Source organism: Streptomyces sp. BBFR51 (assembly GCF_044591655.1).
In the GTDB taxonomy this organism is placed as follows: domain Bacteria; phylum Actinomycetota; class Actinomycetes; order Streptomycetales; family Streptomycetaceae; genus Streptomyces.
The window spans coordinates 7783675-7841345 of the sequence record NZ_CP172448.1; the positions used below are offsets into that span (position 1 = coordinate 7783675).

At 72.1% G+C, this 57671-nt stretch carries 49 protein-coding genes and 2 pseudogenes (2 of these 51 only partly in view); 25 read left to right on the forward strand and 26 right to left on the reverse strand.

Going from position 1 to position 57671, the window contains the following annotated elements; all coding sequences use genetic code 11:
* From ACGH7X_RS35315 to ACGH7X_RS35355, 9 genes are all read left to right on the forward strand, one after another.
* Positions 1-384 carry the final stretch of an acetaldehyde dehydrogenase (acetylating) gene (locus tag ACGH7X_RS35315; RefSeq protein WP_399893398.1) on the forward strand. Its footprint begins 531 nt before the window's first position, so 384 of the gene's 915 nt are visible here — the last part of the coding sequence; the start codon falls outside the window, past its left edge; it ends in the stop codon at positions 382-384.
* On the forward strand, positions 384-1442 hold the full coding sequence (dmpG, locus tag ACGH7X_RS35320) for a 4-hydroxy-2-oxovalerate aldolase (protein ID WP_399893401.1): 1059 nt from the start codon (positions 384-386) through the stop codon (positions 1440-1442). The genes ACGH7X_RS35315 and dmpG overlap by 1 nt, the downstream gene beginning before the upstream one ends.
* 9 nt (positions 1443-1451) lie before the next feature.
* The gene (locus ACGH7X_RS35325) at positions 1452-2270 is read left to right on the forward strand and encodes a 2-keto-4-pentenoate hydratase (RefSeq protein ID WP_399893404.1); all 819 of its coding nucleotides are present in this window, start codon (positions 1452-1454) and stop codon (positions 2268-2270) included.
* A complete protein-coding gene (locus ACGH7X_RS35330; RefSeq protein ID WP_399893407.1) occupies positions 2263-2904 on the forward strand; it encodes a fumarylacetoacetate hydrolase family protein in 642 nt (213 codons plus the stop codon). Before ACGH7X_RS35325 ends, ACGH7X_RS35330 begins: the two co-directional genes overlap by 8 nt.
* 13 nt (positions 2905-2917) lie before the next feature.
* Entirely contained in the window at positions 2918-3577 is a 660-nt protein-coding gene (locus ACGH7X_RS35335) for an NADPH-dependent F420 reductase (RefSeq protein WP_399897566.1), read from the forward strand.
* A gap of 152 nt (positions 3578-3729) precedes the next feature.
* The gene (locus tag ACGH7X_RS35340) at positions 3730-6108 is read left to right on the forward strand and encodes a SpoIIE family protein phosphatase (RefSeq protein ID WP_399893410.1); all 2379 of its coding nucleotides are present in this window, start codon (positions 3730-3732) and stop codon (positions 6106-6108) included.
* A gap of 324 nt (positions 6109-6432) precedes the next feature.
* On the forward strand, positions 6433-7128 hold the full coding sequence (locus ACGH7X_RS35345; protein ID WP_399893413.1) for a hypothetical protein: 696 nt from the start codon (positions 6433-6435) through the stop codon (positions 7126-7128).
* On the forward strand, positions 7125-7931 hold the full coding sequence (locus tag ACGH7X_RS35350) for an alpha/beta hydrolase family protein (RefSeq protein ID WP_399893416.1): 807 nt from the start codon (positions 7125-7127) through the stop codon (positions 7929-7931). The genes ACGH7X_RS35345 and ACGH7X_RS35350 overlap by 4 nt, the downstream gene beginning before the upstream one ends.
* Before the next feature lie 57 nt (positions 7932-7988).
* A complete protein-coding gene (locus ACGH7X_RS35355; protein ID WP_399893419.1) occupies positions 7989-8171 on the forward strand; it encodes a hypothetical protein in 183 nt (60 codons plus the stop codon).
* 845 nt (positions 8172-9016) lie between these two features.
* Here ACGH7X_RS35355 and ACGH7X_RS35360 read toward each other — a convergent pair.
* The 3 genes and pseudogenes from ACGH7X_RS35360 to ACGH7X_RS35370 all read right to left on the reverse strand — a co-directional run.
* Positions 9017-9663, reverse strand: a pseudogene (locus ACGH7X_RS35360) (transposase); the annotation flags it as partial.
* A 15-nt stretch (positions 9664-9678) separates the two neighbouring features.
* Positions 9679-10234: pseudogene (locus ACGH7X_RS35365) on the reverse strand (transposase); the annotation flags it as partial.
* Between the two features lie 605 nt (positions 10235-10839).
* On the reverse strand, positions 10840-11439 hold the full coding sequence (locus ACGH7X_RS35370; RefSeq protein ID WP_399893422.1) for a TetR/AcrR family transcriptional regulator: 600 nt from the start codon (positions 11437-11439) through the stop codon (positions 10840-10842).
* An 84-nt stretch (positions 11440-11523) separates the two neighbouring features.
* On the opposite strand from ACGH7X_RS35370, the gene ACGH7X_RS35375 reads away from it, so the two are divergent.
* Positions 11524-12090: a TetR/AcrR family transcriptional regulator gene (locus ACGH7X_RS35375; RefSeq protein ID WP_399893425.1), complete on the forward strand. Its 567-nt coding sequence runs from the start codon at positions 11524-11526 to the stop codon at positions 12088-12090.
* A gap of 465 nt (positions 12091-12555) precedes the next feature.
* Positions 12556-13032, forward strand: coding sequence for a lamin tail domain-containing protein (locus ACGH7X_RS35380; protein ID WP_399893426.1), 477 nt, complete (start codon positions 12556-12558; stop codon positions 13030-13032).
* A 149-nt stretch (positions 13033-13181) separates the two neighbouring features.
* Here the strand turns inward: ACGH7X_RS35380 and ACGH7X_RS35385 are convergent, their stop codons facing one another.
* On the reverse strand, positions 13182-14099 hold the full coding sequence (locus tag ACGH7X_RS35385) for an endo-beta-N-acetylglucosaminidase H (RefSeq protein WP_399893428.1): 918 nt from the start codon (positions 14097-14099) through the stop codon (positions 13182-13184).
* Positions 14100-14196: 97 nt separating this feature from the next.
* Here ACGH7X_RS35385 and ACGH7X_RS35390 point away from each other — a divergent pair, with 97 nt between their 5' ends.
* Together ACGH7X_RS35390 and ACGH7X_RS35395 are read left to right on the forward strand one after the other, a co-directional pair.
* Positions 14197-14934: a VOC family protein gene (locus ACGH7X_RS35390; RefSeq protein ID WP_399893430.1), complete on the forward strand. Its 738-nt coding sequence runs from the start codon at positions 14197-14199 to the stop codon at positions 14932-14934.
* Positions 14935-14981: 47 nt separating this feature from the next.
* Positions 14982-15701 carry a phosphatase PAP2 family protein gene (locus tag ACGH7X_RS35395; RefSeq protein ID WP_399893433.1) on the forward strand — a complete coding sequence of 240 codons (720 nt, stop codon included), beginning with the start codon at positions 14982-14984 and terminating at the stop codon, positions 15699-15701.
* Between the two features lie 27 nt (positions 15702-15728).
* Here the strand turns inward: ACGH7X_RS35395 and ACGH7X_RS35400 are convergent, their stop codons facing one another.
* From ACGH7X_RS35400 to ACGH7X_RS35505, 22 genes are all read right to left on the reverse strand, one after another.
* Positions 15729-17081, reverse strand: coding sequence for a glutamate-1-semialdehyde 2,1-aminomutase (locus tag ACGH7X_RS35400; protein ID WP_399893435.1), 1353 nt, complete (start codon positions 17079-17081; stop codon positions 15729-15731).
* Between the two features lie 6 nt (positions 17082-17087).
* Positions 17088-17639 carry a dTDP-4-dehydrorhamnose 3,5-epimerase family protein gene (locus ACGH7X_RS35405; RefSeq protein ID WP_399893438.1) on the reverse strand — a complete coding sequence of 184 codons (552 nt, stop codon included), beginning with the start codon at positions 17637-17639 and terminating at the stop codon, positions 17088-17090.
* Positions 17636-18880 (reverse strand): polysaccharide pyruvyl transferase family protein, encoded by a 1245-nt coding sequence (locus ACGH7X_RS35410; RefSeq protein WP_399893441.1) that lies wholly within the window; start codon positions 18878-18880, stop codon positions 17636-17638. Before ACGH7X_RS35410 ends, ACGH7X_RS35405 begins: the two co-directional genes overlap by 4 nt.
* Entirely contained in the window at positions 18877-19824 is a 948-nt protein-coding gene (locus ACGH7X_RS35415) for a glycosyltransferase family 2 protein (RefSeq protein ID WP_399893443.1), read from the reverse strand. The genes ACGH7X_RS35410 and ACGH7X_RS35415 overlap by 4 nt, the downstream gene beginning before the upstream one ends.
* Complete coding sequence (locus ACGH7X_RS35420) at positions 19821-21128, reverse strand: hypothetical protein (RefSeq protein ID WP_399893446.1); 1308 nt, start codon at positions 21126-21128, stop codon at positions 19821-19823. Before ACGH7X_RS35420 ends, ACGH7X_RS35415 begins: the two co-directional genes overlap by 4 nt.
* Positions 21129-21133: 5 nt before the next feature.
* Positions 21134-22417, reverse strand: a complete 1284-nt coding sequence (locus ACGH7X_RS35425; protein ID WP_399893448.1) for a DUF4910 domain-containing protein — start codon at positions 22415-22417, stop codon at positions 21134-21136.
* Positions 22405-23430, reverse strand: a complete 1026-nt coding sequence (locus tag ACGH7X_RS35430) for an NAD-dependent epimerase/dehydratase family protein (protein WP_399893451.1) — start codon at positions 23428-23430, stop codon at positions 22405-22407. The genes ACGH7X_RS35425 and ACGH7X_RS35430 overlap by 13 nt, the downstream gene beginning before the upstream one ends.
* A 3-nt stretch (positions 23431-23433) precedes the next feature.
* Entirely contained in the window at positions 23434-24081 is a 648-nt protein-coding gene (locus ACGH7X_RS35435; RefSeq protein ID WP_399893454.1) for a PIG-L deacetylase family protein, read from the reverse strand.
* Positions 24078-24887: a glucose-1-phosphate cytidylyltransferase gene (locus ACGH7X_RS35440; protein ID WP_399893457.1), complete on the reverse strand. Its 810-nt coding sequence runs from the start codon at positions 24885-24887 to the stop codon at positions 24078-24080. The genes ACGH7X_RS35435 and ACGH7X_RS35440 overlap by 4 nt, the downstream gene beginning before the upstream one ends.
* Positions 24884-26134 carry a class I SAM-dependent methyltransferase gene (locus ACGH7X_RS35445; protein ID WP_399893460.1) on the reverse strand — a complete coding sequence of 417 codons (1251 nt, stop codon included), beginning with the start codon at positions 26132-26134 and terminating at the stop codon, positions 24884-24886. The genes ACGH7X_RS35440 and ACGH7X_RS35445 overlap by 4 nt, the downstream gene beginning before the upstream one ends.
* Positions 26131-27372, reverse strand: coding sequence for a glycosyltransferase (locus tag ACGH7X_RS35450; RefSeq protein ID WP_399893462.1), 1242 nt, complete (start codon positions 27370-27372; stop codon positions 26131-26133). The genes ACGH7X_RS35445 and ACGH7X_RS35450 overlap by 4 nt, the downstream gene beginning before the upstream one ends.
* A gap of 2 nt (positions 27373-27374) precedes the next feature.
* Positions 27375-28607 carry an O-antigen ligase domain-containing protein gene (locus tag ACGH7X_RS35455; RefSeq protein WP_399893465.1) on the reverse strand — a complete coding sequence of 411 codons (1233 nt, stop codon included), beginning with the start codon at positions 28605-28607 and terminating at the stop codon, positions 27375-27377.
* Between the two features lies 1 nt (position 28608).
* Entirely contained in the window at positions 28609-30156 is a 1548-nt protein-coding gene (locus ACGH7X_RS35460) for a right-handed parallel beta-helix repeat-containing protein (RefSeq protein ID WP_399893468.1), read from the reverse strand.
* Positions 30157-30164: 8 nt separating this feature from the next.
* Positions 30165-32132, reverse strand: coding sequence for an alginate lyase family protein (locus ACGH7X_RS35465; protein WP_399893471.1), 1968 nt, complete (start codon positions 32130-32132; stop codon positions 30165-30167).
* Positions 32129-34327, reverse strand: coding sequence for a bi-domain-containing oxidoreductase (locus ACGH7X_RS35470; RefSeq protein ID WP_399893474.1), 2199 nt, complete (start codon positions 34325-34327; stop codon positions 32129-32131). Before ACGH7X_RS35470 ends, ACGH7X_RS35465 begins: the two co-directional genes overlap by 4 nt.
* Positions 34328-34376: 49 nt before the next feature.
* Positions 34377-36311, reverse strand: a complete 1935-nt coding sequence (gene asnB / locus ACGH7X_RS35475; protein WP_399893476.1) for an asparagine synthase (glutamine-hydrolyzing) — start codon at positions 36309-36311, stop codon at positions 34377-34379.
* A gap of 3 nt (positions 36312-36314) precedes the next feature.
* Positions 36315-37838 (reverse strand): Wzz/FepE/Etk N-terminal domain-containing protein, encoded by a 1524-nt coding sequence (locus ACGH7X_RS35480; RefSeq protein WP_399893479.1) that lies wholly within the window; start codon positions 37836-37838, stop codon positions 36315-36317.
* Positions 37835-39202 (reverse strand): Wzz/FepE/Etk N-terminal domain-containing protein, encoded by a 1368-nt coding sequence (locus tag ACGH7X_RS35485; protein WP_399893482.1) that lies wholly within the window; start codon positions 39200-39202, stop codon positions 37835-37837. The genes ACGH7X_RS35480 and ACGH7X_RS35485 overlap by 4 nt, the downstream gene beginning before the upstream one ends.
* Positions 39199-40479 carry a glycosyltransferase family 4 protein gene (locus ACGH7X_RS35490; protein WP_399893485.1) on the reverse strand — a complete coding sequence of 427 codons (1281 nt, stop codon included), beginning with the start codon at positions 40477-40479 and terminating at the stop codon, positions 39199-39201. Before ACGH7X_RS35490 ends, ACGH7X_RS35485 begins: the two co-directional genes overlap by 4 nt.
* The gene (locus ACGH7X_RS35495) at positions 40469-41794 is read right to left on the reverse strand and encodes a nucleotide sugar dehydrogenase (protein WP_399893488.1); all 1326 of its coding nucleotides are present in this window, start codon (positions 41792-41794) and stop codon (positions 40469-40471) included. Before ACGH7X_RS35495 ends, ACGH7X_RS35490 begins: the two co-directional genes overlap by 11 nt.
* A 70-nt stretch (positions 41795-41864) precedes the next feature.
* Complete coding sequence (locus ACGH7X_RS35500; protein WP_399893491.1) at positions 41865-43343, reverse strand: sugar transferase; 1479 nt, start codon at positions 43341-43343, stop codon at positions 41865-41867.
* Positions 43344-43836: 493 nt separating this feature from the next.
* Positions 43837-44238: a hypothetical protein gene (locus ACGH7X_RS35505; RefSeq protein WP_399893493.1), complete on the reverse strand. Its 402-nt coding sequence runs from the start codon at positions 44236-44238 to the stop codon at positions 43837-43839.
* A gap of 201 nt (positions 44239-44439) precedes the next feature.
* Here ACGH7X_RS35505 and ACGH7X_RS35510 point away from each other — a divergent pair, with 201 nt between their 5' ends.
* The 12 genes from ACGH7X_RS35510 to ACGH7X_RS35565 all read left to right on the forward strand — a co-directional run.
* Positions 44440-46560, forward strand: coding sequence for a glycoside hydrolase family 27 protein (locus ACGH7X_RS35510; protein WP_399893496.1), 2121 nt, complete (start codon positions 44440-44442; stop codon positions 46558-46560).
* Positions 46561-46670: 110 nt separating this feature from the next.
* A complete protein-coding gene (locus tag ACGH7X_RS35515) occupies positions 46671-47957 on the forward strand; it encodes an ABC transporter substrate-binding protein (RefSeq protein WP_399893499.1) in 1287 nt (428 codons plus the stop codon).
* 1 nt (position 47958) lies between these two features.
* Positions 47959-48894, forward strand: a complete 936-nt coding sequence (locus ACGH7X_RS35520; RefSeq protein WP_399893502.1) for a carbohydrate ABC transporter permease — start codon at positions 47959-47961, stop codon at positions 48892-48894.
* Positions 48894-49808: a carbohydrate ABC transporter permease gene (locus tag ACGH7X_RS35525; protein ID WP_399893505.1), complete on the forward strand. Its 915-nt coding sequence runs from the start codon at positions 48894-48896 to the stop codon at positions 49806-49808. The genes ACGH7X_RS35520 and ACGH7X_RS35525 overlap by 1 nt, the downstream gene beginning before the upstream one ends.
* A gap of 20 nt (positions 49809-49828) precedes the next feature.
* Positions 49829-51955: an alpha-galactosidase gene (locus ACGH7X_RS35530; RefSeq protein ID WP_399897569.1), complete on the forward strand. Its 2127-nt coding sequence runs from the start codon at positions 49829-49831 to the stop codon at positions 51953-51955.
* Between the two features lie 71 nt (positions 51956-52026).
* Positions 52027-52797: an SDR family NAD(P)-dependent oxidoreductase gene (locus tag ACGH7X_RS35535; RefSeq protein ID WP_399893508.1), complete on the forward strand. Its 771-nt coding sequence runs from the start codon at positions 52027-52029 to the stop codon at positions 52795-52797.
* Positions 52798-52838: 41 nt separating this feature from the next.
* Positions 52839-53591: a FadR/GntR family transcriptional regulator gene (locus ACGH7X_RS35540; protein ID WP_399893510.1), complete on the forward strand. Its 753-nt coding sequence runs from the start codon at positions 52839-52841 to the stop codon at positions 53589-53591.
* Positions 53592-54737: a galactonate dehydratase gene (gene dgoD, locus ACGH7X_RS35545; protein WP_399893513.1), complete on the forward strand. Its 1146-nt coding sequence runs from the start codon at positions 53592-53594 to the stop codon at positions 54735-54737.
* Positions 54738-54741: 4 nt separating this feature from the next.
* Positions 54742-55569, forward strand: a complete 828-nt coding sequence (locus ACGH7X_RS35550) for a hypothetical protein (protein WP_399893516.1) — start codon at positions 54742-54744, stop codon at positions 55567-55569.
* Positions 55570-55594: 25 nt separating this feature from the next.
* Entirely contained in the window at positions 55595-56227 is a 633-nt protein-coding gene (locus tag ACGH7X_RS35555) for a bifunctional 4-hydroxy-2-oxoglutarate aldolase/2-dehydro-3-deoxy-phosphogluconate aldolase (RefSeq protein WP_399893518.1), read from the forward strand.
* On the forward strand, positions 56224-57117 hold the full coding sequence (locus ACGH7X_RS35560) for an SMP-30/gluconolactonase/LRE family protein (RefSeq protein ID WP_399893521.1): 894 nt from the start codon (positions 56224-56226) through the stop codon (positions 57115-57117). The genes ACGH7X_RS35555 and ACGH7X_RS35560 overlap by 4 nt, the downstream gene beginning before the upstream one ends.
* Positions 57114-57671, forward strand: the 5' portion of a protein-coding gene (locus ACGH7X_RS35565; protein ID WP_399893524.1) for a sugar kinase. The gene runs 432 nt beyond the window's last position; the window shows 558 of its 990 coding nt (coding positions 1-558); it begins with the start codon at positions 57114-57116; its stop codon lies beyond the right edge, outside the window. The genes ACGH7X_RS35560 and ACGH7X_RS35565 overlap by 4 nt, the downstream gene beginning before the upstream one ends.

Consider the following 57671-nt stretch of genomic DNA (forward strand, 5'->3'; position numbering starts at 1 on the left):
GTCGCCGAGGTCGGCGGCGCCGAGCGCGGCAAGGCAGTCATCGTCCTGAACCCGGTCGAGCCGCCCATGATCATGCGCGACACCGTCTACTGCATGATCGGCGCCGACGCCGACCGCTCGGCCGTCGCGGCCTCGATCCACGACATGGTCACCGAGGTCCAGCAGTACGTCCCCGGCTACACGCTCCGGGCGGAGCCGCAGTTCGACGACCCCGCCGAGGAGTGGGGCGGAAACGCGCGGGTCGCGGTGTTCCTGGAGGTCAAGGGCAACGGCGACTACCTCCCGCCCTTCGCCGGAAACCTCGACATCATGACCGCGGCCGCTGCCCGAGTCGGCGATCTCATGGCCCGCGCCGCCCTCGGACCGGATCAGGAGGCCAAGTGATGACCCGCCCCACTCTCACCCATGACGTACGGATCATCGACACCACGCTGCGCGACGGCAGCCACGCGATGTCACACCGTTTCACCGAGACGCAGGTGCGCGACACCGTTCGTGCGCTGGACGCCGCGGGCCTCGAATGGATCGAGGTCTCGCACGGAGACGGCATCGGCGGATCCAGCTTCAACTACGGATTCTCCGGCACCGACGAGATGCAGTTGATCGCGGCGGCCCGCGAGGAGACCCGCAACGCGCGGATCGCCGTACTGCTCGTGCCCGGCATCGGCACCGTCGAAGACCTCAAGCGTGCCCACGACGCCGGCGCCCAGATGGTTCGGGTCGCCACCCACTGCACCGAGGCCGACGTCTCCGTACAGCACTTCGCCGCCGCGCGCGACCTGGGGATGGAGACGGCGGGCTTCCTGATGATGGCCCACCGCGCATCGCCCGAGGAGCTGGCGGAGCAGGCCCGCATCATGGTCGACGCCGGCTGCCAGTCCCCGTATGTGACGGACTCGGCCGGCGCGCTGCTCATGCACGAGGCGAAGGCCCGTTTCGAAGCGCTCGTGGACGAGGTCGGCGACGAGGCCTGGGTCGGCTACCACGGTCACCAGAACCTCTCCCTCGGCGTGGCCAACTCGGTCCTCGCCCATGAGGCCGGGGTACGTTCGATCGACGGCTCGCTGTGCGCACTCGGCGCGGGTTCCGGCAACTCGCCGACCGAGGTGCTCGCCGCGGTGTTCGAACGCCTGGACATCGACACGGGGCTCGACGTCTCCAAGGTCATCGACGCGGCCGAGGACGTCGTCCGCCCCTATCTCCCTCGCTGGCCCAAGATGGACCGCAACGCCATCGTCCAGGGCTGGGCCGGGGTGTACTCCAGCTTCCTGCTGCACGCCGAACGCGCCGGAGCGCGCTACAAGGTCCCCGCCCACCACATCCTGAAGCGGTGCGGAGAACTCGGCTACGTCGGAGGCCAGGAGGACATGATCATCGACGTGGCGATCCAGCTGGCGGCCGAGCAGGAGCAGCAGGGCTCGCTCGCCGCGGCAGGAGGGTGACCTGTGGACATGACAGCGAGGGCCGAGGCGGCGCAGAAGCTCTTCGACGCCGAGGCGAGCCGAAGGCCGACCGAACCGCTCATCGCGTCGTATCCCGACATGACGGTGACCGACTCGTACGAGATCCAGCGACTGCAGATCCGCCGACGCGTCGACGCCGGCGCGCGGATCCGCGGGCACAAGGTCGGGCTGACGTCGGCTGCGATGCGACGCCAACTCGGGGTGAACCAACCGGATTTCGGCGTGCTCCTGGAGGAGATGTTCTGCGCCGAGAACACCGAGATCGACATGACACGGTTCATCCAGCCGCGGATCGAGCCGGAAGTCGCGTTCGTGCTCGCGAAGCCTCTGCGCGGCCCGGGGGTCACCGTCGCGGACGCGGCGGCGTCGGTCGACTTCGTGCTTCCCGCCTTCGAGATCATCGACTCCCGGATCACCGACTGGAACATCGGCTTTCTGGACACCGTGGCGGACAACGCCTCGTCGGGCGCCGTGGTCCTGGGCAGCGACCCGGTCCGGCTGTCCACGACGGACCTCAGGCTGTCCGGCTGCGTACTGCACCGCAACGGCCGGGTGGTCGGCAGCGGTGCGGGCGGAGCCGTTCTGGGATCCCCGCTGAACTCCCTGGCCTGGCTGGCGAACACGGTCGGTCCGCTGGGCGTGACCCTGGAGGCCGGGCACGTCGTGCTGCCCGGGTCGATCACCGCGTCGGTCCCGGTGGCCGACGGCGACACCTTCTCCGCCGTCTTCGCCGGTATCGGCAGGGTCGCCGTGGCCTTCACCGCCGGCCAAACGCCCGAGCCGGGCGAGGGAGTCCCTCATGAATGAGCAGCGGAACGCGACAGGCGGCCGTGTCATCGGCCTCTCGCTCGGCTCGTCCGGTCCACACGGCCAACAGACGGCCACCGCGCCGACGATCGGCTGGCTCACCGACGCCATGGTGCTCCGCACGGGCCTGCCCGTACCCGCCGGTCTGGCCGACGCGCGCGTCGTACCGGGGGTGGTCTTCCTGCTGGGGCGGCAGCTCACCGGCCCGGGCGCCAACGCGGCGACCGCATTGGCCGCCGTGGACACCGTCTACGCGGGAGTCGAGATTTTCGACGGACGGACCCCTGATCTCCACTCCACGCCTGCGACTGCGGCAGCCGGCAGCGCTTCGACGGCGCGCTTGGTGACGGGCCCTGTCGGCCGCCGACCGGAGAACCTGGATCTCTCGCTCGAAGCGTGCCTGCTGGAGGTCGACGGCGCGGTGTTCGACTCCGCGACCGGCGTGGCGGCGTACGGCCATCCCGCCGAGGCCCTGGCACTCGCGGCGAATGCCCTCGCCGAGCAGGACATTGCCCTGCAGCCGGGCTGGCTCGTGTTCACCGGCGGGCTGACCGGCGCCGTCTCCGTCACCCCCGGGACGACGGTGGCGGCCTCGTTCACACACCTCGGCACCATCACCCTGGAAGGACACTGAGAACATGACGACAGTGGGATTCATCGGAAGCGGGCACATCGGCAGCACCATCGCGCGGCTCGCCGTCGAAGCCGGGCACCAGGTCGTGCTCAGCAACTCGCGCGGTCCCGAAACGCTCGCGGACACGGTCGCGGAACTGGGGCCGCGGGCCTCCGCCGCGACGAGCGGGGAGGCCGCGGCGGCCGGAGACATCGTGGTCGTCACGGTGCCGGTCAAGGCCTTCCCCAGTCTGACCGCCGCGCCACTGGCGGGGAAGACCGTCGTCGACACGTGCAACTACGGCCCGGCGCGTGACGGACACATCCCCGAGCTCGACAGCAAGTCGCTCACCTCGAGCGAGCTGCTGCTGCGGTACGCGCCGGACGCCAGGCTCGTGAAGGCGTTCAACAACATCTACTTCAAGCACCTGCTGTCACTCGTCCGCCCGGTGGAGGCGCCCGACCGCTCCTACCTGCCGGTCGCGGGGGACTCCGCCTCGGCGAAGGCGGCGGTGACCGCGTTCATCGAGTCCATCGGGTACAGCGTCGTGGACGCGGGCTCGCTGGCCGACAGCTGGCGACAGGCGACCGACACGCCGGTGTGGGGGACGCCGTACGGCCCGGTCTCGAACGAGAAGGGCCTGCCGGTCGGCGCTGACGCCATCCGCGCGGCACTGGCCGCCGCGACGCGGTAACCACAAAGTGGTGGTTGCCGTCGTGCGCGGCCGGTGCGCCGGGGCTTTAATGGAAGCGGAAAGCTCTGTTGCCAGCGAAGTGAGACAGCGTGGTGGCTCCGACCGCACCATCTCGGGGAACTGACCACCGTTCCGGCGGAACGGCGGTGTTCATGCTGGACGAGCAGGGGACGGTACTGGACTACGCGGACGCCGAGCCGGCTCTGACCGGCTGGTCCGTCGACGAGATCCGCGGGCTGCGGATGGCCGAGGTCGTGGTGGCGCCGGCACGCTGGGAGGAGCGGCTCGGCCGTGGCGGACCGGCGTCGTTCTGCGCGGTTCTGCGCTGCCGGGACGGTTCCGAGGCCGAGGTCGCCGTCGAGGTGGTACGCCTGCCCCCGGAGTCCGAAGCGCGGCTGTTGTTGCTCGCCGGCCCGATCGCCGGCAGTCACGTGGAGGACGCGGGTCTGGCGCACGCGTTGCTGGCGCAGGACCGGGTCGGGGTGGTCATGTACGACGCCGGTCTGGCCATCACACGGACGAACCTCGAACCTGTGCCTTCGGAGCGCGACCAGCACCAGCCGTCGCCGGAGGGTGACCGGGTCGGTCTTCGCCTACAGGATTTCCTCGTCGCCGAGGACGCCGCGGCGATCGAGGAGCAGTTGCGGCGAGTACTGGCGTCCGGCGAGGCGCTGACCGGCTGGGAGCAACCGGCCCGGCGGCTCGGTGCTGCCGGGACGGAACGCGTGGTGTCGGTGTCGGCCTTTCGCGTCGCCGACCCGCACGGCCGGGTCCTGGGAGTCACGGCTGTTCTCACCGACGTACAGGAACCCACTCCCACACGGCGCAGGCTGGCGCTGCTGCACGCGGCCGCGGGACGGCTGGGCCAGTCCCTGGACGTGACGCGCAACGCCCAGGAACTGACTGCCGTCCTGGTCCCGGAACTCGCCGACCTGGTAGCGGTGGATCTCACCGACGAGGTCCTCAGCGGCGACGACTTGAGGGAGTTCTTCGTCGGTATGCAGGCGCGGCGCGTGGCCGTGTCGCCCCCGATCGGCGACTGGCCGGCGAACGCTCACCGACTGGGCGATGTCGTTCGCGGCGGGAAGGGGGAAGCCACCGCGTTCCACGAGGGGAAAACCCTCCTGGTACCCGACGTGGCTGCCTGGCGTGCGGGGCGCGTGCCGCACGACAGCCCGTGGGACAGGGGCCAGACATACGACGAGGACCTGCTGCGCCTGATGTTCCCGGGCGAGACCGCTTCAGCGGTGTACGTTCCGCTGTTCGCGCGCGGCAATCTGCTGGGAGTGCTCGACGCATGGCGCAACCCCGGCCGGGCGCCGTTCTCGGCGGGCGACGTTTCGCTGATCGAGGAGATCGCGTCCCGCGGATCGCTCAGCCTGGACAACGCCCGGCGCTATGTCCGGGAGCGGCGGACCACGGAAGTGCTCCAACGCAGTCTGCTGCCGCCGCCGGTGGTGCGCATGGCCGCCGTGCAGACGTCGGGGGCGTACGCGCCGGCCAGCACCGCCGCCGGGACCGGCGGTTGTTGGTACGACGTCGTACGTTTGTCGGGGGTCCGCACCGCCTTCGTCGTCGGCAAGGTCGCCGGGCACGGGATCCATGCCGCCGGTGCCATGGGCCGGCTGCGCTCCGCGGTGCAGACGCTGGCCGATCTTGATCCGCCCCCGGAGGAAATGCTCAGCCATCTCGACGACATGGTGCTGCACATCGGCGAGGACGAGAACGCGGAGGGGGAGGGGGCCGGGGACGAGCCGCCGACTCTCGGCTCACTGTCGAACGCGAGCTGTCTCTACGCGACTTACGACCCCATCACGGGCCAGTGCCTGGTCGCGACCGCGGGAGGTCTGGCCGCAGCCGTCGTCCGCTCCGGCTCCACCACCGTGGACGAGATCCCTCTTCATCCGGGACCACCGCTCGGCGACGGCACGCAACCGTTCGAGACGGCGGAACTGCTGCTCCAGCCGGGAGACGTCCTTGCCCTGAGCAGCAGCCGCCTGAACGTCGAACACATCCGTGACGGCGTCCACTCCGCCGCCGCGCAGGGGGACCTTTCGGTCACCGGCCTCACCGACCACGTGCTGGCACGGTTGCGGGCCGAACCCCTCCACGAGGACCAGGCACTGCTCCTGGCGCACGTCGAGCGCGTACCGCCCGCACAGACGGTCTTCTGGCAGTTGTCCCCCGACCCGGCCCTGGTCGCGCGCGCCCGGGAACTGGTCACTCACCAACTCGCGGAGTGGGACCTGGACGACATGGCCTTCAGTACCGAACTGATCGTCAGCGAGCTGGTCACCAACGCCATTCGCTACGCCCACGGGCCCGTCGGCGTACGTCTGGTCAACGACCATCGTCTGGTCTGTGAAGTCTCCGATCCCAGCCAGTCCCAGCCCCATCTGCGGCGTGCGCGGCTGTCCGACGAGGGCGGGCGCGGGCTGTTTCTCATCGCCCAGTTCTGTCATCGCTGGGGCAGCCGGTACACGCCGAACGGCAAGACCATCTGGACCGAACAGCTCCTCGAATCCGGCTGATTCACCACGTGAACTGCTCCCCGTGACACACGTCATAGGTGTCACGCGAAATAAGCGGTGGGGAAAGTCCAGTTGCCCCTGATCAGAGAGCGGGGAATGCGTGTCCCGCATTTCCCGGACAATGTGTCTCTCCATGATCAGGAGGCTACCAGTGAGCCCGTCCAAATCCGTGAAAAGCAGCACGCCTTCGGCGTCGGCCGGGGTGGCGCCGCCCCGGCGCGTCATGGCGCTCTGGGAGGCGGCAGCCGCCCATAACCTGGAATCTGCCTCCCCTTACGTCGTCACCGGCGAACCCTCTCGAAGATCCGGTTTTGGGGCGTCCCGGTGAGTTCCGCCGACAGCGGTGACCGGCACGCGTGGTGGCGGACCCCACGACCCGTCACGGGCGCGGTGGCGGGAGCGGCGACAACCGCGGTCGCCTACTTCGTGTCCCTGGAGGTGCTGGGCCACGCGGAGGCCTCGCGCCATGTCCGCCCGCTGCCGGTCTCCGCCGAACGTCTCCTCCCCTACGGAATCGCCCTGGGCGAGCGGTTGGTGTCGGCCGGACAGGATGCGGCCCACGTGCTGGAGCGCATCAACACGCTTGCGCCGTGGCCGCTGGTGGCGCTCGGCCTGCTTCGCCTGGCCCGTCGTGACCAGGCGCTCTATGTCAGGTTCGCGTCCGCACTGGTGCTGTGCTCCGCGGCACATCTCGTCGTCTTCGTCGCCGGGTGGGGCGCACCGGTCCGCGAACTGCCGTTGGTCCACGGCTACTGGACCCTGCCCGCCGTGCGTGCAGGCTGGTTTGTGCTCCTGGCGCTGACGGCCGCCGCCACCACGGCTAGGGCATGGCCCCGGGCCGCTGTGACGCTGGTCGCCACGGTCGAGGTGGCGGTCGTGGTCCAGGGCACGGACCGTCAGCTGCTCGCCTTCCTCTCCGCGGCGGTCGTACCCGTCGCGGCGTGGTACTCCGCGGGGCGACTGCGCCACCGCGACACGAAGGCGCCGGACACAACCCCTACCGAGGTGTTCACCAAATGACTGAAAAAGTGCAGTTTCAGAGCGTCGTCGGCCCGCAACTGGCCGGAGCCATCGATCCACCGGAGGGCAGGGTCCGAGGCTGGGGAATCTTCGTGCACGGATTCACACTCGGCAAGGACTCACCGGCCGCCTCACGGGTGAGCAAGCAACTGGCACGCGAGGGGATCGGGATGTTGCGCTACGACAACCTCGGGATCGGAGGTTCCGGGGGCGACTGGGGCGACGGTTCCTTCACGGTCAAAGTCCAGGACACCATCCGGGCGGCGGCACTGATGGCGGAGCGAGGCACTCCGGCAGACGTGCTGGTGGGCCACTCGTGGGGAGGCGCCGCGGCCATCGCCGCAGCAACCGAGGCAACCGGCGTCCGTGCGGTCGCCACCATCGGCGCGCCTGTCGACCCCAGCCACGTCGAGAGACAGTACGACACGGTCATGGAACGCGTGCTCAGTGAGGGGGCGCATGAATGGTTTGTCGGCGGGAGGACCCTGGTCCTCAAACGTGCTTTCGTCGATGACGTCCATCACGCTCGCCTGCGTGAGCAGATACGCGAATTGCGCCTGCCGATACTGGTCCTGCATTCGCCCACCGACAATACTGTCGACATCGCCAACGCCAGGGAAATCTTCCAAGAGGCGAGACACCCGCGAAGCTTCGTCTCCCTCGAGGGCGCAGACCATTTCCTGACCGCCCGGGGGCAGGCACAGCGAGCCGGCCGCGTCATCAGCGCTTGGGCCGACCAGTACGTGCACGAGTCACGGCTTGGAGCCGACACGCCTCAGGCGATCAAAATGTTGCGCGGGTAGCACGACTCGTTCACCAAACCCGCCCCGGGAACGGAGTATGGCTGCGACCGGGTGGCGGTGCACACCTATGACGCCCAGCTCGCCGCAGGCGCCGTGCAGTTGATGTCGGCCGACGTCGCGGTCGACCGCGTGGCCGAGTTTCTCGACACCTGCAACTCCACCCCGGCCACCTGGCCGCAGGAGGCCGCCACCGTCCGCTACCACGCCATCGAGGGTCGGCCTGGGAGCCCGAGGGAGTAGACCGGTCGATTCAGTCGGCGGCACTTGCATCGCCGCGTCACAGCAACGCACATATGCCTTCCCGGTTCTCCGGCAGACCGGCCGCGCTGAACCACAATCAGTTGCAGCCGATGCTGCCCGTCACCTCGTTGGTGTCCTCGAAGGCCCGCAGCAGCGTGCGTTGGGCGGAGGCGAGCGGCTGGGTCGGGTCGTGCCGCCGGGGAAGGCTCTGAACAGGATCGGCCCGCGTTCGTTGTCGATGACGGACCCGCGGCCGGTGGCCACCATGGCGATGGCCACCGGTGCCACGTCCTCGAATGATGTGGCCAGGTCGAGCACGGAACGCAGCACGGTGAACCGGAACTACTCGTCGACTCCATGCAGCGGCTTGGGGATCCATCCGTCTTCGTACGGGGTCCCACAGCGCGTCGAGGAGCACGGCGATAGCGCGGGCGCAATCGACTGGGACGGGACCGGGCGCGGCGCAGCCCCGTACGGCCGTCGGAGTCGGCGAGCAGGTCGGAGGTGTCCATTCCTCAAAGGCTCAGCGCCCGCGCCACGGCGGCTCGTTACCGCAGGCCCGTCATTGGCGCCGACCGGGCCCGCTGCAGCGCGGCGGCTCGCGGTCTCCGGTCGGCGAGGGCCGGGGGCGGAAGGGAGCGGCGTCGCGGCGCCGAGCGAGGACTCACAGATGTGGGGGCACGGAGAAGGAGCGGAACGGCTCGACGGCGTCGTACAGGGGAGGACGGATGTCCCGGCACGCTCGCAGTGCGGCGATCTCGCCGGGGTCGCGCTCGCCTCGCGTGTCCTCGTGCCAGGGCTGCCACTCCCATTACAGGAGCGTGCGGTGGCGGTGCCGTAGAGGGTGTTTCGGTGTCCGGGGTGCCCAGGCGTTGGGCTGCCCGAAGACGAACTCGCCACCGTGCCGGGCCGGTCGGCCCGTGGTGTGAGGGAGATGGATAGGCAGGGTGCGTCGTATCCGGCGTCCGCGATGACGAGAACGTCTGGGTCGCCGGCCCGCCACTGACCTGCGGGGATCAGCCGCTCGACCAGTTCGCGCAACTGCCGGGCGGTGACGGTGGCGGTGTCGTCGCCAGATGCCAAACGCAGAGCGTCCAGCGGGGCGGTTCACAAGATGCGGTCGGGCTCCAGCGCGCAGACGATCGAGTTCGGCCACCCGGGACCGGGAATGTGTGCTGGTCCTTGCCCCGGCCGTAGGTGTGGCACAGGATCCGCTCCGGTGAGGTGTGGGCGTCCGACCGCAGCCAGCACGTGACATCGACGGCAAGGGCCAGCCGGCCGTCGGCCGCGCGCGGCAGCAGCACCGAGGATCCGCTTCGACCCTGCCCTTTGAGACGGCGGCGTAGAGCCTTACGTGAGCACGGCGGTGTTCACCGACCAGCGACAACTGGGCCAGCGACCTCACCGGCCCGTCCTGGCACAGAACTGCGTCGGCCAGCTCGAACAACGCGTCCGAACGAGCGCTGAGGCAGGAGTAGAACCCGCCCCGGATTCCTAATGGTGTTTGTCAAGCCGCCAAAGGGATTGGCGGCTTCGGCTGGTAGCACCGCCCGTCGCGCAGAAGGGCCCAGAGGACGTTGACACGGCGGCGGGGGAGGGCGAGCACCGCTTACTGTAGGTGTGACGCCTGCCTTCGGCACGCTTGCGATCGTAAAAGCGCCGTGAATCCTCGCAGAAGCGGATGCTGAACAACGCCGAGATGTAGAAGGCCCGCTGGATGCGGCGGTTGTATCGCTGAGGACGCCGCAGATTCCCGCTGATCTTTCCGGAGTCGCGGGGTACGGGCGCGACACCACCGAAGCCGGCAAGGCGGTCAGGGGTGCCGAAGACAGCTGTATCGCCACCGGTGGCAGCTAGGAACTCTGCACCGAGGATGACACCCGGCCCGGGCATGCTGGTGATCACTTCGAAGGTGTGGTCGCGAAACCGCGCCCGATGGGCTCGTCCATCTCGTCGATCTGCTGGTTGAGGACCATCACCTCCTTCGCCAGGGTGTGTACCGGCTGAGCCGTCAGTTCCTCCCCGGGAAGACTTGTGGGCTGGCGCTCGGCGGCCTGGACGGCGTGGCGGAGGCCGCCCCCGCGCTACCGCAGTCCCGCCGAAGCCTCGTGGAAGGTCCCGTTGACCTGCAAAAGGGCCTGCGCTCGGCGGCTGATGAGAGGTGTGTGCCCCGGTGTCGCCCTCCACCGGCGGCGGGCGATTCCCAAGTGTGGCCGTGATCGGGTGAGTGCCGACTCGGGCACGTCGGGGCCTCGTCAGCCCTGTCGCGCTTCAGCCTTGGCGGTTCTTGGCGGCCCGCAGCGGGTCTTGGCGGTACGGGCTCGGCGCACGACGGCGACGGTGATCGCGGCCCAGGGAGGCCGCGTCGGGGCCGCCCTGGCCATCATGATCCTCCTCAGGCGACCGTCTTCCCCGGCCTGGAGCGGCGCTGGACCTCACCAGACCCCGGCCGCGCTCCGCCGGACAGGCCAAGAAGCGGCTCGAGGCTTGGCTGCGCAACCGCAAGTCCTGCGCCGGACGCCAGTCCGGCCAAGGCGGTCGAGGCTCCAGAACTACCTCGACCACCGCGCGCTACTACGACTGAAGTCTTGGCGAACCCTGAGCTGAAGAAGGAACAAGCCCGCCTGTCGGGCCAACGGCAGGGGACCGGGCCAATTGCGGCGACTTTTTAGGGGATCAGCGCCCTGCGCCAGTGCTCGGTGACGTGTGCGCGCAGCCGTTCGGTATCGATGCGGGCGGGGTCAACGAGCTGTTGCATGCCGATGCCGCGTAGTTGCGCGAAGAGGGCGGTCGCCGTTTCGTCGGGTGCCACGTCGGGGCGGATCGTGCCCTCGGCGATCCCCGCGCTCAGATCCTCGCGCAGATCCGTGCGGAACGCCTCGCCCCGCTCGCGGAAGACGGGAGCCAGGTCGGGCGCCGTGGCGGCCTCGGCCCACAGCAGCAGGAAGACCCGGTTCAGCACGCTCATACGGCCGAGTTCTCCGACGTAACCGTCGATCAGGCGCAGCAGCCGGTCCAGTCCGGGCGGCAGGCCGTCGAGACCAGGGACGAATCCCGCCTGGGCGGTGTGTGCCAGGCGTTCGACGAGGGCCTGCTTCGAGCCGAAGTGATGGGTGACGAGTCCCCGGCTGTAACCGGCCCGTTCGCCCACACGCGCCAGGGTCAGCGAGCGCACACCCTGCTCGTCCATCAGTTCGGCGGCGGCCCTGAGCAGCGCGGCCTCGGCCTCCGCGCGACGCTGTGCCTGAGTGCGGCGAGTGGTGGTCATGACTCGAAGGCTACAACATACTTGCCATCCGACTAACAAGTATATGAGGATGGTCGCTCCAGGGCGCAAAACGGGAGGCACCGGATGACGCAGCCCAGTGGACGCGCGCCGCGGTCGGACGCCCGGGAGAACCGCGCGCGCATCCTGGCGGCCGCACGCGCGGTCCTCGCCGACAACCCCTCGGCCCCCCTTCAATCGGTCGCGAGGGCGGCAGGCGTCGGCCAGGGGACCATGTACCGTCACTTCCCCGGCCGGGAGGCCCTGTTGGTCGCCGTCCACCAGGAAGAGGTGAACGCACTCACCGACACGGCCTCGGTACTACTGGCCGCGTACGAGCCGCTGGAAGCGCTGCGCCTGTGGTTCGAGCACCTCACCGCTTACGGCCGCAGCGGGCACGGGGCGGTCGTGGCTGTCGAGGCAGCTGCACGCGCCGGGGGAGAGCGGGGCAGTCCGCCGGCAGTCGCCGCGCTGGACCTGCTGCTCAAGGCCGGGAAGGAAGCGCGGCAGGTGCGGCCGGACGCCGAGGCGGAGGATGTCCTGCTGCTGGGATCCTGTCTTTGGCGCGCCGCAGACAAGCCGGTGTGGCGCGAACGCCGCCGGCGGATGCTCACCGTCATCATCGAGGGCTTGCGCGCCGCCCCGCCCCACTGATCCGGTCCTCCCTGCGAATTCGACGTCACAGGACTGCCGGTGACCGGGCTTCGGACGCCGGTGGGCATGCGGTCGTGGACCTGGACGGAGTCACGGTTGATGACTCCTCCGGGACCGGCGATTCGCCTTGTTCCGGAACTGGATCGGACGCTTCGGCGCGGCTTGGCGGTGTTTCGGGTCGTGGGTCTTGTGACGCACTTTCGGGTGAGAGCCGGCCGGCGTGTGGGGTGGCGCGCCCTGGCGGTTTTGGGCCGGGGTCGAGTAGGGGCACGGGTCGCCGTCTCGTCGGGGCGTCAACCTGGTGCATTCGGTGCATAGATGGATGATGCAGTCGACTGTCACAGCAATGTGGTCGATTCGTAACGGCGTTCACGTCTCCTTCACGTACCGGTCGGCCGGTCGGCACTGTGTGACTGCGCAGCCGACCGGCCGCGTGAGTACCACCGGACAAAGCAGGGGGAACCTGTGTCGAAGTCCATCACTGCCCGCCGTCTGACCGCCGCGGCACTGACCGTCGGAGCTCTGACCGCAGCCGTCGCCGTGCCGGCCTCGGCGGCCGATCACAGGCCGAAGCGGCCGAACGTGGAGGTCAGTCGCGTTCAGTACGACTCTCCGGGCCGTGACGACCACTCGAACCGCTCCTTGAACAAGGAGTGGGTGGAGATCACCAACAACAGCCGCCGTGCCGTGAACCTGGACGGCTGGACCCTCAAGGCCGAGGACGGCCGCACCTACCGCTTCCGCCACTACCGCCTGGACGGGCGTGCCACCGTCCGGGTCCACACCGGCAAGGGACGCGACGCCCGCAAGGACGTCTACCAGGACCGCCGGAACTACGTGTGGGACAACCGGTCCGACACGGCGACGCTCCGCAACGACCGCGGCCGGTTCGTCGACGACAAGTCGTGGGGCAAGAAGCACCGTGGCGGCCACCGCTGGTAGTAGCGGATCACGCCGGTAGTCAGGGCCCGGCTTCCGGCGAGCACGGCTGGGCGCGCCATCCCTCCCAGGGGTGGCGCGCCCTCCGCGTGCAGCGAGTGTGTGGCCGCGCCGCCGACATCGTTGTCGACGGCGCGGTCCGCGCAGGCGCCCTACGGCGTGTGGACGGCGTCGCTGCCGTACAGCTCCCTGGTGAACGCGGAGACGTCGGCGCTGCGATCGGTGCCGTCGAGGTTGTACGTCAGGTAGACGCCGTACCCCTCGCCGACGGTGCGGCGGGCGAGGTCGGCCGCCGTGCTCTGCGAGGTCCGGCCGATCTCGACGGCCGCCGGGGAGAGCTTCGATTTGGGCAGTGCGATGCTGGGGACCTGCCAGCTGCCGTAGTACGGGTTCCAGGCGTAGTCGAACTTGGAGGAGATGTCGACGCCGCCGTAGGACAGGCGCGAGGCGGCCGGGCCGATGTTGTAGAGGCTGATGATCTTGTCCGGCATGTTCGCGCGCAGCGCCGTCACCAGGTGCACGAACGAGCTGTCGTTGGGCTGGGCGGTGCCGTTGTTGCCGTATTCGGCGTATTCGTCGTCGAAGTCGATGCCGTCGAGTCCGTACGTGGCCACCGTGTCCGACAGTTGCTTGGCGAACGCCGAAGCCGCCGCCTGGGACGGGAAGTTGGCGAACCCTGCGCCCTGGTGGTTGCCGAGCACCGAGAGCACGACCTTGATGCCCTGCTGTTGCAACGGCCGTATCTGTGTGGCGGCGTTGTCGAGGACGCGCTGCACGTTCTCGTTGAAGTGCAGATAGGCCGTCTTCGTGCCCGTGTCGTAGTTGATGTTCGCCGCGAAGATCACGGCGACGTCGAAGACGTTGCCGCCGCCGTCGGCGAGCGTGTACTTGCCGGCGTTGAGCATGCTGTTGTTGTTCACCTCGATGTAGGCCACCGAGGTCGGTCCCTGCTTGGCGGGAGCGGGAGCCGCCGCCGCGCCGGTCGTCGTGGTCGTGCCGAAGGTGAGGACCGCGACCGCCGAGAGCGCGAGCGCCGCGGTTCGCAGTCTGTTCCGTACCGGAGTGAACATCGTTGGTCGTCTCCCATCGCATGGCCGGCGTCCGACGTGTTCGGAAGCGCCGGGTGAGCCCTCCGAGCATCTTGGAAGGACCCTTAGGGTACGAAGCATGACGCTGCAACTTGTTCAGGTGAACTTCAAGGCCCGGGACGACTCGGCGCTCGGCCGGTTCTGGGCGGAGGCGCTCGGCTGGGGTCTTTCCAGCGAGGGCCCTGGAGCCACCAACCTGGAACCCGTGGGCTTCGACTGGCCGGACCCGTCCGCCGTCTGCGTCGATCTCGTCCGCGTCCCGGACCCCGAGACGGTGAGGTACCGCGTGCACCTCGAGCTCGCCACCACCTCCGACGCCCATCAGGCGGAGTTGGTCGCACGCCTGGAAGGCCTCGGGGCGACGCCCGTCGACGCGGGCCGGGGCGACGTGCCGTGGACGATGTTGGCCGACCCGGAGGGCAACGTGTTCAGCGTCCTGGAGCCCCGCGCGCTCTACCGGGACACCGGGCCCATCGCCGCCGTGGTCGTCGACTGCGCCGACCCGCGGGCCATGGTCGGGTTCTGGGGCGAGGCGATCGACTGGACCGTCCATGAGCTGACCGACGACCGCGCCCTGCTGCGCTCCGTCCAGGGCGTCGGGCCGTACCTCGAGTTTCGCCGCACGCCGGATGACGAGGTCGTACCGAGCCGCGTCCATCTCGACGTGATGTCCGACCCCGTGGAGGACCAGGCCACGGAGGTCGCCCGGCTCGAAGGTCTCGGCGCGACACGGGCCGATGTGGGCCAGGGCGACGTCTCCTGGGTCGTCCTGGCCGACCCGGAGGGCAACGAGTTCTGCGTCCTCGGCCGGGGCTGACGCGAAGCTCTGATCGATGCCGCCGACGTATGCTGGGAGTCAGGGGGATGACACATGCCGCAGTCGGCGACGGCCTTGAAGCCGCGAGGAAGGGCCTGTTGACCGCCCCTGCCCTGCCCTCGCGGCTGCGCGCGTGGCTCGGGCCGCTCGCTGTCCTGGCCGCGCTGGTGGTCGTCGTGCTCGGGGTCCTGTATGCGGGCGACAGCGAACCCGGCGCGGTGGACGCGCGGATCGCGGCGGCGGTGTACGGTCCGGGGCCGCCGTGGCCGCACGTCGTCACGGCCATGGACTTCCTGGGCGACCCCGCGGGGGCGGTGATCCTGGTCGGAGCGGTCCTGACGGGCTGTCTGCTGCTGCGCAGTCCTCGCGCGGCGGTGCTCGTCGTCGCCGGTACCGGCCTGCCCGTGGTGACGACGACGCTGCTCAAGCGCGTCGTGGGACGCACGATCAACGGCGGGCACCTGTCCTTCCCGAGCGGGCACACCGCCTTCCTCACCGCCTTCGCCCTCGTGCTGGCGCTGCTCGTGACCGGCCGGCTCGGTCTCGGCAGGACGGCCGGCACGGTCCTCGTACTCACCGCTGCGCTGGTCGCAGGAGCCGCCATGGGCTGGGCGCAGGTCGCCCTCGGCGCGCACTACCCGACCGACGCCCTCGGCGGCTGGTGCACCGCGCTGGCGGTGGTGCCGGCGACCGCGTGGCTGGCCGACCGGACCGCCGACCGGCGGGTCGAGCCGCTGGTCGACGCCGGTCGGCGGGACAGCCGCTGACGTCCCGTCACATTGCCTCGCGTCGTGTCATGCCAGGCGGCGGAACACCGGCTTCACCGGTCGTCCGGCCACCCAGGGAGCGGGGTCACCGGCGTCCAGCGCCTTCCGGTACACCGCGCACGCCTGGGCCACCACGTCGACGGTGCGATCGATGTCGGCGTCGCTGAGCGCGCTGCTCACCACGAACGACGGGGCCAGCACCCCGCCCGCGAGCAGCCGGCGCAGGAAGAGCGTGCGGTACCGCTGCGACGGCTGCCCGTTCTCGTCGAGGGTGGCGAAGACCAGGTTGCTGGCCCGGCCCCGGACGACGACGTGGTCGGCGACGCCCATGCCGGCCGCGGCGTCACGGACACCGGCCGCCAACCGCTCCCCGAGGGTGTGCAGCCGCGCGGTGACGCCCTCTTCGACGTAGACGCTCTGTACGGCCATCGCCGCGGCCAGCGCGTGTGTTTCCGCACCGTGCGTGGTGGACAGCAGGAACACCCGCTCGCCGGAGTGCCGCAGCCCGCCCCGCTCCATCAGATCGCGGCGCCCGGCCAGCGCGGAGACGGCGAACCCGTTGCCCAGCGCCTTGCCGAAGGTGGAGAGGTCGGGGACGACGCCGTACAGGCCCTGGGCGCCCGCCTCCGACCAGCGGAAGCCGGTGATCATCTCGTCGAAGACCAGGACGCAGCCGTGCCGGTCGGCCAGCTCGCGCAGGCCGGCGAGATACCCGGGCGGCGGCTCGGTGTGGGCGGCGGGTTCGAGGATCAGGCAGGCGACCTCGCCCTCGTACCGGGTGAGCACTTCCTCCGTGGCGGCCAGGTCGCCGTACGGGAAGGACAGGGTCAGCTCGGTGGTCGCCGCCGGAACACCGGCGGACATCGGCGTGGTGCCGATGAACCAGTCGTCCACGGAGAAGAACGGGTGGTCGGCGCAGAGGGCCACCCGCGGGCGCCCGGTGGCGGCGCGGGCGAGCCGCACCGCGGCGGTGGTGGCGTCGGAGCCGTTCTTCGCGAACTTCACCATCTCGGCGGTCGGCACCGTGGTCAGGAAGCGCTCGGCGGCCTCCAGTTCCACGACGGACGGCCGCACGAAGTTGCTGCCGCGGTCGAGTTCCCGGCGCACCGCCTCGCTCACGCGTGGGTGGGCGTGGCCGAGGCTCACCGACCGCAGCCCGGAGCCGTACTCGATGTAACGGTTGCCGTCGACGTCCCACACGTGGGCACCGCGGCCGTGGCTGATGACCGGGGCCAGGTTCTCGGGGTACTGGTCGTCACCCTTGGCGTAGGTGTGCGCGCCGCCGGGGATCAGGGCGTGCAGGCGCTCGTTCGCCGCCCGGGAGCGGGGCAGGGCGAACTCCTCGCCGTCCGCAGTGTTCTCAGTGTCCTGTGTGTTCATGCGGGCTCAACTCCCCTCGTGCTTCAGGAACTCGGCCAGGCTCGGCGCCTCCCGGTCCCGCCGGGACACCGACGTGACGGGCAGCGGCCAGGGGATGGCGAGGTCCGGGTCGTCGAAGGCGATCGTCACGTCCTCGGCCGGGTCGTGCGGGCGGTCGATCCGGTACGAGGTGTCGGCGGTGTCCGTCAGCGCCTGGAAGCCGTGCGCGCATCCCGCCGGGATGTACAGGGTCGCCTGCGTCTGGCCGGACAGCTCGAAGAAGCCCCGGCCCAGGTACGTCGGCGAGTGCGGCCGCAGGTCCACGACCACGTCGAAGACCTTCCCGTACGAGCAGCGCACCAGCTTGGCCTCGCCGGCGCCGGAGCGCAGGTGCAGGCCGCGCAGCACGCCCCGGGCCGAGCGGGAGAGGCTGTCCTGGACGAAGGCGGCCGGGTCGAGGCCCACCGAGCGGACCACGTCGGCGTCGAAGGTGCGGCAGAAGAAGCCGCGTTCGTCGGCGTACGGAGTCGGCTCGAACAGGTACGCGCCGGCGATCTCCGGGACTTCGGTCACTTTCATGGAGTCTCCTGCCGGGTGTGTGCGCCGGCGACGTCCGGGCCGGCCGCCGGGAACAGCGCCGGGGCCAAGGCGGCGAACTGGCGCTGGACGCGCCGGGTGACGGCGAGGTTCCGCTCGGAGAGCGTCCGGCGTAACGGGGCCGACTGCCGCTCCAGCGCCCGGAACTGCTCCAGCAGCCGGTCGGCGTCGACCTCGCGCGCCGAGTGGCAGTACGCGGCAAGACCCATCTCGGCCATGAGCGCGTCGCTCTTCGTCGAATAGCTGATCGCGAGCGTCGGTGTGCCGACCTTCAGCGCGCAGACCAGGTTGTGGTAGCGGGTCGCCACCACGGTGTCGGCGCACGCCGCCTCCTTCATCAGTTCGGCCAGCGAGGCCGCCTCGGCGACGGTGACCAGCGGCGAGTCCACCGCGTCGACGATCGCGTCGGCCACCGGCCGGTCGAGCTCGTCGCCGGTGAGCAGCCGGACCGGCCTGCCCTCCTCGGCCAGCGCGCGCACGAACCGGGTCGTCCCGTCCAGGTAGCGCCGGTGGATCTCCTCGGCCCGGGCGCGTTCGTCGTTGCTCCCGTGGAAGTCCATGACGCCGACGCAGACCGGCCCCGGCGTGCCCGCGGGCTCGCCCGCCGACGGCGCCGGCAGGGCGAACACCAGGTCCGCGTAGACGTCGTCCCGTGCCGTGTCCACACCCATCGCCCGCATCGCGTCGCGCGACTGGGTGTCCCGGTACGACCGGTACGCGGCCAGCCGTGTGGACCAGCGCGTCAGGGTACGGGTCGCCCGGTTGCCGATCGCTCCGGCGCCGACGCTGACGAGGGCGACCCGGGTGCCGAGGAGCCGGCCGCTCGCGCAGAGCAGGAACAGCGAGTACGGGAAGCCCCACGGCCGCAGGGGCAGCGTGGTCTCCAGGACGCCCGTGCCCGGCACGATCACCGCGTCGTGCCGGCGCACCCAGGCGGCGGTGCGGACGACGTCGACGAGTTTGCCCAGGCCCTTGCCCGCGATCGCACTCGCACGTGACGCGGTGCGGTACTCCCCGCGGTACCAGTTCAGCCGCGTCGCGGGGATCCCGTACCGGGTCGCGACCGTCTCGGGTCCGCCGCACATCGCGTCCACCACGGCCCCGGGGTGTGCGGCGCGGAGGTGGTCGAGTACGGCCTCGAGCGACCCGTCGTTGCCGGTGTTCCCGGCGCCGAACAGGCCGAACACCCCGATGCGCAGGGGGGTCTTGTGCACCGACGTCATGCGTTCTTCCCTTCACGGCCGGCGACGAGGTCGTCGACGGAGACGGTGAGCCGGTCCGGGTCGACCGGGGCGCGGTCCTCGACCCGCTCGCCGGCGCCCGGCCTGACCCGGCTGGTCATCCACGCCGCCAGATGGCGGTGGCACGCGCGCCGGTCGGCCGAGGACAGCGGCGCCCGCCCGATCGCGGAGGCGAAACCCCAGACGTACTCGGCGAGCAGCCGGGGTGTCGGGTGCAGCGGGCCCGCCCGGCGCGGGTCCAGATTGACGCACCGGGAGCGCTTGGAGGGGTTGGCCCGCTCGGCGCGGGTGGGGTGGTCGCGGCGGAAGTACAGCAGCTCCGGCACCTGGTGGAAGGGGCCGTGCAGGGTGATCTCGGCGACGAACGTGCGGTCCGCGTGGTGGTAGCTGTCGTGCGGCTTCACCCGGCGCAGCATGTCGGCCCGCATCACCCCGTAGAAGTCGTCGCCCCCTGGCTCGAACAGCAGGCTGCGGAAGCGCTCCGGCGCGTGCGGGGAGTCGGTGGCCAGCCCGTACTCGTAGGGGACCTTCACCTTGCCGTCGCCGTCGATGACCGCCTGGCCGGAGTGCGCGAGGACCACGTCGGGACGCTCGTCCAGTGCCTCGACGCAGCGCCGCAGCAGGTCCCGGGCGTACAGGTCGTCGTGCGAGGCCCACTTGAACAGTTCGCCGCGGCACTCGGTGAAGACGTAGTTGTGGTTGGGCGCGGCGCCGATGTTCCGGGCCAGCCGGATGTACCGGATGCGCGAGTCCCGCGCGGCGTAGCGGCGGCAGATGTCCTGGGTCCCGTCGGTCGAGGCGTTGTCGCAGACGACCAGTTCGAAGTCCTCGTAGGTCTGGCCGAGCAGGGCGTCGAGCGACTCGGCCAGGTACTCCTCGCCGTTGTAGACGGGCAGGCCGATGCTCAGCCGGGGACGGTCGGTCATGGCTTCCTCACTTCGGGGATGGAATCGTGGTGGCGCTCGCGCAGGGCGGACCGCAGGTGCAGCCACCACGCGGCCGAGCCGCACAGGGACGCGGCAGCGGCGCCCCAGGCCGAGCCGACCGTGCCGCCCCAGACCGCGCCGGCGAGCCCGCCGCCGACGTAGCAGGCAGAGGCGAAGAGCTGGCAGCGCAGGCTGCGCCGGGCCGCGGCGAGCGCGCGCAGCCCGGCCGCCGCGCCGGTGCCGATGCCGGCGCCCGCGACGCTCAGCGTGACCGGCACGATGAGCTCCGACGCACCGCTCCAGACGTCGCCGAGCACGAACTCGCCCAGCCGGTCCGGCACCAGCAGCAGCGTCGCGCCCCAGAGCAGCGCGGCGAGGGCCTGTCCGCCGCCGAGCAGGAGACAGAACCTGCCCAGCCGGTGCGGGGCCTGGCGCAGCACCCGCGCCGACTCCGCGACGGTGACCAGCGACAGCCCCATCAGCACGGCGAGGAACGGACCCATCAGCAGCTCGGCGCCCCGCACCACACCGACCGCGCCGACCCCGACGATCGCGCCGAGCCCATACGCCCGCAGCTGGCCCGCGCCGCTGACGCCGACGTTCTCGACCAGGTACCGGTAGCCGAGGTCGCGCTGTTCGCGAAGCCACTCGCCCGCTCCCCTCGGCCGGGGCCGGATGCCGGACTGGAAGCAGCCGTACACCGCGGCCACCGCCGCGGACCCGCCCCAGGCGAGCACGAAGGCGGACACGGTGCCGACGTGGGCCGCCAGCACCATGGCCGGGACGAGCGCGACGCCCCACACGACGTCGTTGACGAACGCCTTGCGACCGGCGCCGGCGGCGAAGAACGCGTACCGCCACGCGTCCTGCAGCAGCAGGCCCGGCAGCACCACGCCGAGACAGGCGAACGCGGGTCCCACCCGGCCGCCGACCACGAGGCCGGTCACCAGACAGGCGGCGCCGATGGCGGCCCCGACGTCGACGGCGGTACCGGAGGACCGGGCCACCGCACCGCGCCAGGCCGATTCCGCCACGCCGCTGAAGCGCACCACGAGCGGGTCGGTGGCCAGCCCGCGCGAGACGCTGAGTACCACGCCGTAGGTCACCCAGGCCAGACTGAACACGCCGAACGCGGTCAGCCCCAGCTCGCGGGCCACGTAGATTCCCACCACGAAGTTGGACAGGCTGGACGCCGCCTGGTCGGCCAGGCCCCACGAGAGCCTGCCGACCATGCCCCGCGTGCCGGTTCGCGGGGCATGGTCGGCCCCGGCCGCGGGCGTCCTCTTCTCCTCCCCGGTGGTCATCGACGTCACGCCTTGATCAGCCCGGCGCCGTGCAGGGCGCCGGCCGCGTCGGCGACGGCGTCGAACGGCAGCCCGGAGCGCTCGGCGACGTCCAGCAGACTGTGCTCGCCGTCGGAGAGGTTCAGCACCCACAGCATGGCCATCTGGGCCTGCTTCGCGTCGCTGCGGCCGCCGAGTGAGTCGTACAACCCGCGTCGGCCCAGCTGCGGTTCGCCGTAGGGACTGAGGTTGACGTAGCGCCGGTTGCGGTCGAGGACGGCGAACGCCTCGCGGCAGACGGCGAGCGTGTCCGCCATCGCCTCGGGGGAGACGAGGTCCAGGTTGTCCGCCGAGGTGTGGTACTCGGGGTAGCCGGCGTAGGGGGTGCGGGTGAGCGAGCCCACGCCGAGGTCGAACCCGGGCGAGCAGTACTGCCGCTCGTCGTAGCCGTACGGCGTGAACTCGGTGACGCGGTGCGGTCGTTCGGACGCGGTCAGCACGTGCCGCAGCACCCGGTCGATCTCCGCGTCGCCGCGTCTGCTCTGCTTGTACGTCAGTTGTCCGGGGTCGCCCGCGCAGGCCAGCACGAGACCGTGCTTGACCCGCTCCACCCGCTCCCTGTTGCGGGCCAGCCAGGTGATCGCCCCGATGGTGCCGGGCGCGAAGACGAACCGGTAGGTGTAGTACGGCGTCCGCTGCGCCAGCGCCCGCGCCAGGAACGCCGCCACCGCGATGCCCGCCAGGTTGTCGTTGGCCAGCGACGGGTGGCAGACGTGGCAGGAGACGATCACCTCGTCGGTGACCTGCCCGGGGACCACATGCTCGGCGTAGGTGAGATGGCCGTCCGCCAGCGTGGAGTCGACGCACACCTCGTACTCGCCCTCCGGCAGCGCGTCCAAGGTGTCCTGGGCCAGGCAGAACCCCCAGTCCGGCCGGTAGTAGCTGGTGCGGTACGGCACCCAGGACGGGTGCTCCGGCAGGGTGTGCAGGTGCGCGCGCAGTTCGGACAGCGGCATGGTCGCCGACACCGGCACGCTGTAGCCGAGCACGTGGAGACTGGACGCGGCGAAGTCGACGACACGGTTCCCGGCGGCGTCGGCGATGTACGCGTCGCGGATGTTCCACTCCTGCGGCACCGTCCAGTCGAGCACCTGCGTCCCGGTCGGCACCTCGTGCACCCGCAGCGGGACGTACTCGCCGACGATCTCCAGGGTGGCGCGCACACCGTCGCCCGTGATGCTCCGGCACAGCGGATACAGCCGCTCCACCAGCGCGTACATCTCCTCGCCCGCCTCGGTCATCGGCGCCACCGCAGGGTGTCGTCGACGGCGCCCGACTCGGCGGCCGCGCGCAGCACGGCGAGGCGGGTGAAGCGTCGCTCGAAGTCCTCCCGGGTCAGGCCGTGTTTCCGGTAGGCGTCGGCGAGTTCGAGCGCGCCCTGCTTCACCGTCCACTCGCAGTCGAAGCCGGGTATCGCGGCGCGGAACCGGGAGAAGTCCACCCGGTACGACCGCGGATCGGCACCCGTCTCCCCGGTGATCACCACCTTCGAGCCGGACACCGCCGCGGCGACCTGCTCGGCGATCTCGGCCACCGTGACGTTGTTGACCTCGCTGCCGATGTTGAACGCCCGGTCGTGCACCGCCTCCCGCGGCGCGGTCAGCGCCGCCGTGAAGGCCCGCGCGATGTCGGCGGCGTGCACCAGCGGGCGCCAGGGGGTGCCGTCGGAGAGCACCAGCACCTCGCCGGACAGGAGCGCGTGGCCCACCAGGTTGTTCAGCACGATGTCGGCGCGCAGCCTGGGGGAGTGGCCGAAGGCGGTGGCGTTGCGCATGTACACCGGGCTGAAGTCGCCGTCGGACAGCGCGTGCAGGTCGTCCTCCACCCGCACCTTGGACTCCGCGTACGGCGTCACCGGGCGCAGCGGGGCGTCCTCGGCCACCAGGTCGCCCCCGCCGGCGGCGCCGTAGACCGAGCACGTCGACGCGTACAGGAAGCGCTGCACCCCGGCGTCGCGGGCCAGCCGGGCCAGGCGCACGGACGCGTGGTGGTTGATGTCGTAGGTCAGTTCCGGCGCCAGCGATCCCAACGGGTCGTTGGACAGCGCGGCCAGGTGGATGACGGCGTCCACCCCGGCCACGTGTTCGGCCGTGACGTCGCGCAGGTCCACCCGCTGCCCCGGCGGGTCCGCGGGCGTCGGGCCCAGCACGCAGTCGGCGAACAGGCCGGCGTCGAGCCCGACGACCTCGTGCCCGGCGGCCTCGAGGACGGGGGCCATCACGGTGCCCAGATAGCCCTGGTGCCCGGTCAGCAGTACGCGCAAGGTTCAATCCCCCAGATCGAGAGTGAGTTTGGTGACGTCGAACGCCTCGGCATAGCGCGCGTGGCATTCGATGCCGCGGATCCGGGCCAGGCCCAGGAAGGCCTCCCGGTCGTACCAGGGCCGGTGCCGCTGCGAGGGGTAGTGCTCCTGCAGCAGCCGTACCTTCTGTTCGGCGATCTCCGGCGACAGCGGCTGGTACGCCGTCGGACGCCCGAGATCCCCGTCCCACTTGACGATCTCGTAGCGGAGCACGAGATGGTCGCGGAACGCCGTGGTCATCAGCTTCGCCAGGCCGCGGTGGTCCTGGTGCGCGTCGTCGGTGCGCGGCGCCAGGACGAGATCCGGCTCGGTGCGCCCGCGCAGCTCCTCGACCGCGGACTTGGCCTCCTCCCAGTGCGCGGGCAGGCGCCCGTCCGGCAGCTTGTGCACGGTCAGGCGCAGGTCGGCGCCCGGGCAGAAGGCCGTGAGCGCGGCCTGCTCCTCCTGCTCCCGCTCGCCGCCACCGCCACTGAGCACCAGCGCGTCGACGCGGACACCCGGCCGCGCCAGGCACAGCTTCAGCAGCGTGCCGCCGGCGCCGATGGCGATGTCGTCGCAGTGCGCGCCCACCGCGACGATCCGGTCCAGGCGCCCCGCGCCGAGCCCGATCACGCGGTCCTCACCCCGGAGTCCGCGCCCGCGCCGCCCCGTTCCCACACGGCCCAAGGCCGCTCGCCCCGGGCGTAGGCGTCGTCGAGCGCGGCCCGCTCCTTCACGGTGTCGGTCGGCTTCCAGAAGCCGCGGTGCTGATGGGCCACCAGCCGCCCCCGCTTGGCCAGTTGGGCGCAGCCGTCGGCGACCAGGTCCCCGTTCTGAGGGATGTGGTCGAAGACCTCCTGACGGAGCACGAAGTAGCCGCCGTTCTCCCACAGCGGCAGTTCGCTCACCGGCGTGATGCCCCCCACCAGGCCGTCCTCGCCCAGGTCCACACAGTGGAACGAGGACTGCGGCGGCACCACCATCATCGACGCCCCCGCGTCGCGCCGGGAGAAGCGGTCGATCATCTCCGGCAGCGGGGCGTCGGTGAGCACGTCGGCGTAGTTGGCGAGGAACATCTCGTCGCCGTCCAGGTGCTGCCGCACCCGGCGCAGCCGCTCCCCGATCGGCGACTCGATGCCGGTCTGCGCGAACGTGATCGTCCAGTCGGCGATGTCGGTGGACAGCAGCTCGGTCCGTCCGCCGCGCAGCACGAAGTCGTTGGAGGTCGTCTCCTCGTAGTTGAGGAAGAACTCCTTGATGTGGTGGGCCCCGTAGCCGAGGCACAGGATGAACTCCGTGTGGCCGAAGTGGGCGTAGTAGCGCATGACGTGCCAGATCAGCGGCCGCGGGCCGACCATCGCCATGGGCTTGGGCATGTCGTCGGAGGCTCCGGCGCGCATGCGCAGCCCGTAACCGCCGCAGAACAGTACGACCTTCATGCTGTGACCTCTCGAGACGGGGCCTCGACAATGCTCAGTTCCGGGATGGGAAAGACCAGCCGGCCGCCCCAGGCGTGCACGAAGGACAGCTGCTCGACCAGCTCGGCCCGCAGGTTCCAGGGCAGGACGAGGACGTACTCCGGCCGGTCGGCGGCTATCCGCTCGGGCGACAGGATCGGGATGCGGGTGCCCGGGGTGAACCTGCCGTGCTTGTACGGGTTTCGGTCGACCGTGTAGGCGAGCAGGTCGGGCCGGATGCCGCAGTGGTTGAGCAGCGTGTTGCCCTTGCCCGGCGCGCCGTAGCCGACCACCGTCTCACCGCGCTCGGCCGCCTCGACGAGGAACCGCAGGAGGTCCCGGCGCACCTTGGCCACCCGGGCGGAGAACTCGGCGTACCCGGACAGCTCCCGCAGACCCGCGGCCTTCTCCCGGTCCAGCACCTGTGCCACCCGCCGGGTCGGCTCGCCGGCCACCTCCACCGGACGGGCCCACAGCCGGATGGAACCGCCGTGCGTGGGCAGCAACTCCACGTCCACGAGGGCCAGTCCGCCGCTCGTCAGCGCCCGGGTCGCGGACGCGACCGTGTAGTACTGGAAGTGCTCGTGGTAGATCGTGTCGTACTGGTTCTCCTCGATCAGGGTCAGCAGGTGCTGCACCTCGATGGAGACCCAGCCGTCGTCGGCGACCATTGCGCGCAGGCCCTTGGTGAAGCCGACCACGTCGGGGATGTGCGCGTACACGTTGTTGGCCACGACCAGGTCCGCCGGGCCGTGCTCGGCGCGGACGGCCGAGCCGGTGGCCGGGTCCAGGAACTCCGTGAGCGTGGGCACACCCGCCTCCCGCGCCGCGGCCCCCACGTTCACCGACGGCTCGATGCCCAGGCAGCGGATCTCACGGTCCACCAAGTGCCTCAGCAGGTACCCGTCGTTGCTCGCGACCTCGACCACGAAGGAGTCGGGGCCGAGAGCGAGGCGCTCCACGGAGTCGGCGACGAACGTCCGCGCGTGCTCCACCCAGGAGGACGAGAAGGAGGAGAAGTACGCGTACTGCGTGAACGTCTCCTCCGGAGTGATCAGCGGCGGGATCTGCGCGAGCCAGCACTCGGTGCAGACCCGCAGGTGCAGTGGGTACGCCGGCTCCGGCCGGTCCAGTTCGTCCGCGGCGAGAAAGCTTTCGCACGGTGGCGTCGCCCCGAGATCGACGACGCTCGCCATCGCATCCGCGCCGCACAGTCGGCATCGTGTCATGTGCCGTCCCCATCCCCCCTGCTCGCACGGGTGTCCCCGCCGCGAGCCAGTACTGACCGCTCCGCGATCGCGGAGCGGTACCCCTCCACCAGCCGCTCCAGCCCGACGGCCGGGCTGAACGCCTGCTCGTAACGGCGCCGGGCCGCCTGTCCCATCTCCCGGTTGCGGCCCGCGTCGGTGGTGATCCGGCGCAGAGCGGACGCGAGCGAGGCGGGCTCGCCCGGCCGGTGCAGCAGCCCGGTCACCCCGTCCTCGACCAGTTCGACGAAGGCGCCGTGTCCGGCGGCGACGGCCGGGACTCCCGCCGCCATCGCCTCCACGACCACCAGGCCGAACGCCTCCAGCCACGTCGAGGGAGCCACCACGGCCACCGACCGGGCGACGGCCCGCCGGCACTGGTCCGGGTCGTACAGGCCGACGTAGCGCACGTCGTCCCGGCCCGCCGCCCACGCGGTCACCTCCCGCTCCAGCGGCCCCGCGCCGGCGATCACCAGCGGCACGCCCACACCGCCGTCCGCGGCGATCTCGTCCCACGCGGCCATGAGCAGCCGCACGCCCTTGGCCTCGGCGAGCCGGCCGAGATAGAGCAGCTGCTCGCCGGCGCCCGAGCGGCGGGCGTCCGGGTCGGGCACGAAGTTGTGCTTCACCGCCAGCCGCCCGGCCGGCATGCCGGCCCCCACCAGGACGTCGCGCTGCGCCGCGGAGATGCAGAAGAACCGCTCCACACCGGACCACCACCGCCGCCGGTTGACCGACAGGCTCACCGCGAGCGGCACCGTCGCCAGCCGGGAGCCGCGGTAGCAGCCGTGCCGCACGGCGGGCAGCGGCGACGACCCGACGCACTCGGTGCACGGCCGGCCGTCCCGTTGCAGCGTGCCGGGCGGGCAGACCTGGGTGTAGTTGTGCAGCGTGGCGACGGCGGGCACCCCGGCGTCGGCGCAGGCGGCCAGCACCGCAGGCGACAGGAGCGGGAAGACGTTGTGCACGTGCACCACGTCCGGCCGGTCCGAGCGGAGCCGGGCGGCCAGCTCCGTGCGGACCGCCGGGTTCCACGGCACCAGCAGCGGCACCGCGACCTTGCCCGGCAGGGAGCGGGCGGCGATGTCGTCACTGCGCCGCTCGAACAGCTCGACCCGGTGACCGGCGCCGCGCAGCAGCGCGACCTCCTGGTCGACGACCTTGTTCTCCCCGCTCGGCTGCGCCGAGGCATAGCGGTTGTGCACCACGAGGACGTGCATGTTCAGGTCACCTCCGATCCGCGCGCCCAGCGCGGGACACGACGTCGTGCGGGTTCTGGCGGTGCGAGGGGCGCGGCCGCGGCGGGCGCCGCCAGCAGCGAGGCGGCCACGGCCAGATGCAGCAGATACGGCGAGGCGTCCCCCAGGCCGGCCTCGGTGTACGACGCCATCGCGCAGTAGCTGATCAGGAAGATCGCGCAGGCTCTCGCCAGCGACGGTGGCCGCAGCAGGGCGACGCCGCCCAGCACGACGACGATCGCCGCCACCAGGGCGATGCCGGTCAGACCCTGCTCGTGGTAGACGGCCAGCCAGCTGTTGTCGATCGGCAGCCCGTCGAACGACTTGTCGCCCAGGCCCATGCCGAACAGCTGCTCCGAGGTCGTCCGGGGCGCTGCCAGCAGCGCGTCCCAGACCTTGGCCCGGCCGGTGAGGCTGGTGAAGTACTCCTCGTCCTGTCCGCGCAGGAACCACGCCCGCAGCGCGGCGGCGAACCCCACCGTGGCCACCGCGGCGCACAGCACCGCCCAGGCGAAGAACCGGCGGGCGGCCGCGCTGGTCATGACGAGCGAGCCGATCGCCAGCGCCAGCCCGGCGAGCAGGCCGATCGTGGCCGTGCGGGTGTGGGTCAGCACGAGCAGGACGAGCGACGGCACGATGATCACCGCAGCGCTCCGCCGGTCGGTCCGGCGGTCCAGGACGAGCAGCACCGTGAGCCCGACGATCACCGCGGCGTACTGCCCGATCTGCGGCGGGGTCAGCGGCCACAACGCGCCGACCAGCCGCCCGCCGTAGAGATCGGGCAGCGCCGCGCCCGGAGAGATCAGCGCGCCGGCGACGACCGATCCGAGCACCGCGAAGTACATCCGGATGTGATGCCGGACGAACGTCAGGCCGCCGTCCCACCAGCGGCTGAGCAGCCACAGCGTGCCGATGAAGAGGGCCAGCCGGGCGCAGCGGAACAGCGCGCCGAACCCGGACTCCAGATGCGCGCTGGAGATCACGCTCGGCACCAGCAGCAGGGTGAGCAGGAACACGTAGGCGCCGGCCCGGATGCGCAGCCGGAGATTGAGCGCGAGCGCCAGGCCGAACGCGGCCACCAGGGCGCCCATGGTGACCATCTGGATGAGCGAGCGGGGCAGCGGAATGATGGTCTCCGCACCGGCGGAGCCCAGCGTGTTGAGGACCAGCAGCCCCCAGACCGCCCCGACCGCCTTCGGCGTGTGCTCCCCGCCCATCTCAACCACCAACCCGGGGGTCGAGGGTGCTGCCCGCGTCCTGGCGGTAGGGCATGCCCCGCCACTGCCCGAAGTCGAGCACCCGGCTCGGGTCGTGGGCGACGAACTTCCACGCTCCGACATAGACGTTGTCGTGCCAGCGGTTGTGCTGCTCGAGGGTGATCGCCTCGGCCACCCGCTCGCCCTGGTACGGAGACCAGTCCGGATAGGTACCGTAGTTGGCCAGCACCGCCATGCGGTCGCACTTCACCGTGCAGTCGACGACGGACTTGTCCAGCACGAAGCGGTTGTCGTGGATGTCCACCCGCTGGGTCTTCCACCGGCAGTCGGCGTAGAGCGGTGCGTCGGCGATCGCCGGCGCATCGCAGCGGTCGATGTCCTTCACCAGCAACGTGCAGTCACCGGACGAGGTGTTGGCCGGGCTGTTGCAGAACCGGTCGGCGTTCTCCCACAGAGTGATTCCGGACCAGTTGTTCTCGAACAGGTTCCCGTAGACCTCGATCTTGTCCGTGCGGGCCCGGACACGTGCTTCCCCGCCGGACTCGGACAGGTAGACCGTCGCGAACGGGAAGTCGTCGCCGCGGTCGGCGTACCTGCGGCCCTCCACCCAGTTGTTGCGCCGGATGGTGTTGTTGCGGATGACCGCGTTGTAGCTGGTCTCGTAGATCAGCGCGGCACCGTCGTTGGCCTCCAGCACGTTGTCCTCGATGCGGAAGTCGTTGTTGTTGGTGTCCGCCCACAGCCCGGTCCCGCGGTTGTCGTGCACCCAGTTGCCGCGGATGTCGGCGCCGTCGACGGCCCAGAACTTGACGCCTCCGGTGCAGCCGCAGCCCGAGCGCCGCCGCTCCCAGTCGCCGGTGTTGTTGCCCACGATCTCGTTGCCTTCGACCACCAGGTCCGTCAGCGGGCCGCCGCCCTTGTACGCGTTCATGCCGTACTGGCCGTTGTCGCGCAGGCAGTTCGCGCGGACCTGCTGGCGGGCACCGGCCATCAGCCCGGCGCCGGAGTTGTTCTGGATCGTCGAGTGCTCGATCACCCAGCCGTCGGCCGAATCGTGGTTGACCACGCCCTCGTCGTGCGGCGCGACGAAACCCTGCACGGTCAGGTGGCTGATGGTGACGTCGTCGGCGGCGCCGCTGAACGCGTACTGGTTGGTCTTGTGCCCGTCGAGCACCGCGCCCGGTGCGCCGAGGTAGGTGTTCCCCTTCTTGGGCACGACCTGGGCGTAGCGGTCCTGCTTGAGCCTGTGTTTGCCCGGCCGAAGCCAGAACGTGGTGTTCGCGGGACTGCTCTTGGTCTTCGCGGCCAGGTCACCGGCGACCGCGGGGTCGACCGTCACCGCGCCCGCCGGTGCCTTCGCCGGCCCGGCCGGAGGTTTGGCGCACACCCGGGCCACGGACCGCGCGCCGGAAGCGGAGGGCGCGCCGGAAGCGGAGGGCGCGGTCGGCTCCGGCCGCGCCTTTGGCGTGCCGTCGCAGCCGGTCGCCGCCAGCAGAGCCAGTGCCACCGGTGCCACCGGCCACGCCCAGTGCCGCCCCTTGATCCCCACACGCCCCCCTAGCCGTGGAACCTGAGTACGGTCGTGAACCCGGCCGCGCCGTCGGCGAAGCCGGTGCCGACCAGCGTGGTGGCGGGTTCCTTGCGCCCGAAACCGGCGGAGTACCAGCCCAGTGGCGGGTCGCTCTCGCCGCGATGCGCCCGCCAGGACAGCTGCCCGGGCAGATCGAGCACCGCCGAGCGGTCCTCGCCGTCCCGGGCCCAGGTGAGCACGGCCCGGCTCCCCGCCAGGTCCGCGGTGATCGCCGGGCCGAGATGGAACGCCAGCCGCACCGACCGGCGCGGGCCGCGCACCTCGTCGACCACCCGCAACTCCTGGCTCTCGGCCGTCAGTTCCACCCGGCGGCGGTGCACGGAGCGTCCGTAGCCGTCGTGCTCCGCGCACCAGCGGGACACCCCCCTGTCCGAGGAGCCGGACGTGTCCGCGGCAAGGACACGGGTGCGGGCGTGCCGGGTCCACAGGAACGGGCCGCCGGAGACGGACTGGTCGGCGCCGTCGATCTGGAGGGTGTTGTGAGCGAGGGTCGAGCGGAAGTACCGCCGCCACACGGGCTGCCCGTGATAGCAGAACGTGCCCGGGTCGGCGAGCACGTCGACCCCGTCGTGCCGGACCTCCACGGACAGCGCGTCAGCGTGGGCGTGCGCGGCGATGGACAGGAAGCCGTGCGGACCGCCGTCGCAGCGGCACCAGATCCCCGCCGGACCGCGCAGGATGGTCAGCCCCGCGTCGGCGAAGTGGGCCGGCCGGGTCGCCGGTCGCCGGACGGCCGGGCCGGTCCCTCTGTCCGCGTACGGCCGGATGAGCGCGGCCAGCAGCGCGGTGCGCACATCGGTGCCGGTCACCGTCGGCCACCAGGGGAGCGAGCCGAACACGGCGTCCCCGGTGGCCAGCAGCGAGGCCCAGCGGTCGGTGCCCGCACCGTCCACGACCAGGCCGTGCCCGTCGTCCGCGTCGCCCTGGCGGGGCGGACGCAGCCGGCTGTCCACGACGGCCGCGAGCGCGTCGGTCATGCGCAGCAGCACCAGCCGGACGGACGCGGGGACCGGCACGCCGGCGGCATCCGCCTCCGCCAGCGCGGCCAGGCCGAGTTCCAGCACGAGGCCGTGGTACTCGGTGGCCAGCTCGCGGTTGAGGCCGGAGCCGAAGGTGTTGCTCTTCAGATGCCGTTCCAGCGACCGCAGCGCGTCGGCCCGCCAGCGCGCCGAGGAGGGGAACCACCCGAACGCGCAGGCCGCGGCGAGCTGTCCGGCGGCCTCGGCGACGACGTGGTTGTTCGCCGAGGACCCGCGGCTGGGGAAGGCGGCCAGCCAGCGCTGGTGGTGCCAGATCTGGTTCAGCGCCGCCGGGTTGCCCTCGAACAGCGTGGCCGCGCCCGGCCAGCCGTCGAGCAGCCGGCGGATCCACACCCAGGACAGCAGCCGGATCCCCAGCTCGATGCCGCTGGTCCAGTGCACCCCGCGCAGCGGCGCGTTCGACGTCCACCACGACCGCAGGTGCTCGGCCACGCGCTCGGCGTACCGCTCGTTCCCGGTGACCGCGTAGGCGGCGGCGAGCACGGTGAGGTACTGATGCCGGGACAGCTCCCAGATCTGCTTGACGTCCCCGACCGCGTCCTCGTTCCGGTACGGCACGTCGAAGGCGTAGCCCCACGGGGCGCGGCGCCCGGTCTTCGGGTCGTACCACCAGTCCGGGTCGGTCAGGTCGTCGCGGAGCACGCCGAAGTACTCGACGTGCCCGGCCATCAGCCGGTCCGCCTGAGCGACCAGACGTTTCGCGGCGTCCGGCGGCACCGCGGCGAGGGTCCCGGCGGGCAGTACCGCGGTGAACCGCGCGCCGCTCACGGACGGGCTCTCAGGGCGAGCCGAGCGCCAGCGCCGCCTGCGCACCGCGTCGCCCGCCCGGCCGCCGACCTCCCGCGGACCCATCCGGGACAGCCGCCGCAGGTACCAGCCCGCGCTCATGGTCATCGCGCCCCCGCCAGTGTCACCGGCGCACCGGCCGCCAGCGAGGCCGGCACGGCGAGGGTGGCCGCGGTGGTGGCGACCAGCGACTCGAGCGGCACGGGCATCGGCCCGCCGGTCCGTACGGCCTTGACGAACGCGGCCAGTTCGGCGGCCTGGCCCTTGTCCCGGGCCTTGGGCAGCCGCGGGCCGACCGACCGCTTGCGGCGGCCGTCGTAGACGGCGGCGCGGACGAAGTCGTCGAGCCGCAGCGCGCGGCCGTCCGCGACCAGGTCCAGGGTCTCCTTCGGGAACCCAGAGGGTCCTGTGGTGACGTAGGCGATGGTGGCGGTGGACCCGTCCGGGTAGCGCAGGACGACCTGGAGGTCCTCGTTGCCGGGCGTGGCGGTCGCGTACACCGACACCGGGTCGGCGCCCAGCAGCCGGCTCGCCGTGTCGATGAAGTGCCCGCCCTCTCCGGCGAACCGGGAGCCCTCGGTGCCCTGTTGGAGATACCAGCTGCCGTGGTCCAGCCGGCCCGCGTTGACCAGGTACCGGACGTGCGCCGGCCCGTTGCGGGCGCCGAACTGCCTTCCGGCCTCCCGCAGCAGCGGCGCGAACCGCCGGTTGAAGCCCACCTGGAGCCGGTCGTTGCCTGACTCCTCCACCGCCGCGAGCACGCCCGCCAGTTCGTCCCCGGTGAGCGCCAGCGGCTTCTCGACGAACACCGCCTTGCCGGCCAGCAGCGCCCGCCGGGTCAGTTCCGCGTGCGAGCTGTGGCGGGTGACGACGAACACCGCGTCGATCGAGGTGTCGCCGAGCACGGCGTCGAGATCGGTGGTCGCCCGGGCGAAGCCGAACTTGCGCTGCGCGTTGGCGGCGGACAGTGCCGTCGTGGTGACGACCGTGGACAACTCGACGCCGCCGCGCTGCGCCAGGTGCGGCAGCAGCATCGAGGTCGCGTAGTTCCCGGCGCCGACGAACGCGAGGCGCACCGGCGCCTTGGCGGTGCGGGCGGTCTGCCTCCGCTTCACGTTCACCGCGGGCACGGCCACCACCGGTGCCGGTGCCGTTGCCTGGTCCCCGGGCCCGGCCGCTCGTCCGGGGTACCGGAAGAGCACCGCCACGGCCTTCAGGCCGCCGTCCTTGAGGCTCCGGTACGTCTCGACGGCGTCGTCGAAGTCGGCGGTGTGGGAGACCAGCGGTTCCACGTCCACGCGGCCGCGGGCGGCGAGGTCGAGGAAGCAGGCCAGGTTGCGGCGCTCGGTCCAGCGCACGTAGCCGATCGGATAGTCCCGCCCCTCCAGCTCGTACTCCGGGTCGTAGCGCCCGGGGCCGTAACTGCGGGAGAACCTGACGTCGAGCTCCTTCTCGTAGTACGCGTTCCACGGCAGGTCGAGGCGGCACTTGCCGATGTCGACGACCCGCCCCCGGTCCCGGCACAGCCGGGCGGCCAGCTCGACGGGCTGGTTGCTGCCGCCGCCGGCGGCCAGGTACACCTGGTCCACGCCGTGACCGCCGGTGAGTTCGGCGACGGCACTCTCCACGGCCGGGGACGCGGGATCGCCGCAGGCCGCGGCGCCCAGACGCGCGGCCAGCTCGCAGCGCGCCGGGTCGGGATCGGCGCCGACCACGCGGACTCCCGAGGCGGCCAGCAACTGCACCACCAGCTGCCCGATCAGCCCGAGGCCGACGACCAGCGCCACTTCGCCGAGCCGCGACTCGCCCTGGCGGACGCCCTGCAGCGCGATCGACCCGACGGTGCCGAAGGCCGCGTGCCGCGGCTCGAGGCCGTCGGGCACCGGGGTGTAGAGGTTCTTCGGCACCCAGTTCAACTCGGCGTGCAGCGCGTGCTCGTTGCCGGCGCAGGCCACGAGGTCGCCGGCCTTCACGTCGTCGATCCCGGCGCTGACCTCCTCGACCACCCCGCACAGCGAGTAGCCCAGGGGCGTGTAGGAGTCCAGCTTGCCCATCACCTTGCGGTACGTGGCGGGCACCCCGTTGGTGGCCACGCTCTGCACGACCTTGGCCACCTGGTCCGGCCGGGAACGGGCCTTGCCCAGCATCGACATGCCGGCCTCGGAGACCTTCATCAGCTCGGTCCCGGTGGAGATCAGCGAGTAGGCGGTCCGCACCAGCACACCGCCCGGCTTGCAGCCCGGCACCGGCACGTCGAGCAGCGCCAGCTCGCCGCTCTTGTAGTTCTGCACAACCTGTTTCACCCGAAGTCCTCTTGTCTCTACGCCGTCAAGCCGTCAAGCCGCCAAACCTTCAAGCCGCCCGGCTTTGGCCGGAACCGGAGCCGGAGGTCGCGCCGCGATACCAGTACTCGAGGGTCAGCACGTGCCACAGATGCTTGGAGAAGTCCCGCTGCCCGGCCGCGTCCTCGGCGACCATGCGCGCCAGCGCGTCTCGGCGCAGGAGCCCGGACCCGACGAGTACGCCGTCGTTCACCACCTCGCGCACCAGCGGTGCCAGATCACGGCTCATCCAGGCCCGCAACGGGGCGCTGAACAGGCCCTTGGGCCGGTACACGATCTCCCGGGGCAGGATCGAGGTGGCCGCCTCCTTGAGGACCGCCTTGCCCTGCCGGCCGACGATCTTGCGGTCCCCGGGCACCGCGAACGCCGCCCTGACCACGTCGACGTCCACGTACGGCACCCGCACCTCCGTCGACGCCGCCATGCTCGACCGGTCCGTGTAGGCGAGGTTGAGACCCGGCAGGAACATCCGGGCGTCGCCCAGGCACATGCGGTTGACGAAGTCGTCGAGGTCGTTGTCCTGGTAGGTGTCCGCGTGCTCGGTCAGCACGTCCTCGACCGCCGGGGCCAGGTCCGGGTCGAGCAGGGCGAGCAGCTCCTCCTGGTCGTACATGGTGTAGCTGCGCCGGAACGCGGTCTCCTCCGGCAGATCGGCGAAGGAGAGGAACCGCTTCGCGAAGCGCACGGACCGGTACCCCCGGCGGGCCGTGGCGACCGGCAGCCGGTCCACGGCGGCGGACAGACCGCGCCGCAGGGGCCGCGGGACGCGCTGGTAGCGCAGCGCGAGCAGGTTGGCCAGGTGCTTGCGGTAACCGGCGAACAGCTCGTCGGCGCCCATCCCGGAGAGCAGCACCTTGACCCCGGCCTCCCGGGCGGCCTCGCAGATCAGGAAGGTGTTGATCGCGGCGGGGTCGCCGATCGGCTCGTCCAGGTGGTGTGTCATCCGCGGCAGCAGGTCGAGCACGTCCGGGGCGATCTCGATCTCGTGCAGGTCGACGCCGAACCGCTCGGCCACCTGCCGGGCATAGCGAAGGTCGTCCGGCATCGCCTCGAACCTGGCGTCCTCGGCGCGGAACCCGATCGTGTAGGCGGAGATCCCGGGCCGGTCGCGGGCCGCCAGCGCGGTCAGGTAGCTGGAGTCGAGCCCGCCGGAGAGGAAGGTCGCCACGGGTACGTCGGAAAGCAGGTGACGCCGGGTCGATTCCTCGACGACGGCGGCGACATCCGGCAGCTCCCCGGCTCGCGCGCGTTCCTGGCCCTCGGCGGCGACGTCCTTCAGGTTCCAGTACCGGCCGCGCTCCACCCGGCCGTCGGGCCGGCACCTGAGCCAGCTGCCCGGCGGCAGCTTCTCCGCCTCGCGGAACGCGCACCGCGAGTCCGGCACCCAGTAGTACAGCAGCGAGGCCACCAGCGCGGCGTGGTCCACCTCGAGCGACCCGCCGCTCACGGCGGCCAGCGCCTTGAGCTCGGAGGCGAACACCAGGCCCGCGCCGCGCCGGAGCAGGAACAGCGGCTTGATGCCGAGCTGGTCGCGGGCGAGCACCAGCTCACCGGTCCGCTCGTCGAAGACCGCGAACGCGAACATGCCGCGCAGCCGGGGCAGGCAGTCGGTGCCCCAGCGTCGCCAGGCCTCGAGCAGCACCTCGGTGTCGGAGCTACCGCGAAAGCGCACCCCGGCGGACGCCATCTCGGCGCGCAGCTCGGGCGCGTTGTACAGCTCGCCGTTGTAGGTCAGGGCGAGGCCGTCCGAGACCATCGGCTGGGCGCCGGTCTCGGACAGGTCGATGATGGCCAGCCGGCGGTGCCCCAGGTGCACTTCGCCGTCACCGGCCCGGTGGCCGTACCGGCCCGCCCCGTCCGGACCGCGGTGGGCGAGCACATCGGTGAGCCGGTCGGTGACGGCCTTCCCGTCCGGCCATCGGTACGTGCCTGCGATGCCACACATGTCCTACCGCACCTCCTCGTCGCTGTCCGGGACCCGTGCGGCCGGCACCGGCGGCCGCTCCGTGCGCGGCCGCGAACCGTTGCGCCGGGCCTGCCGGTCGAAGTGGCCGCGCAGCGCGGTGTGCTGCCCGTCCCACAGCGTGCCGTCGGTCCGGTCTCGCGGATCGGGGTCGATCAGCACCACCCCGATCACCGCGATCCGCTGGTCCGCGAGCTGCCGGGCCACGGTGTGCAGCCACGCGGCGCTGCCGTGCCCGGCACGCACGACGAGCACGGTCCGGCCGCCCAGGTGCTGGAGGTCGGTCCACGCCGTACCCGGTGCGACCGAGCCGACGCCGAGCCGGCGCTCCTGGGGCGAGGAGGCCTCGGTACGCTCGCCGCCGACCACGGTCGGGTCCGACGGCCTCGGGCGGCGTCGGGCGAGCTGCGGTCCGGGCAGACCGTCGACGACGACCACAGGACCCTGCGCCGCCAGCGCCCGGGCGAGGTCCATGGCGATCACGCTCGTGCCGCGCGCACAGCCCAGTTCCAGCAGCGACACCGGTTCCGCGGAGCCGCGCACCGCACGGGCCAGGGTCGTGGTGAGCCGTTCGCGTGCCGCCCGGGTCCGCCGGCGCCGCCACCCGGCCGACCGGCGTGGCGCGCGGCGCAGCTCCGCGACGACCGAGGCGCCCAGATTCGCCGCGATCTCCCGGCGCAGCACGGGGCGGTCCGCCACCACCGCGGACACCGCGGCCAGCGCGAGCCCGAGGACCAGCCCCAGGGCCAGTCCGATCGCGGCGTCGGTGACCGTGGTCATGGGCAGGGAGTGCCGCACCAGGTGCGGGGCGTCCACGATCTGCGTGCCGGCGACGACCCTGGGCGCGCCGGTGCGCGCCTCCGCGGCACGCTGGTCGAATTCGGCGATCCGCGAGTCGAGCTCGGCCCGGCGGGCGAAGAGCGACTCGATGCTCGCCGACGCCTCCGGGTCGCTTTCCGGCGACCGGTCCCCGATCGCCTCGTTGACCTCGGCGAGCTCCTTCCGCATCCGGTCCCGCTGGTCGAGGAGGGCCTCGGCCTCGGCCTCGGCGGTCTCCCGCATCCGCTTCACGTGGTCGGCGACGAACGCGTCGGCCAGCGCCTTGGCCCGCGCCACCGCTTCCGCGTCGCTGTCACCCGTCACCTCGATCTGGAGCAGGTTGTTGGTCAGGCCGGTGACCCGGTAGTCCCGCATGAAGTCCTCGGGGTTCTCCGTGGACTTCAGCGACCGCAGGGCCTGACCGGCGATCCGTGTGGTGCCCAGCAGTTCGACGTCGGTGCGGATCAGCGTTCCGGTGTCGTTCGGCTGGTCCTCCTGATGCGCGACCAGCACCTGGGCCACCGCGGTCGGCGGCGGTGGCATCAGGACCGCCACCGCCGCGCCGACCAGGAGCCCCAGCAGTGCCAGGGAGCCCCAGAAGCGGCGCCGCCTGCGCACCGCCACCACCAGCGCCTGGAGGTCGAGCAGCGGAGCGCCGGCCGAGGAAGAGGACGTCTCGCTCGTCGTCACGTGGCACCTCCCGTCGCGTGGCCGCCCACCGGGACCGCACCGCCGGCGTCGTCCCGGGGCCGGTCGGCGGACCGCGTCGGACGGGCCCGGACCGGGTCGGCGAGGACGATGCCGACGACCTCGTGCCCGCCGTCCGCACAGGCCTCGGCGATGCCGGCGAGCTCCTCCGCGGTCCAGCCGCCCGCGCTGAGTACGACCAGGGCACCGGACTCGGTGTCGCGGTCCGGCACCGTCGGCCGGGACACCGAAACCTCCACCACGCGCAGCAGCGGATCGCCCTCGGCCTCGGCGACGAGCTGCCCGGCGGCCCGGCGGGCGATCTCGTCGCCGTCCGGTACGACGACCAGCAGCCGCCGGGGGGACGGCAGTTGCTCCCGGAGACCGGCGCACACCCGCCGGTAGCGCAGCCGCCTGCCCGCCTCGTCCGAGGACGTCCGCGGGGCCGGGAGGTCCCACCGGGTGTCGGCGCCCAGCAGCCGCCGGACCCGGGCCCGCGTGCCACCGCCCCGCGGCCGGTGCGCCCGCCGTTCACCGGCCACGTCGACCGTACCGAGCAGCGCCGAGCCCAGCGCCGCGGCGATCTCCGGTTCGCTGCGCAGCCGCCGGTTCATCCGTGCGGCGGTGAGATGGCCGACGATCGCGAGCAGGAAGAAGAGCAGCGCCCCGCCGGCGACGAGCTGCGTCCTGGTCGGCGGTGCCTCGCCGGTCGGCCGGGTCGCCGGTCCCATGACGACCATGCCGGCCTTGTTGCTCGCCGGGTCGGCCTGCTCCAGCTTGTTCATGGCCTCCTGCAGCGCGCTGCGCAGCTTCTCGAGTTCGGTGCGGGCCTGCACGCTCTCGACGGTCCGCCCCGGATCGGCCGAGTCGGCCAGGTCGGTGATGCGGCGGTTGGTCTGCGACACCTGCTGCCGCAGGGCCTCGGGCCCCGACGCGGCGTCGGCGTCGGTGCCGCCGCCCGCGATCTGCGCGGCGAAGGTGACGAACTGCTGGGCCACTTCGTCGGAGAGCCGCTGGGCGCGCTCCGGGGTGTCGTCCGTGCCCGAGATCTTGATGATGTTGCCGTCGCTGGCCTTGGCGCTCACCCGGTCCCGCAGCTCGCCGACGCCGACGCCGGGCCGGTCGAGGGCGGCGGCCGCGCGGTCGATCACCGTCGAACTGGTGGCGACCTCCACCTGGGTCAGCAGCTCGCGCTCCTCCCACTGCCCGGGGAGCAGCACCGATGCCGACGCGGTGTACCGCGGCGGGAACAGCACCGAGGTGCCGTACCCGACCAGCGCGCCGACCAGGGCGAGGACGGCGAGCAGCCGTCCGCGCCTGCGGAGCATCCGCCCGATGGTGACCAGGCGTATCGTGTCGTCGCTCAACTGCGCGGCCTTCTCCCTGTCCGGAACGGGGCGCCCGCCGACACCGGAGTGCGGTCACGGCAGGCGGCTGCGTAGGCGGCGAGCAGCGATCGCTGGGAGTTGCGCCAGGAGAGCTGCCCGCCGATCCGCTCCTGGCCGGTCTTGCCCATCCGGGCCCGCAGCTCCGGATCGTCCAGCAGCATCGCGACCAGCGCGGCGAACTCGGTCTCGTCGTTGGCGGGGGCGTAGACGGCGGCGTCACCGGCGGAGACCCGCGCCTCCCGGAGGTCGAAGGAGACGATCGGCCGGCCCATCGCCATGTACTCCAGGACCTTGTTCATGGTCGACACGTCGTTGAGCGGATTGCGCGGGTCGGGGGAGAGGCACACGTCCGCGGTGGACAGGTAGCGCACCAGGTCGGCGTCCGGAATGCGCCCGGTGAACCGCACCTGGTCGCTGAGACCGAGCCGCCGGGACAGCTCCACCATCGCGTCGAAGGCGTCTCCGGAGCCGACGAACACCGCGTGCCAGTCGGTGCGCCCGAGCTCGTCGCGCAGCTTCGCCAACGCCCGCAAGGCGTAGTCGACGCCGTCCTGCGGGCCCATGACGCCGAGGTAGCACAGCAGATGGGGCTTGCCGCACTTCAACCCCGGTTCGGGCGGCACCGGTCGGAACCGGTCGGTGGCGGGAGCGCTGCGCACCACGAAGACGTCCGCCGGCCGCCGGCCGCCACGGTGTATCGCGACGTCCTTGTAGCTCTCGTTGGTGGCGAGCACGACGTCCGCGGCCCGGTAGGTCATCCGTTCCAGCGCGCACACGGCGCGGTAGAGCAGGTCCTTGCCGCGGCCGAACCGGGAGAGGTACAGCTCGGGTATCAGGTCGTGCTGGTCGAAGACGAACCGCGCGCCGCGCCGCTTCAGCCACAGGGCCGGCAGGAACAGCAGGTCGGGCGGGTTGCAGGCGTGGACCACGTCGACCGGGCCGACCTTGCGGGCCAGCCGGGCGGTGTGCCACAACGCCGCTCCGTACTCCCGCAGATAGCCGGCCGGCCCCCCGGTGGCCGCGCGCAACGGGTAGCGGTGGATCCGCACCCCGTCGATCTCCGCCTCCGCCTCCGTGTCCCGCGCAGTGCCCCGGGGACAGATGACGTCCACCGTCCAGCCGGCGTCGCGCAGCGTCGTGCACTCCTGCCACACCCGCCGGTCGAAGGGCACCGACAGGTTCTCCACCAGGATCAGGGCGCGCCGGCCCGGCCGGTCGCCGCCGGCTCCGTCGTCGAACGAAGTGTCACCAAGCAAGGCCCACGTACCCCGGTTCGGCCCGGCGCGCCTCGGCGTCGGGAAGGTGGATGAGGTCGATCAGCGTCGGGCCCTCGCCGTGCGGCAGCGCCGACAGCACGGCCGGGTCCCTCGTCCCGACCAGGCACACCTCGGCGTGCTCCAGCACGTCCTCGACGGATTCCGCGAGCAGTTGCGCCAGGTGCGGCAGCCGGGTCTCGACGTACTCGCGGTTCGCGCCGAGCAGCCTGGACAGGCTCACGTTGGCGTCGTGGATCCGCAGGTCGTACCCCTTGCCGAAGAGCCTCTCCGCCAGCTCGACCAGCGGGCTCTCACGCAGGTCGTCGGTGCCGGGTTTGAAGGACAGCCCGAACATCCCCACCCGGCGCTTGCCGGTGCGCTCGACCAGCTCCACCGCGCGCTCCAGATGCGCGGAGTTGGAGGGCAGCACGTGGGCGAGGATGGGCACCGAGACGTCGGCCCGCTGCGCCGCGTGGACCAGGCTGCGCAGGTCCTTGGGCAGGCAGGAGCCGCCGAAGGCGAAGCCGGGCCGCAGGTATGCGGGGCTGATGTTCAGCTTGCGGTCGGCCAGGAACACGTCCATCACCTGGTGCGAGTCCACCCCGAGCGCCTGGCACACCGCGCCCAGCTCGTTCGCGAAGCCGATCTTGAGGCCGTGGAACGCGTTGTCCGCGTACTTGATCGCCTCGGCCGTCGCGACCGGCACCCGGAACACCTCGCCGGGCAGGCCGTCGTACAGCGCCGCCATGACGTCGCCGCTCGCCGGGTCCAGCTCGCCGATGACGGTCTTGGGCGGGTCGAAGAAGTCCCGCACGCTCGTGCCCTCGCGCAGGAACTCCGGGTTGACCGCGACCCCGAAGTCCACCCCGGCCGTGCCGCCGACGTACTTCTCCAGTATCGGCACGAGCAGGTTCAGGGCGGTGCCCGGGAGCATGGTGCTGCGGAACACGACCGTGTGCCGCCCGCCGCGCCCGCCGCGGTCCGCCAGCGCGGCGCCGATCTGCTCGGTGACCCGCTCCAGGTACGTGGTGCACAAACTGCCGTTGGGCTCCGACGGCGTGCCCACGCAGACCAGCGACACCTCGCTGCCCATGACCGCCTCGTGGACGTCTCCGGTGGCGCGCAGCGCCCCGGTCCCCACGACCTCGGCGATCAGCTCGCCGATCCGTTCCTCGACCACCGGTGCCTTGCCGTCGTTGACCAGGTCGACCTTCACCTGGTTCACGTCCACCCCGATGACCTCGTGCCCCATGCCGGCCAGGCACGCGGCCGACACGCAGCCCACGTAGCCGAGCCCGAAAACGCTGACCCTCATGACCCGTCCCTCCCCCCGGGCAGGCCCTGGCGGCCTGCCGTCCGCGCGTCCCCACGACGACGCCCGCGCATCAGTAGGCCCCCTGCCCGTGGACCACCGCACGCAGCGTCTTCCACAAGATCACTGTGTCCAGGGCGAGCGACCAGTCCTCCACGTACCGCAGGTCGAGGCGCACCGCCTCCTCCCACGGCAGGTCGCTGCGTCCGCTGATCTGCCACAGGCCGGTGAGTCCGGGCTTGACCAGCAGCCGCCGCCGGATGTCCGGGCCGTACGCGGCGGACTCCTCCGGCAGCGGGGGCCGCGGACCGACCAGCGACATCGAGCCGGTGAGCACGTTGAAGAGCTGCGGGAGCTCGTCGACCGAGTACCGGCGCAGCACCGCTCCCAGCCGCGTCACCCGCGGATCCCGGCGGAGCTTGAACAGCAGGCCCGCGCCCTCGTTGCGGTCGGCCAGCGCGGCACGTGCCCCGTCGGCGCCGGCGACCATGGTGCGGAACTTGACGATGGTGAACTCGCGGCCGTCCTTGCCGACCCTGCGCTGGCGGTAGAAGACCCCGCCCCGGCTGTCCACCAGGACGAGCAGGGCGACGAGCGCCATCAGCGGCGCGAACACCACCAGCAGAAGGGCCGCGCCCACCCGGTCCACGACTCCCTTGACCGCGCGGCGGCCCCCGGTGAAGGCCGGCATGCTGACCCGCAGCAGCGGGATCCCGAGCACCGCGTCGACGTGCAGCCGCGGTCCGGCCACCTCCATCAGTACGGGGGCCACGACCATCTCGGCGTCGCTGCCTTCGAGGTTCCAGGCCAGCCGCTGCAGCCGGTGCGGTGACCAGTGCGGGTCCGGTGTCACCGCGACGACGCGGTAGCCGTCGCGGTGGACGTGGTCGGCGACGTCCGCCAGTGGGCCGACCACCGGTACGCCGTCCAGTTGGTCGCCGTGGAGTCCGGGACCGTCCGTCGTGCACACCGCGTCCACCCGCCAGCCGAGGTGCGGGAATCTTCGGGTCCGGGCGATGAGATCGCTGACGGTGGCCGGGCTCCCGGCGGCGAGCACCGGTCTCAGGCACCGTCCCGCCTTCCGCTGCCGGTGCAGCCGGATGCGCAGCCAATACCGCGCGATCATGGTGACGATCGCGATCGCGGGAACGGCGACGAAGATCCAGAGTTTGATGTTGCGCGAGGTGAGGGCGATTCCGCCGAGCGCCAGCACGACGGTGGCCATGAACAGGGAACGGCCGAGCCGGCGGAATTCCTCGGCACCCTGGCCGAGAACCGCCGGAGCCCACGACCGGCTCACCGCGAGCGCTCCCAGCACCAGCACCTCGGTGCCGAATGCGAGAATGCCCCATTTCTCGTGCCAGTTGGCGGCGTCCCGGACGCCGAAGAAATTGCCGATACCCGCCACCACGAAAGCGGTGGTCACCGTATCGCTGGTGATCACGGTACGGCGGTACCGCTGCTCCCAGTCGGTCTCGGTCCGGCTGATCTCCCCGTTCGCCAGTCGCCCGCCCGCGGACGGAAACGGGCTGACCAATCCCCCTTGCCGCACAGAACCCCCCAGGTCCCCAGTGGTTCGACGTGTTCGCCTAACACTGCCCCTCCCCTTGGGAGGCCCCCGCCTCCCGCACCGCGCTGCCCCTCCCCTCGGGAGGCCCCCGCCTCCCGCACGCGACATCCCGGTTGTTTCGGCGCTACTTGAACAACCCACCCTGGCGGCAGCGGACCCGCATGTCCTGCCAGGCTCTTGAGGTGCGCGAGAACCCGTCGAAACCTCGGATGCTCCCCGCACCCAAGGCCCCTTCCGGGCTCCTTGAATTGATCATCCCCAGATCATCAATGGTCGCCTCATGTCCGAACATCTGAAGCACGGTCAATCTAGACCATCGCGGCCGGTATGTAGAGAGGATGTGTGCAATTAGTGCTCAGGCTTTGACGAATGGGCCAGTAATCGACCTGAGCACCCCGGGGCCGCCCCGATCCGGGCGCCGGGGCCGACCGGTCCGGCGGTGAGCCGGCCCGGTCGGCCCTGGTCGTCGTCCCGGTCAGTGGTGGCCGTGCAACCGCAGCCGTGGCCGGTGTCCGGCGGGGCGGCGGTGTCCGGCGGTCTCGCCCCCGGTGTCCGTGCTGCTGCCCGGGTGGCCCTCCAGGCGCCCGGCCAGTTCGTCACGCTCCGCGGAGGCCCGCTTGGCGGTCTCCCGCTCGCCGCGGCGCTTCTTGCCGCGGTGGCGTGCCAGCACCGTCCCGGCCATGAGCATCCACATGCCCAGGCCGAAGATCAGAGTCAGGGCGATACCGCCGAGAAACGCCCCGAGCGTGCTGATCGTGAATGGATCGCTCCCCAGCAGGGTCACGGTGTAGTCCGGCCCGCCGGACAGGTTGTACGCGATCAACAGGCCTGCGAAGGCGGCGGCGCCCGCCATGAGCAGGAGACCCAGCACCAGCATGTTTCTCACCTCGTCGCACGTGGATGTCCTCCACCCGGGTCACCATGTGGAAAGGGGCAAAACGCAATATTTGGGGTTGACGGGCGCCTTTCGAGCCCCTCGTGACAGCCCTCTGGATAAATTAGTAATAATCATTGACAGCGTTCCGCGGGCGGGCCACAGTCTTCGCCGTCCCCCTGTTTCCCGATCCCGGAGAGACACGTGAGAGCACACCCACCCGCGCTCCTCACCACCGCGCTCGCCCTGGCCCTGACCGCCACCGGCGCCCCCTGGGCGACGGCGGCTCCCGCCACCGGCGCGAGCGTCGACCAGGGAGCGCCCGACTACTACGACAGCGGACTCGCGCCGACGCCCTACATGGGCTGGAACACCTACTACGGGCTCGGCGCCCCCACCGAGAAGGAGGTGCGATCGGTCGCCGACCGGCTGGTCGGCAGTGGGCTGCGCGACAGCGGCTACGACATCGTCTGGCTCGACGGCGGCTGGCAGGCCGACAACCCCCGTGACGCACAAGGGCGGTTGGTCGCACACCCGGAACGCTTCCCCTCCGGCGTCCCCGCGCTGGTGACCTACCTCCACGAGCGCGGCCTGAAGGCGGGCATCTACACCGACGCCGGCGCCTACGACGGCGGCAAGAGCTGCGGTCTGGGCAGCAGGGGCCACTACGAGCAGGACGCCCGGCAGTTCGCCCGCTGGAAGGTCGACGCGATCAAGGTCGACTTCCTGTGCGGGATCGGGGCGAAGCTCGAACCGGGCCCCGCCTTCAAGGAGTTCGCCGACGCGGTCGCCAAGTCCGGTCGGAAGATGCTGCTCAACCTCTGCAACCCGCTGACCGACGACTGGGGCCTGCCGCACACCCCCGAGCAGGACGCCCACAACACCTACACCTATGCCCCGACGACCGCCGACTCCTGGCGCACCGGCACGGACATCGCCTGGGGCACCCCCAGCCCGGGGCAGTGGGCCAACGTGCTGCGCAACATGGACGCCAACGCCTGGCACCCCGAGGCGCAGGGACCGGGCCACTACAACGACCCCGACTACCTCATCCCGATGCGCCGCATGGCGGACGGCACGCCGGAGCTGACCCAGGAGGAGTCCACCACCCAGTTCGTCATGTGGGCGGAGATGGCCTCGCCGCTGGTGCTGGGCACCGACCCGCGCACCCTGTCCGACTCGATGCTCCGGACGCTGCGCAACCCCGAGATCATCGCCGTGAACCAGGATCCGCTGGCCGTCCAGGGCGTCCGGGTCCGGGCCGATGCCACCGGCGACGTGTACAGCAAGGTGCTCAGCGGCCGGGGACGGCGCGCGGTCGTCCTGCTGAACCGGTCCGACGAGCCGGCGCGGCGCACCGTGGACTTCTCCGACGCCGGCCTCGGCGGCGCGGTGGCCGTGCGCGACCTGCGGGCCCGCGCCGACCGGGGCACGCACACCGGGTCCTACACGGTCGAGGTCCCCGCGCACGGCACCGCCCTGCTGAAGCTGAGCGGCGAGGACGCCCTGCCCGGCGCCGACCTGGGGCAGCGGGCCACCGCGAGCCCGGCCGTGGTGCGCGACGCGGCCGGCCTCACCGTCTTCGTGCGCGGTCCGGGCGGCACGCTCGTGGCCCGGACGCAGGGGGAGGGCAGGCCGGCCGTACGGAGCCTCGGCGGCCCCGTCCGGGGCGGGATCCTCGGCCAGCCGGCCGCCTACGCCTCCGCGGGCGGCCGCGTCGACGTCTTCGTGCGCGGCGCCGACTCCCGCGCGTACCGCAGGGTGTTCGACGACGGGCACTGGGGGCGCTGGCAGGACCTGGGCGGGCGGTTGACCGACGCGCCCTCCGTCGCGTTCGGGGGCCCGGACCACTGGACGCTCTTCGCGCGCGGCGCCGACGGCCGGATCGTGCGGCGCGGACCCTCGGCCGGCTGGACGTCGTTCGGCGCACCCGGGGACCGGCCCACGTACGGGAGGCCCTCCGCCGTGATCGACGCGCAGGGCCGGGTCCACGTGGCCGTGCGCACCTCGGCGGACGACGTCTGGACCCGCACGCGGCAGACGTCGGGGGAGTGGTCGGGGTGGAGTTCGCTCGGCGGGACGGTCAGCGGGAGCCCGACGCTGGTCGCCGTGGGGGACACCGTGGCCCTCTACGCGCGGGCCGGTGACTACACGCTCTGGCAGCAGCGGTTCCAGGACGGGGCCTGGCAGGGCTGGACCAAGCGACCCGAGTTCCCGAGCGCCGCCCTCGAGGGCGCCCCCGGCGCCGTGGCCGGCCCGGACGGAGCCGTCGACGCCGTGTACCGGGGGGTGGACGGGCACGTTCACCTGACGCGGTTCGAATAAATTAGTAATTATCCTTGACGTGGCGAGCGTGCCACGCGAATCTGGATCCGCCGGGGCGGGGCCCGGCCGCGCAAGGCCGCCCCGTCCCCGTGGACCCGTAGGAGCACTCCATGACGATCCATCAGCCCAGCCGACGCGGATTCCTCGCCGGTGTCGGCGCCGCCGGGAGCGCGGCCCTGCTCAGCGGCTGCGTGACCTCCGGTTCCAGCGGCAAGAGCTCGTCCGGCGGCGCCGTGACCCTCCAGTCCAACCTGTCCGCCCCGCAGGCCAAGGCCGCGATGGAGGACCTGGTCGCCGCCTACGGCGAGAAGGGGTCGGGCGGCGTCAGTCTGAACACCGTCGCGGCGGAGACGTTCCGCACCCAGCTGCCGACCTACCTCACCTCGGCCAACCCCCCGGACGTCTACACCTGGTACCCCGGCTCGGTGGCCGACGCGTACGCGGAGAAGGACCTGCTCCTCGACCTCGGCGAGGTGTGGGAGTCGCCCGACCTCAAGGGCTACTCCAAGGCGCTGAACACGCTGTGCACCGCGAGCTCCGGCAAGAAGGTCTTCGTCCCCACCACCTACTACTGGTGGGGCATGTTCTACCGCAAGTCCAACTTCGCCAAGTGGGGCGTCGACGAGCCCGAGACCTGGGACGACTTCCTCGACCTGTGCGACACGCTCAAGGGCAAGGGCGTCGACCCCATCGGGCTGGGAGCCGGCGGCAACACCGCCTGGGTGGCCTCGGCCTGGTTCGACTACCTCGACATCCGCATCAACGGCGCCGACTACCACCGCGAACTCCTCGCCGGAAAGCACCGCTTCGACGACCCCCAGGTGCACAAGGTCTTCGACCGCTGGCGGGAGATCCTGCCCTACTTCGACCCCGACGGCACCGCCGTCGCCTTCCAGGACGCCACCACCTCCCTGCTCAACGGCCGCACCGGCACGATGCTCATCGGCACCTTCTTCGCCGACGCCGCGCCCAAGGACGCGCTGGAGGACATCGACTTCTTCCGCTTCCCGGTCATCGACCCCGAGGTGCCGCTCGCCGAAGAGGCCCCCACCGACGGCTACTTCGCCAGCGCCCGCACCGGCAAACGCGACGACGTGCTCGACGTCCTGCGCTACCTGGCGACCGCCGAGGCACAGGAGATCTACGTCAAGGGCTCCTCGGGCACCGCACTGCCCTGCCACCCCGACGCCGCCGACGCGGGCACCCCGCTCGTGCAGAAGGGCCGCGAACACATCGAGGGAGCGGCCGAGATCACCCAGTTCTTCAACCGCGACTCCAGCGACGCCATGCAGCCCGCCGCGGACACCGCCCTGACCCGGTTCATCGCCGAGCCCAAGTCCGTCGACTCCGTCCTCACCACCTGGCAGCGTGAGGCCGAGAAGATCTGGCGGGCGTGACGTGACCGTCCTGACCGCCCCCGACCGCAAATCCCGGACCCCCGTGCCGCCCCGCGGCGGCCGGGCCCGGGGACCGCGCCGCACACCCCCGCTGGTCCTCGCCTTCCTCCTCGTCCCCCTGCTTGCCGAGGCCGTGTGGGTGTTCTGGCCCGCGCTCCAGGGCTTCTACCTCGCCCTCACCGACTGGGACGGCGTCTCGGCCCCGACCTTCGTCGGCCTCGACAACTTCCGCGAGATGGCCCACGACGAGGTCTTCCGCAGCGCCACCTGGCACACGGTGCTGTGGCTGGTGCTCTTCGGCGGCCTGTCCGCCCTGCTCGGCCTCGCCGCCGCGCTGCTGCTCCAGCAGGAGCGGCGCGGCGTCGGCTTCTACCGGGCCGCCCTGTTCCTGCCGGTCGTCTTCTCCCTAGTCGCCACCGCCCTCGTCTGGCAGGCGATCTACCAGCCCGACGGCGTCCTCAACCACACCCTGGAATCGGTCGGCCTCGGCAGCCTGCGCCACGCCTGGCTCGCCGACCGTGACACCGCCCTGTACGCCGTCATCGTGCCCGCCCTGTGGCGGCAGATCGGCTACGTGATGGTGCTCTACCTCGCCGGCCTCAAAGGCATCGACCCGGCGCTGTACGAGGCCGCCAAGGTCGACGGGGCGAGCCCCTGGCAGCGCCTGCGGCACGTCACCCTGCCCCAGCTGCGGGGCGTCAACGCCGTCGTCCTGTCCGTCATCGTCATCGACTCGCTGCGTTCCTTCGACGTCGTCTGGTCGCTGACCCGCGGCGGCCCCTACCACTCGTCCGAGCTGCTGAGCACCTACATGTACTCCACCGCCTTCCAGTCCCTGCGTCTCGGCTACGGCTCCGCCCTGGCCGTCGTCATCTTCGTGCTGGCCTTCGGCGTCATCGCCTCCTACCTCGTCCGCGCCTTCCGGGAGGCCGACTGATGGCGACCGTGCGCACCCCAGCCGCCCGCACCCCAGCCGCCCGTACCCCCGACGCGCGTACCTCCGCCGCCCGTACCTCCGCCGCGCTCCGCCGTCGCCGGGCCGCGACCGCCGGCTTCCATCTGAGCGCCGGCGCCCTGGCGCTGCTGTGGCTTCTGCCCATCGCGCTCGTCCTGGTGACCAGCCTGCGCACCTTCGACGACATCGCCGCGCACGGCCTGGGCAGTTGGCCCCGCTCCTTCACCCTCGGCAACTTCTCCCAGGCATGGTCCGACGGCGGCCAGCAGCGCGCCCTCATCAACAGCCTGCTGGTGACCGTGCCGTGCGTGCTGGTCACGCTCGCCCTGTCGGCCATGGCGGCCTTCGCCCTCAGCCGCTACGAGATCCCGCTGCGCCGCTCGCTGTTGCTGCTGATGCTCGGCGGCAATCTGCTGCCCCCGCAGATCCTGCTCATCCCGGTGTCCAAACTCAGCGAGCTGATGGGCGTCTACGACACCCTGCCCGCCCTCATCGGCGTCCAGATCGGCTTCGGCGTCGGCTTCTACGTCTTCGTCCTGCACGGGTTCATGCGGGCCATCCCGCCGGAGATCCAGCAGGCGGCGGTCGTCGACGGCGCCGGGCCCTGGCAGGTCTTCTGGCGGATCATCCTGCCGCTGGCCCGTCCCGCCCTCGCCGCGCTCAGCGCCCTCTCCTTCACCTGGATCTTCAACGACCTGCTCTGGGCGATCACCGTCCTGCGCAGCGACACCAAGATGCCGATCACCGCGGCCCTCATCGGCCTCCAGGGGCAGTACGTGTCGATGTGGAACGTGATCGCCGCCGGTTCCGTCATCGCCGCCGCACCCACGGTGGCCGTGTTCCTGCGGTTCCAGCGGCACTTCGTGGCCGGCCTCAACCTCGGAGCGGTGAAGTGAGCCGTCAAGTGAGCGGTGACGTGACCCCGTACCCGCGCTGGACCCTGCGCACCGAACACACCAGCTACACGGTCCGGCTCTCCCCCGAGGGACCGTGGGCCGAACTCGACGCCTGGGGACCCCTGGGCGTCGAGGACGGCCCGTCCGCCCTGGACCTGACCCGGCGCACCCACTTCATCACGCCGGCCGACACCGCACCCGCCGAGTACATCCCGTACGGACTGCGCCCGTTCAACGGCGCCGACCTCGTCGCGTCCCGCCCCGGCACGGAACGCGGCGTGTGGTGGGACTTCGCCGGTGCCGAGGAGGGCGTCGGGACCCAGGCGGACGCAGGTACCGGCGAAGGTGCGTGCACCCTGCGCCTCACCTTCACCGACGACGTTCTCGGGCTGCGCACCGTCCTGTGCTACGAGACCGTCCCCGGCACCGACGTCCTCCTGCGGTGGACCGAACTGACCAGCACGGCCGCGGGCGAACTGCGCCTGGACCGCTTCGACTCGGCCGCCGTGAACATCCCCGTCACCGGCCCCGCTCTGCTCACCCACCTCACCGGACAGTGGTCGCAGGAGTTCCAGCACACCCGGCTCGAACTGACGCGGGGCACCTTCACCATCGGCAGCGGCCAAGGCGTGCCCGGCCACGCCCACGTGCCCTGGCTCGCCGTACAGGGGCAGGACGGGCCGGCCGCGTACGGCATCGCCCTCCAGTGGCCGGGCAACTGGCACATCACCGCCGAGGCGGAACCCGGCGCGAGCCCGCGGGTACGGGCCGGACGCGTCCCGCACGAGGGCGCGGTGTTCCTGGCGCCCGGCGAGAGCCTCACCACCCCGCGCCTGGCCTGCGCGTTCAGCGCCGACGGACTCGACGGACTCTCCCGCCTCTGGCACCGCTACGAACGCCGCCTCGCCGGCGAGCGGCTGCACCGCCCCCGCAAGGTGCTCTACAACTCCTGGGAGGCCACCGGCTTCGACGTCGACGCCGCCGGCCAACTGGAACTGGCGAAGGCGGCCGCGGACATCGGCGCCGAACTGTTCGTCGTGGACGACGGCTGGTTCACCGGACGGGCCGACGACACCGGCGGACTGGGCGACTGGTACCCGGACCCCGAGGCGTTCCCGGACGGCTTCGACCGGTTCGTCGCCCAGGTGCGGGCGCTGGGCATGGACTTCGGCCTGTGGGTCGAGCCCGAGGCCGTCAGCCCCGGCAGCCGGCTGCACACCGAACATCCCGACTGGGTCTACCGGATCGAGGGCCGCCCCGCCCGGCTGGTCCGCAACCAGCTGCTGCTCGACCTCGGCCGCACCGACGTCCAGGACTTCGTGATCGCCACCCTGGACCGGCTGCTCCACGCCCACGACATCGGCTACCTCAAGTGGGACATGAACCGGCCGCCCACCGAACGCGGCCGACCCGGCCCGCACCCCGCCGACCACCTCGACCTGGACGCCCGGCACGTCGCCGGCTACCTGCGCGTCCTGGACCACCTGCGCACCGCCCACCCGGACGTCACCGTCGAGGGCTGCGCAGGCGGCGGGGCACGGATCGAGCACGCCACCCTGGCCAGGACCGACGTGGTCTGGCCCAGCGACAACACCGCCCCGCTGGACCGGCTCTCCGTCCAGTACGGCTTCCTGCACGCCCACGCCCCGCACGTCATGAGCTCCTGGGTCACCGACGCGCCCGGCATCTTCGACCCCCGCCCGCGCAGCCTCGCCTTCCGCTTCGTCAGCGCCATGTGCGGTGTCCTCGGCATCGGCGCCGACCTGCGCGCCTGGACACCGGACCGGCGCGCCGAGGCCGCGAGGTGGATCGCCCGCTACAAGGACGTGCGCGAGGTCGTCCACCACGGCGAGGCCCGCCTCCTGAACACCCCGCACGACGCGACCTGCGGAGTGCAGTTCGACGCGGCGGACGGCCGGCGCACCGTGGTCGCCGCCCTGAGCACCGGGCTCCTGGACGGAGCCCCGCTGCTGCCCGGGCGTCCCGAGCGGCTGCGGCTGCGCGGCCTGGACCCGGCCGCCCGCTACCACGACCGGGCCACGGACACCACGTACAGCGGCGCGCATCTGCTCCACCACGGACTGCCGTTCACCTGGAGCGCCGGCCACGACGCAGAACTGGTCGTGCTGACCCGGCGGCAGGAGTGAGGGCGCATATGTTTGCCGGCACGGCCGACGACCGCCGGCCGCCGCGCCGGCGCGAAGGAGGAGAACCCACGATGGACGCACCCGCAGCGGCGGCCGCCCGCTTCACCGGCCGCACGGCCGTGATCACCGGCGCGGCTTCCGGCATCGGCGCCGCCACGGCCGCACGCCTCGCCCGCGAGGGCGCCGCCGTAGTCCTCGCCGACGTCGACGGGGAACGCGGCGCCGCCGTCGCCGAGCGGATCGCCGAGGACGGCGGCCGGGCCCGGTTCGTCACCGCCGACGTGGCCGCGGAGGACGACTGGACGCGGATCGTGGCCGCCGCGCACGCCTTCGGCCCGGTGGACGTCCTCGTCAGCAACGCCTACACCGTCGACGTCACCCCCGCCCACACCATGTCCCTGGACTCGTGGCAACGGCAGCTGTCCGTCAACCTCACCGGCGCCTTCCTCGGCTTCCGGGCCGTCCTGCCCGACCTGCGCGAGCGGCGCGGCGCGGTCGTGCTGACCTCCTCCGTCCACGCCCACAAAGGCATCCCAGGCCACCCCGCCTACGCCGCGTCCAAGGGCGCCCTGCTGTCCCTGTGCGGCCAGCTCGCCGTCGAGTACGGACCGGAGGTCCGCGTGAACGCCGTACTGCCCGGCCCCGTCCTCACGGCCGCCTGGGACAGGGTGCCGCCGGCGGACCGGGAGCGCAGCGTCGCCGAGACCGCCGCACGGCGCTTCGGCACCCCCGAGGAGGTGGCCGCGGCCATCGCCTTCCTCAGCGCCGACGAGGCCTCCTACATCACCGGATCGCACCTGCTCGTCGACGGCGGCTGGAGCGTCGTCAAGGCCTCCGCGTAACCCCGTTCCCGTAGCATCCCGTAGCAGAAAGGCTGTACGACATGACGCCCTACGCCCGTCGCGGCGTGCACGGCCAGACCGTGGAAGCCCTCGCCCGCCGCATCCTCGGCGGGCGGATCCCCGAGGGAGCCACGCTCGACCTGGTCGCGCTCCAGAGCGAGCTGGACGTGAGCCTGACCGCGCTGCGCGAGTCGCTGAAGGTGCTGGCCGCCAAGGGCATGGTCGACGCCCGCCAGAAGCGCGGCACCTTCGTCCGCGCCCGCGCCGACTGGAACCTGCTCGACGCCGACGTCCTGCGCTGGCAGTTCGAGGGCGGCAGCACCACCGGCTCCGACCAGGCCCTGCTGCGCAACCTCGCCGAGGTGCGCGCCATCATCGAACCGGCCGCCGTCCGTCTCGCCGCCGGCCGCCGCACATACGAGGACCTCGACGCGCTGGACGCCGCGCTGGCCGCGATGGGGGAGCAGGACGCCGATCCCGCCCGTGCCGTCGACGCCGACCTCGCCTTCCACCGCGCCCTGCTCGCCGCCACCCACAACGAACTCCTCGAACGCATGGAGATGGTGATCGAGTCCGGACTCGCCCACCGCGACCGCATCGTGCACAGCTCCCCGCACAGCGGGGACCCGGTACCGGCCCACCGGGCGGTCCTGGACGCCGTCCGGGACCAGGACTCCCGGGCCGCGGAGGCCGCCATGCGCGCCCTGCTCGACCAGGCCGACCGCGACCAGGACCGGATCGGCAACGCCGACGAACCGGATGCGACCGACGACACGGAAAGGCTGCACCGCTAAGTGAAGATCGCCCGCATTGAAACCTTCCTGGTCCCGCCGCGCTGGCTGTTCTGCCGCGTCGAAACCGACGACGGTGTGGTCGGCTGGGGCGAACCCGTCGTCGAGGGCCGCGCCGAAGTCGTGCGCGCCGCCGTAGACGTCCTCGCCGAGCACCTCGTCGGCAAGGACCCGCTGCGCATCCAGGACCACTGGCAGGTCCTCACCAAGGGTGGCTTCTACCGGGGCGGCCCCGTCCTGTCGAGCGCCGTCGCCGGCCTCGACCAGGCCCTGTGGGACATCGCCGGCAAGACTTACGGGGCACCCGTGCACGCCCTGCTGGGCGGGCCCGTGCGCGACCGGGTGCGCGTCTACGCCTGGGTGGGCGGCGACGAACCCGCCGCGCTCGCCGAGCAGATCGCCGCCCAGGTGGAGGCCGGCTTCACCGCGGTGAAGATGAACGCCGCGGGCCGCGTCTCACCGGTGGCGAGCCCGGCCGAGACCGCGGCCGTCGTGGCCCGGGTGGCCGCCGCACGGGAGGCCCTCGGACCTGACCGCGATGTCGCCGTCGACTTCCACGGCCGCTTCACCGCCGCCAGTTCCCGCCGCGTCCTGGCCGAACTCGCACCCCTGCACCCGCTGTTCGTGGAGGAGCCCGTCGTCCCGGAGCAGAGCCATCTGCTGGTCCGGCTCGCCGACGCCACCGACATTCCGCTCGCCACCGGCGAACGGCTCTACGGCCGCGGTGAGTTCCTGCCCGTCCTCGCCGCCGGCGTCGCCGTCGTCCAGCCGGACCTCTCCCACGCCGGCGGCATCTCCGAGGTGCACCGCATCGCCTCCCTCGCCGAGACCTACGGTGCCCTGCTCGCCCCGCACTGCCCGCTGGGTCCGATCGCCCTCGCCGCCAGCCTCCAGGTGGCCTTCGCCACCCCGAACTTCCTCATCCAGGAACAGAGCCGGGGCATCCACTACAACAAGAACGCCGACCTGCTGACCTACCTCGTGGACACCGAGCCGTTCCGCTTCGTCGACGGCCACGCGCCCCGCGGCGACGCGCCCGGCCTCGGCGTCGACGTCGACGAGAAGGCCGTACGCGCCGCCGACCGCGCAGGCCACGCGTGGCGCAACCCGGTGTGGCGGCAGCCCGACGGCTCCTTCGCGGAGTGGTGATCCCGTGTCCCTCCACGTCGCCACCGACCCCGCGCACGGCGGCCGCTGGACCTCGCTGAAGGCCGGCGGACGGGAGTGGCTGTGGCACCGCCACGCGCCCGGGCGGGCAACAGTGTCGCCGGGGGACGCCTTCGTCGACGCGGGCGGCCTGGAGGAGTGCGTTCCCACCGTCCGCGGCACCCCCGACCACGGCGCTGCCTGGTCCCGGGCGTGGACCACCGGTGAGGACGGCAGCCGGACCGTGCGCTGCGACCGGTTCGCCCTGGCCCGCACGATCCGGACCACGCCCACCGGGGCCGAGGCCGACTACGTACTGACCGCCGACCCGGGCTTCCGCTTCGTCTGGGCGGCACACGCCCTGCTCGACCTCACCGAGGCCGCCGTCCTGAGAGCCCCCGACGGTGCGCGCACCCGCCTCTTCCCCGAGGCGGCCGCACTCCTGGACGCTCCGTGGCCGGCGGGCGCCCCGTGGCTGGAGGGCTCCTGGCCCCGGCCGCACGGACTGCCGCTCGGCCGGTTCGGACCCCGGGACGGCACCGCGGTCGGCGCGACCCTGGACACCGCCCGCTGTTGCCTCCACGACGGCACCGACCGGCTGGCTCTCGCCCTGGAGTGCGGGGCGCAGCCGCGGTCCGTGGCGCTCTGGCGCAACCTGGGCGGGTTCCCCGCCGGGCGCCCCTACCGCAGCATCGGCGTCGAACCGATGCTCGGACGCGTGTTCGATATCGCTGAGGCGGGCCCCGACGACGCCGCCCGGGTCCCGCCCTCCGGCGAGGTGCGGTGGCGACTTACCCTGGCCGCCGAATGCCGCTGCGCGCCGACCGACCTGTAAGACCCTGCAAGAAGGAGCCCCGCCCGTGGACCTGCGAGCCGCCCTGGCCGCCCACCGCCTCGTCGCCATCGTGCGCGGAGACGACGCCGACGCCGCGCTGCGCACCGTACTGACCCTGGCCGAGGAGGGCCTGGAGCTCATCGAGGTGTCGCTGACCGGCAAGGACGCCCTCCTGGTCATCGAACGGGCCAGGGCGGCCCTCGGACCCGGCCGGCCCCTGGGGGCCGGAACGGTCCTCACCGCCGACGACGCCGTGGCCGCCCACCGCGCCGGCGCCGACTTCGCCGTCACCCCCGGCCTGGGGGAGGGCGTCACGGCGGCCCGCGAGCGGGGTCTGCCCGTCCTGGCCGGCGTCATGACACCCACCGACATCATCACGGCACGCACGCTCGGCGCCACCGCGCTGAAGATCTTCCCCGCGGCCCAGGCCGGTGGGCCCGCCTACGTCAAGGCCCTGCGCGGCCCCTTCCCGCACGAGACCCTCGTGCCCGTCGGCGGGGTCGACGAGGCGGCCGCCCGCGCCCACCTGGCGGCCGGTGCCACCGCGGTCGGGGTCGGCTCCCCGCTGATCGGCGACGCCGCGGACGGAGGCAGCCTCGACGGCCTCCGCGCCCGCGCCCGCGCCTTCCGCGCCGCGGTGCGGGAGGCCAGGCCGTGACCGACGCGCTGCTCTCACCCCGTCCCGACCGGCTGGAACTCGGCGAGGGCGTCCGGTGGACCGACGCCGGCCTGGTGCTCGTCGACATCCTCTCCGGACGGCTGCTGGGTGTCCCCGAACCGGACGACGCGCCGCTGCGGGTACTGGCGGAACTGCCGTGCCCCCTGGGCGCGGTGGCGCCCGTCGCCGACCGGCCCGGCACCTGGGTCGCGGCCGCCGGCACGGGCATCTGCCTGCTCGCCCCCGACGGAGCGACGACCTGGCTGGCCCGGCCCGAGGGGGACGGCGACGCCCCGGCCCACATGCGCATGAACGACGCCGCCGCCGACCCGGCCGGCCGGTTCTGGGCGGGCAGCATGGCGTACGACGCCACCGAGGGCGCCGGTTCGCTCTACCGCGCCGACCACGACGGAGGCGTGGAGCGCGTACTCGACGGCATCACCGTGCCCAACGGCCCCGCGTTCACGGCCGACGGCCGTGCCATGTACCTGGCCGACAGCGCACGGGGCGTGATCCGGCGGTACCCGGTGGACCCGGCCACCGGGCGCCTCGGCCCGCCCGAGGTCTTCGCCACGCCGGAGGAGGGCAGCCCCGACGGCATGGCCGTCGACGCGGAGGACGGCCTGTGGGTGGCGCTGTGGGGCACGGGCACGGTCCGCAGATACCGCCGGGACGGCGGCCCCGACCGAGTGGTGCGCCTGTCCGCCCGCCGGCCCGCGGGACTGTGCCTGAAGGACGACGTACTGCACATCACCACCGCGCGGGTGGGACTCGCCGCACCTGGTCCCGACGACGGGGCGCTGTTCTCCGTCCGGGTCGACGTGCCGGGCCGTCCGGCGTGCGCCTACCGCCCGGACACCTCGGTTCAGGCGTCGGGGGAGAGGGAATGAGCGGCGCGAGCCCCTGGCGGCCGTCGCGGGGACCAGTGGTGTGCCTCGGGGAGACCATGGCGGCCGTGGCCCCGGCCCCGCCCCACGCGCTGGAGAGCGCCGAGTCCCTGCGCCTGTCGGTGGCGGGCGCCGAGTCGAACGTGGCCATGTACCTCGCGGACCTGGGTCTGCCCGTCTCCTGGCTCTCGGCCCTCGGTGACGACCCGCTCGGCCGCCGGGTGCGGGCGGCCGTCGCGCAGGCGGGCGTGGACGTCTGCGGTGTGCGCACCGACCCCGCCCGGCCGACCGGCCTGCTGCTGAAGGACCCGGGCGCCGCGGGGACCCGCGTGCACTACTACCGGAAGGGTTCGGCGGCCTCGGCCCTCGGCCCCGACGTCCTGGCCGACGAACGGCTCGGCAGGGCCGCCCTCGTCCACCTGACCGGGGTGACGCCGGCGCTGTCCGCGTCCTGCCGGGCGCTGGTGGAAAGGGTGCTTCACACGCCGCCGGCGCAACGCCCCCACGCCGTCAGCTTCGACGTCAACCACCGTGCCGCGCTGTGGCCGCCGGACACG

What these genes read in the sequence shown, in the direction of transcription:
- ACGH7X_RS35415 (WP_399893443.1), bottom strand. Translation starts at nt 19,824, where the DNA reads ATGACCGACCGTCCCCGGCTGAGCATCGGCCTGCCCGTCTACAACGGC.
- ACGH7X_RS35390 (WP_399893430.1), top strand. Translation starts at nt 14,197, where the DNA reads ATGACGCTGCAACTTGTTCAGGTGAACTTCAAGGCCCGGGACGACTCG.
- ACGH7X_RS35375 (WP_399893425.1), top strand. Translation starts at nt 11,524, where the DNA reads ATGACGCAGCCCAGTGGACGCGCGCCGCGGTCGGACGCCCGGGAGAAC.
- asnB (WP_399893476.1), bottom strand. Translation starts at nt 36,311, where the DNA reads ATGTGTGGCATCGCAGGCACGTACCGATGGCCGGACGGGAAGGCCGTC.
- ACGH7X_RS35465 (WP_399893471.1), bottom strand. Translation starts at nt 32,132, where the DNA reads ATGACCATGAGCGCGGGCTGGTACCTGCGGCGGCTGTCCCGGATGGGT.
- ACGH7X_RS35325 (WP_399893404.1), top strand. Translation starts at nt 1,452, where the DNA reads ATGACAGCGAGGGCCGAGGCGGCGCAGAAGCTCTTCGACGCCGAGGCG.
- ACGH7X_RS35420 (WP_399893446.1), bottom strand. Translation starts at nt 21,128, where the DNA reads ATGACCACCGGGGAGGAGAAGAGGACGCCCGCGGCCGGGGCCGACCAT.
- ACGH7X_RS35340 (WP_399893410.1), top strand. Translation starts at nt 3,730, where the DNA reads ATGCTGGACGAGCAGGGGACGGTACTGGACTACGCGGACGCCGAGCCG.
- ACGH7X_RS35450 (WP_399893462.1), bottom strand. Translation starts at nt 27,372, where the DNA reads ATGCACGTCCTCGTGGTGCACAACCGCTATGCCTCGGCGCAGCCGAGC.
- ACGH7X_RS35405 (WP_399893438.1), bottom strand. Translation starts at nt 17,639, where the DNA reads ATGAAAGTGACCGAAGTCCCGGAGATCGCCGGCGCGTACCTGTTCGAG.
- ACGH7X_RS35515 (WP_399893499.1), top strand. Translation starts at nt 46,671, where the DNA reads ATGACGATCCATCAGCCCAGCCGACGCGGATTCCTCGCCGGTGTCGGC.
- ACGH7X_RS35495 (WP_399893488.1), bottom strand. Translation starts at nt 41,794, where the DNA reads ATGAGGGTCAGCGTTTTCGGGCTCGGCTACGTGGGCTGCGTGTCGGCC.
- ACGH7X_RS35350 (WP_399893416.1), top strand. Translation starts at nt 7,125, where the DNA reads ATGACTGAAAAAGTGCAGTTTCAGAGCGTCGTCGGCCCGCAACTGGCC.
- ACGH7X_RS35440 (WP_399893457.1), bottom strand. Translation starts at nt 24,887, where the DNA reads ATGAAGGTCGTACTGTTCTGCGGCGGTTACGGGCTGCGCATGCGCGCC.
- ACGH7X_RS35395 (WP_399893433.1), top strand. Translation starts at nt 14,982, where the DNA reads ATGACACATGCCGCAGTCGGCGACGGCCTTGAAGCCGCGAGGAAGGGC.
- ACGH7X_RS35505 (WP_399893493.1), bottom strand. Translation starts at nt 44,238, where the DNA reads ATGCTGGTGCTGGGTCTCCTGCTCATGGCGGGCGCCGCCGCCTTCGCA.
- ACGH7X_RS35410 (WP_399893441.1), bottom strand. Translation starts at nt 18,880, where the DNA reads ATGACGTCGGTGCACAAGACCCCCCTGCGCATCGGGGTGTTCGGCCTG.
- ACGH7X_RS35385 (WP_399893428.1), bottom strand. Translation starts at nt 14,099, where the DNA reads ATGTTCACTCCGGTACGGAACAGACTGCGAACCGCGGCGCTCGCGCTC.
- ACGH7X_RS35525 (WP_399893505.1), top strand. Translation starts at nt 48,894, where the DNA reads ATGGCGACCGTGCGCACCCCAGCCGCCCGCACCCCAGCCGCCCGTACC.
- ACGH7X_RS35455 (WP_399893465.1), bottom strand. Translation starts at nt 28,607, where the DNA reads ATGGGCGGGGAGCACACGCCGAAGGCGGTCGGGGCGGTCTGGGGGCTG.
- ACGH7X_RS35535 (WP_399893508.1), top strand. Translation starts at nt 52,027, where the DNA reads ATGGACGCACCCGCAGCGGCGGCCGCCCGCTTCACCGGCCGCACGGCC.
- ACGH7X_RS35370 (WP_399893422.1), bottom strand. Translation starts at nt 11,439, where the DNA reads ATGACCACCACTCGCCGCACTCAGGCACAGCGTCGCGCGGAGGCCGAG.
- ACGH7X_RS35540 (WP_399893510.1), top strand. Translation starts at nt 52,839, where the DNA reads ATGACGCCCTACGCCCGTCGCGGCGTGCACGGCCAGACCGTGGAAGCC.
- ACGH7X_RS35445 (WP_399893460.1), bottom strand. Translation starts at nt 26,134, where the DNA reads ATGACACGATGCCGACTGTGCGGCGCGGATGCGATGGCGAGCGTCGTC.
- ACGH7X_RS35400 (WP_399893435.1), bottom strand. Translation starts at nt 17,081, where the DNA reads ATGAACACACAGGACACTGAGAACACTGCGGACGGCGAGGAGTTCGCC.
- ACGH7X_RS35330 (WP_399893407.1), top strand. Translation starts at nt 2,263, where the DNA reads ATGAATGAGCAGCGGAACGCGACAGGCGGCCGTGTCATCGGCCTCTCG.
- dmpG (WP_399893401.1), top strand. Translation starts at nt 384, where the DNA reads ATGACCCGCCCCACTCTCACCCATGACGTACGGATCATCGACACCACG.